Raw genomic sequence first — 57,671 nt, 5'->3', positions numbered from 1 at the left:
TGCCCGCGGTTTGGCTAAAGGAACCATCATTCCGGCCAACGACATCATTGTTTCTAATCCCACGCAACATAAATTGGATGTTCTGAAGGCAGAGTTTCCCGCTTTACAGACTACCCGCGATAATCAAGAAGCCGTTACGGGTGCTGAACTCATTATACTTGCCGTCAAGCCATGGCTGATAAAACCTGTCGTAAGCGAACTTAAACTGAAAAGTAAACAGATACTTATTTCCGTAGCAGCCGGCATACCTTTTGAGGAGTTGGCACACTATGTGGCAGACAAGGAGATGACAATGTTCCGTCTTATCCCCAATACCGCAATCAGCGAAATGGAGAGTATGACACTCATTGCAAGCCGCAATGCCAGCAAGGAACAAGAACAACTGTTGCTCGACATTTTCAATCAAATGGGGCTTGCCATGCTGATTCCCGAAGATAAAATCGCAGCGGCCACCGCCATGACTTCCTGCGGCATAGCCTATGTGCTGAAATATATCCAAGCAGCTATGCAAGCCGGAATAGAGATGGGTATTTATCCCAAAGACGGGATGCGCATGGTGGCCCAGTCTGTGAAAGGAGCCGCCGAACTGATACTGAACAATGATACACATCCCAGCATAGAGATTGATAAAGTGTGTACCCCTGGCGGAATTACAATTAAAGGCATTAATGAACTGGAACGGCAAGGATTCCCCTCAGCCATTATCAATGCCATAAAAGCAAGTAAATAATAAAAATAATCACTTAATACTAACCACATGGACGAACAAATTAAACAAATAGCCGAACGTCTGCAAGGATTGCGTGAGGTATTGGAATTGACAGCCAAAGACATCGCCCGCGATTGCGATATTTCGGAAGAAGAATATCGGCTTGCAGAAACGGGAGAATTTGACATCTCCGTAAGTATGCTGCAGAAAATAGCCCGTCGTTACGGCGTTGCCCTGGATGCACTGATGTTTGGCGAAGAGCCGAAAATGAGCAGTTACTTCCTTACTCGTGCCGGGAAGGGAACCAGCATTGAGCGTACCAAGGCCTACAAGTACCAATCGTTGGCCGCCGGTTTCATGAACCGCAACGCCGACCCGTTCATCGTCACCGTCGAACCCAAACCGAACGACGAACCGATACACTACAACAGTCACTCCGGACAAGAGTTCAACCTGGTTCTGGAAGGACGCATGATGCTGAGTATCGACGGCAAAGATTTAATCCTGAACGAGGGAGACAGCTTGTATTTCAACTCCAAACTGCCACATGGCATGAAAGCGTTGGATGGAAAGAAAGTACGCTTCCTTGCTGTAATCATGTAACAACATAAATGAAGAATGGAGAACGAAGAATGAAGAATAAGCTGTACGCTTATGCCGTACATCAGGTTCTTAATTCTCAATTCCCAATTCTTAATTCCTAAAGTTATGATAGAAAGATTTTTATCACAAACGTCCTTTACATCTCAAGAGGACTTTATCAAGAATTTAAAGATTAACGTACCGGAGAATTTCAACTTTGGCTATGACGTAGTAGATGCCTGGGCTGCAGAACAGCCTGACAAACCTGCGTTGCTCTGGACCAATGACAAAGGAGAACATATCCAGTTCTCATTTGCCGACATGAAACGTTATACAGATATGACAGCCTCCTATTTCCAAAGCCTCGGCATTGGACATGGTGATATGGTAATGCTGATTCTCAAACGCCGTTATGAATTCTGGTTCAGCATCATCGCACTGCACAAATTGGGCGCGGTCGTTATTCCCGCCACACACCTGCTTACTCAAAAGGATATTATATATCGTTGCAATGCCGCAGACATCAAAATGATTGTCTGTGCAGGTGAAAGTGTCATTACCGACCACATCACCGCTGCCATGCCAAGTTCTCCGAGTGTAAAGAAACTGGTCAGCGTAGGTCCGGAAATACCCGAAGGATTTGAGGACTTTCATAAAGGCATAGCCAATGCCGCTCCTTTCACAAAGCCGGAACACCCCAACAAGAACGACGACATCTCTTTGATGTATTTCACCAGCGGCACTACCGGCGAACCGAAAATGGTTGCCCACGACTTCACCTATCCACTGGGGCATATCGTAACAGGAAGTTTTTGGCATAATCTGCACGAAAACAGCCTGCACCTCACCATTGCCGATACAGGCTGGGGAAAAGCCGTATGGGGAAAACTATACGGACAATGGATAGCCGGAGCCAATATCTTTGTATATGACCATGAAAAGTTTACTCCCGCCGATATTCTGAAAAAGATACAGGACTATCACGTCACCTCACTTTGTGCACCACCCACTATCTTCCGGTTCTTAATTCACGAGGACCTGACGAAGTATAACCTTTCTTCTTTGCAATACTGTACCATTGCCGGCGAAGCATTGAATCCTGCCGTATTCGATACATTCAAGAAGTTGACGGGTATCAAACTAATGGAAGGCTTCGGACAGACTGAGACAACTCTTACCGTAGCCACCATGCCATGGATGAAACCCAAACCGGGCAGCATGGGATTGCCTAATCCCCAATACGATGTCGACCTGATAGATTATGACGGCCGTTCCGTAGAAGCCGGTGAGCAAGGACAGATTGTAATTCGTACCGACAAAGGCAAACCGCTTGGCCTGTTCAAAGAATATTATCGTGATGCCAACCGCACCCACGAGGCTTGGCACGATAACATCTACTATACCGGTGACGTCGCCTGGAAAGACGAGGACGGCTATCTCTGGTTTGTAGGACGTGCCGACGACGTTATCAAAAGCAGTGGTTACCGCATCGGCCCATTCGAAGTGGAAAGCGCCCTGATGACGCATCCGGCAGTCATAGAATGTGCCATTACCGGAGTTCCCGATGAAATTCGAGGTCAAGTTGTAAAAGCAACCATCGTATTATCCAAAGAGTACAAGAACCGCGCCGGTGAAGAGCTGGTTAAGGAGTTGCAGAACCATGTTAAAAAAGTAACCGCTCCTTACAAATACCCGCGCGTTATAGAATTTGTAGAGGAACTTCCTAAAACTATCAGCGGTAAAATCCGTCGTGTGGAAATCCGGAAGAATGACGAGAAATAATCGTTCCTGAACAAAACACAAAAGAACCGGAACAGGTAAAAGGGGCTATGCATTATAAATAGGCATAGCTCCTTTTGTCCTTGTAGATAAAGCATCCCTTTTTCTCACTGTACTTCATAAATAAAACAGATGATAAATTATAACTTTACCAATATTGGTTCTTATGTAAACAAAAAGATTATATTTGCATAAAAATCAGATTTTACAAAAAGTCAGATAACCAATGAAGAACAGCACAACATTATGAGTAGCAAAATACAGACAGGAAAAGATATACTTCTCTTGATAATTATACTATTCCTCTCTGACAATATACATGCACAAAATAATTATATCCACCGGCTCGGCATTGAAGGCCGGCCAGGATATATATTCCCTACCAGCTCTTTCTTGCGGGGAGAAAACAATATGCATAAAAGGCTGAGTTCTGCCTACTCGGCTCATTTGAAATATTCCTTCCAGCTACAGCCGGGCAGTACTGCAGACCGAATATACGGAAGTTCGTACCAAGGCATAGGATTAGGATATTTCGACTTCGGCAACGACAAAGAAATAGGGACTCCTATTGCCCTCTACGCATTTCAGGGAGCACGTATTGCCAAACTCACTCCCCGCCTATCGCTCAACTACGAATGGGGATTTGGAGCCTCCTTCGGCTGGAAACCTTATAATTATCTCAACAACCCCAACAATACCGTCATAGGGACTAAAATTAATGCATACCTTAGTGCCGGAATTCATTTTGATTGGATACTCTCTCCTCTATTCGACCTTAACATCGGGGCAACCGCAGTGCATTTTTCCAACGGCAATACCCGATATCCCAATACCGGCCTGAACACAGTAGATTTCAAAATCGGAATAATATATAATTTCAATCGGAATATAAACGATGTATTACAACCGTCACAACAAACTCCGAGCCCGGCCTTTCCCAAACATGTCAGCTACGACCTCACTGTGTTTGGTTCATGGCGAAGAAAAGCCGTCGATGTTCCAGGCGGGCAAGTTCCTGCACCGGGAAAATACGCCGTAGCAGGGTTTTGTCTTGCTCCCATGTATAATTTTGGATATAAATTCCGCGCAGGAGTATCATTAGACGGTGTATATGACGCCGGTGCCAATATTTATGCCAAAGATTACATTACTCCTCTTAATGGTGGAAATGAAGAGGAAGCTTTTGGCATCCCACCATTACGTAAGCAACTTTCTTTGGGTGTCTCAGCACGCGGAGAATGGGTAATGCCCTACTTCACCGTTGGCATAGGTTTCGGAGCCAACATCCTGCATGGAGGAGGAGACCTCCAATCTTTCTATCAGATATTAGCGCTCAAAATAGATATATCTCACGACACTTTCCTACATATTGGGTATAATCTTAAAGATTTCCACGAGCCCAACTATCTGATGTTAGGCGTAGGCTACCGGTTCAATAATAAACGTCCCCGACTGTATCATTAATGACTTTTACTAATTCTTACATCACAAAGACTCCTTATTACTCAAAATGAACAGCTTTAGCATGAACTCATCAATACAGTTCACGACTTATCTATTCACGACCAATAGACTGAATATTCTTTATTATTAGAAAAATCCTTAATTCAAGTAACTACAGACCATTTTTACTAAGTTTTGTTACTTAAATGATTTCTTTAGACATTCGTTTTTTCTATTCTGTGAAAGTCTGAACTATTTCTGCAACCATAACTATAATATATTTAAATCCTGCCTGATTCAAACCGGATAGGGCAAGGGATATTCTCTCTTTAAGGAATATCCCTATACAACCTAACCATTAGAAACCACCATTACGGTGTATCCGCTCTTATTGTACAGCAGGTGTAACTTCCAAATCTAACGATCTTAAGTCCATATCTCGCGAGGAATTACCATACAATATTTGATATTTACCAGGAAAAACTTTCAGACCATCTACATCCGCGTTATAATAAGCAAAAGATTCAGGTTCGAGTGTGATTCTCACTTTTTCACTTTTACCCGCTTTTATCTCTTGACGCACATAACCTTTGAGTGATTTGATAGGCGCATCAGGATTAGTCAGACTTTTTACATAGACCTGCACAACTTCAGCACCATCCATTTTGCCGACATTGGTTAATGGAATAGTGATTTCCACTTTCTCCCCAGCTTTGATTGAACTGGAAGAGAGTAATGCCTCGCCAAATTCAAAGTCTGTATAACTCAATCCATAACCAAAGGCATATTGGGGTTCACCCTTAAAATAGCGATAAGTGCGGTTTTCCATGCTGTAATCGGTAAATTCAGGTAACTGTTCTGTTGATTTGTAGAATGTCACAGGGAGCTTTCCGGAAGGGTTATAATCACCAAACAGCACATCAGCCACAGCCGTTCCTCCTTCTTGCCCCGGATACCAGGCTTGCAAAAGCGCATCGTATGCATAATCAATGTCAGCCAATGCTATGGCACTACCGGAACAGTTTACATAGATTACTGGTTTACCGGTCTCGTGCATCGCTTTCAAGAAACGCTTTTGTACATCAGGCAATTCAATTTTCGCACGTTCATGTCCTTCACCTTCTTGTGTGGGGGTGATACCACCTACATATATAATGGCCTCAACATCTTTAATTTTCTCTTTCAGCTCCTCAAATACCGCCAGTTTTCGTTCATACATATCAACAGAAAGGTGTGAGACACTCCCTTCTTTACCAGATTTATAATCAAGAGCAATCTGATAAGTTTCGCCTTCTTTTACTTGAAGCGTATAAATGGAACCACGTCTGCCCTTCATCGACTCTGTGAACTCTCGGCGTTGCGCTTCTGTAAGATTCATCCCAGGAGTATATTTAAACGACAATTCCTTGGGAACATATTCACCTATCTTTTTATTATTCACCTTTAACACATAATTATCTCCCCGAACAGAGAAACAAAGTGTACCGGTGAAATCAGGAACATATGTTCCTGAATATTTGGCGCTGAAATCCGAAGCGGGCACATCTTTCCCAAATCCATATCCTCCTTCTGTACGGAAATTTATCACTTCTGCATGGCTTGTGTTGATGATTTCTCCTGAAAAGTCGGGTTTGGCATAATATTGGGCCAAAAAGCCTTTTTGACCATCATGATTTACCAGATGCATTTGAGGTATTTGCAAATAATCTGAATCAATCTCACTCCCGCGTTCAGAGATGATACGAGTATTGGGCAACTTATTTTTGAGACCTTGCAGAATGGTGATACAATGGGTCGGCGAACCGCTGTAATTGCCACGCATCATAATGGAATCATTGATATTGGGACCAACTATGGCAATGGATTTGATGTTTTTATCCAATGGCAGTATGTTACCTTCATTTTTCAATAGAACCTGTGATTCGTGAGCCATTTTCAAAGCATGATCCCGATGCTCTTGACAGTCAATCACACTGCCCGGTATCGTAGAGTAAGGCACATACTTGGCCGGATCCAGCAATCCTAGACGAAAGCGTTCAGTCAAGATACGACGCAAAGATACGTCTAAATCTTGTTCCTTGATAATACCTTTCTCTACGGCTTCTATCAATGCATTGTAGCTTCGCCCACATTCCAAGTCTGTACCAGTCAATACGGCATCCGCACTGGCTGCTGCTGCATCCGGATGTGTTTCATGACGGCCTTTCACATAAAAGTCATTGATGGCGTCGCAGTCACTTACTACCATTCCATCAAACCCCCAGCGATTACGTAGGATGTCTACCAACAAACGATTGCTGGCGCAACATGGTTCACCTTCATAAGCGCTGTATGCACACATCACTTCACGTACATTGCCTTTGACTACCAATGTTTCGAAAGCGGGAAGATAAGTTTCCCACAAGTCGCGCATCGAAACCACAGCATTGAACTCGTGACGTAATGGCTCTGGCCCACTATGCACACCGTAATGTTTGGCGCAAGCATGTGTCTTATAATAATGTTCATCATCGCCTTGCATTCCCAGCACGACGTTTAAGCCCATTCTTGACATCAGAAAAGGGTCCTCTCCATAAGTTTCTTGCCCGCGTCCCCAACGAGGATCTCGAAATATATTGATATTGGGAGCCCAAAAAGTAAGATTAGGAATCGCTGAAACGTATGGCCCTATATCTCCATCAAGTGGTAAGGTGTTATAACGTGCACGTGCTTCGTCAGACACCATTGTATAGGTAGTCAGTTGTGAAGAATCGTCAAAAGTTGCGGCTAATGCAATGGATTGAGGAAATACTGTAACCCCACCCGCTATCAGACCATGGCAAGCTTCTCCCCACCAGTTATAAGCAGGGATGCCTAACCGCTCGATAGCCAATGAACGATTAATCATCATGCTGACTTTCTCTTGAAGAGTAAGCAATGACATCAAATTGTCAACTCGTTCTTCTACTTTTAGTTTAGGGTTTTGAAACGGATACTGATACTTCTCTGCTTCTGAGCATGCTGTCCATAAAAAGAGTGCCATCACACTGCACAGCAAGATGTTTTTCTTTGTCATGTTACTTTTGTGTTTTTAAATTAAGTGAAAACAAATAGGTTATTGTAAGCAAATGAAAATAAAAAGTATGACATTACAAAGCAATAGGCGAAAAAGTTAGGGTAATATTATATTGATTAAACATTTTTCGCATCATGCTACATATAAGAGGCTCATTAGTAGATGAGAAATCAAATCATTTCTTACTGATTCCCAAAGAATAGTATAGTAAAAGCTTCTTACTCTGTTTTTTATTAATGCAAAAAACAGGAGAGAAACTACTTCAATTTTTATTTCTCTCCTGCTAAATTTTAGTAATGGCCAAAGTAAGTAAATATTTATCTTTAGTTCATTAATCTTGGTGTGTTTGTCCGCTACATTTTATCAATACGCCACCACCTGCAGGTAACCAATAGGCACGTTCTTTAGCCATGTCGAGTTGTTCTTTTGAACCTCCTAACATAGAAGTAGACTTTAGTTTGATATTATTGATTTCTTCGAAATATGGTTTCTGTTCACCAGTATTCACAACAAACAGCCGCTCATCATTAATAGCGGTGTTCACAATGAAGCGTGCGGAACGTTCCAAACTCAGGTTTACTATCATAATATAGCGGTTTCCCTTTTTACTGAGGAACTCACCTACCATTAAAGGTTCATCACATTTTATGCTTTTTACATGCTCACCGGGAAGCTGTGGAACATTTTTACCCGCAAAATCATTGGTAAAATAGACACCTGTTGATTTTAAAGTTTTCATGATAGGGCCTAGAATGGAAAGTTGACGGTTAACTTCACGTAAATAATGCCAGGTTTGGGTTTTGCGGCCTTCACCATCGATAGGAGTATAGCCATAACCACCTTTCCAATAAGTAAACCAGCGAACGCCACCTGCACCGGCAGCTAGTGAAGTATAAGCTTGCAGTAACAAATTAGCCATAGTAGGAATCACAGTATAATGGCGTATTTGGTTACCCGACACTACATTCCACCATGGAATTCCATATCTCAAGGAAACTTCACGTACATCCAGAATATTTGAGTAATATTGAGCTGTGCGTTTAGGGTCGGTTTGATCCATGGAGAATTGAACCATATAGTTGTCATATGATATCATGTCTGGTTTGATTACTGTAGCTGCCTGTTCTAGATATTCTTTGTAAGTGCGAGTACCAAGCTGCGATTTTACTTGATCAAGTGTCCACAAAGTAGCATAGTTGGGATAAAGATTGATAGTAGCCATTTTTCCGGGAGCATATTTGCGCACAGCTTCTACGGCTTTTGCTAACTTAGGAAATGCCAAAGATGAAGGTTCGTCACAGATGTGATAGCCAACAATTGCATCACTTTTGCCACCATCTTCAATCATTTTCTTTACATAAGCATCAATATCTTCATCACTCATTGCCATCCAGTCTTTACCTGTCAAGTGGCGACCTTCAGCTGATACTACAGTATTCAATCCTAATTTCTTGCAAAGTTTAAAGTTTTGTTTGGTCCCATCTGAAGCGTCCGACATATTAAAATAACAGTCTGCCATACCTTGCAAACCCTTATTCTGATCGGAAAACTTGTTTTCATGGAAATCGCGGCCAATCACGAATCGATTTACATCAAAAGGTTTATCTACAATGTTCAAAATACCATCTTCATCTACAATAGGGGAATTAGTCGTTTGGGCTTGAGAGATAGATAAAGAGGATGCTATAAGTAACGTACTAAAAAAAATAGAGGTCTTCATAATAATTAATTTAGTTTTCTGTTAATAATTTTATTAGACTGTTATTTCACAGTAATGATTTCAGTCAGACGAATATCATCGGATGCCGCACCTACTTGTAATTCAAAGTCTCCGGGCTCTACCACTTCTTTCATATCAGTGTTCCACAAGGCCAGTTCTTTTATAGGTAGATTGAATTTAACAGTTCGAGTTTCACCTGCAGGAATAAACACTTTTTCAAAGCGCCGTAATTCCTTTACAGGAGTTACTACAGAACTAACTATATCATTCACATAAAGTTGAACCACTTCTTTTCCGTCACGTTTTCCTGTATTGGCTACTTCCACAGTGATTTCACAAGTATCATCATCAGTGAATTCTTTATTGGATATTTGCATTGACTTATATTTAAAAGTTGTGTAACTTAGGCCATGCCCAAATGCCCATACTGGATCGGGACTGGAGAATACGTAGTCGCGTCCTGGCTTTTCAAGAGTACCATGATCGTGATAGAATCCCTTATCAGAAGGATAATAATTATAGAATACAGGCAGATGCCCAGTACTTTGTGGAAATGATACATTCAGACGGCCACTAGGATTAACCTCTCCAAACAGTATTTCAGCAATAGCTCTACCTTCTTGTTCGCCTCCATACCACTGTACTATTACAGCTTCACAGTTATCTTTTACCCAAGGTATGGCAAAAGGCTTACCTGCTACAAGTACCACTATGGTGGGCTTACCAGTAGCTTTCACTGCTCGGATGAGGGCTTCTTGACAGCCAGGAAGGCTGATATCAGAAAGATCAAAACTCTCACCACTTACAGAATTGGGCCAGGGGCGTCCGGGAGAACCGCTCATTGCGCCAACAAAGAGCAGAGCCACATCGCTATTGCGGGCTGCAGTTACAGCCTGACTAAATCCACTACGGTCTTGCGTGTGGATTTCACAGCCTTTAGCATAATTAATCTTTACCTTGCCTTGGGTGACGGCTTCGATGCCTTGCAGAGGAGTGATGCCATATTCATTACTATTGGTCCACATATAGTCACCAAACTGTACTTGGGCGGCATTGGGACCGATTACAGCGACCGAACGAAGTTTATTTGCATCGAGTGGAAGTAAACTATTCTCGTTCTTTACTAAGATAGCTGATTCGCGAGCAGCTACCAAAGCCAGTTCGACAGCCTCAGGAGTATGTACCGTTTGGGAAAGATTGGCACGTTTTGTATAATCCTTATCGAAAAGCCCCATAGCAAATTTTGCAGTTAGTACGCGCGATACACATTTGTCAATTTCTTTTTCGGGTAGTACTCCACTACGTACTAGGCTGTCCAACGTTTCATAGCAATCACCATCCACTTCTACATCCACACCAGCAATCACTGCTTGACAAGCAGCATCGGCTTTATCTTTTGCTGTATGGTGAAGACTACGAAGCATTTCTACAGAACCCCAATCGGAAGAAATATATCCCTTAAAGCCCATTTCACCACGAAGAATATCGTCAAGAATCCAATGAGAAGCTGCAACAGGAACTGATTCGTATGAATTATAAGAGTTCATCACGCTATAGGGCATGGCCTCACGCATAACATCTTGGAAAGGCTTGAGATACAGTGAGCGGAGATCACGTTCACAACCAGTTACAGAAGCCAAGTTTAAACCACCGGTGGGGGAACCATGAGCTAAAAAATGTTTTAGGGTAGTCATTACACCCTCTTTATTGAAAGCTGATACATAGGCGACTCCCATACGTCCGACTAAATAGGGATCTTCCCCATAAGTTTCTTCTACCCGCCCCCAACGCAGCTCACGAGCAAGGTCGAGTACTGGTGAGAGAACTTGGTCTACCCCTGTGGCTTTCGCTTCTTGCGCAATGACAGTTGCTACACGATGAGTAATGTCGGGATTAAATGTACTGGAAAGTGCAATGGATTGTGGAAAAATAGTGGCGCCGTCATGGATTAGTCCATGCAATGATTCGGCTTCACCTAATACGGGGATGCCCAGACGATTGTGTTCAGCCATATATTTATTAATCGCAAACATACTCTCCTGCATCTGTTCCACGCTTAGTCTTGAACCGAATACAGAGGCATAACTCATACCTTTGAGTACAGAGTCCATTTTTACTGTATCTACTTTTCCGTCTACGGAGAAGTCTTTGAACTTTAGATCTTGCATTTGAGCTATTTTCTCTTCCAGTGTCATACGTTTCAACAAATCTGCGACACGTACTTCTACAGGATTGTCAGGGTTCTTATATGCGGGTATGCCGTCACCACAAGACTGTATTGAAACTGCCAAGCATATAAGGGCGGTAACGCCTAATGTTTTTGTTTTCATTATAGATTAATTGTTAATTGGTTTTTGCCCGTTTTCAGAGCCACGGACTTATCTCTTAGCTGTAATTCAGCTTCGGTATTAGCTGGTATAATGATGTTAAGTTCAATCTGATTGCCTTCTCGTTTCCATTCGCTACGAATAAGTCCACGAACGGAACGGTATTCTCCTTTGGCCCATGATATGCCATTTATAAATTGCGGACGGATGATGATACCTGCAAACCCAGGTTTCTTAGGATTAGGGTTGATGCCTGCCAAACTATTCATCATCCAGGCAGATATATCACCTAAGAACGCGTGATTGAGCGATGCGTCTTTAAAGTCTTTATCTAAAACCCAGGTTTCGGGTAGTGTGGTAAGGCCACGATGTATCCAATTGGCCCAAGAAGGAGCTTCAGGGCGAATTATCATTTTATAAGCATCATCAGCATAGCCATATTTAACTAACATGGCAGGTACAAACTTACTCCCCAGCATTCCGAAGTCTAATTGATGACCATTATCGCGGATCATACGTACCAAATTATCAGCTACGGCTTGCGCATGCTCTTCGGGGACTAATCCTAGCGCCAGCCCCACCGATTGAGCTGCTTGTGTACCATTAGCGTACATTTTTTTTTCAGCATCGAACCATTCGTTGTTAATGAGCTCTTTCAGATTATCAGCTTTGGCACGATACTTAGTACCATCATGCCCTGTAAGATCAGCAAATTTAGCCATTAATACGTTATCCAGCCAATAGAAAGCAGTGGAAGTGAAGTGTGTATCGGTTTTTGCCTTGTAGAATACCCAGTCTCCAATGCCATAAGTCAGCTTACCATCTTTTTCACGAGCTTCAAGGTACTGTAAGTAGCGTACACAAGTGTCCCACATTTTTTCTATGGCACGAGTGTCACCGTAATATTTATACAGATTGTTTGGGATGATAAAAAGAGCGGCATCCCATACTGGCCCTATCCAATCGGCATACCCCCAACCTGAACTTGGTATAATGCCAGAAAGATCACCACGCTCACGTTGATTGTCAATGAAATCGTTCATCCATTTTTCATATACAGTAATGCCGTCATAAAAAAGTAAGCCATAGTCCATACCGACGTAACCATCGGCCGTCCATCCATTCTTTTCACGTTGTGGACAATCCGTAGGAATACTGAACAGATTTCCTAAATATGAATTACAACTGGCTTCCACCAGTTTATTTAATATTTCATTAGAACAAGCAAAATTTCCCACAGGCTCTACATCGGTATGCATACATAGCCCGGTAAGACTCTCTTGAGTTAATGTCAACGGACGGGTACTGGCAACCTCTACATAGCGGAAACCATGATAGGTAAATCTAGGTTCATAGGTTTCCATACCATTACCACTCAAAAAATAAGTGTCGGTTTGTATACGTTCAAAAGGATCGACATGTTGAGGCAAACCATTTTTTTCACGTTTAAAGTAGATTTCAATATTACCTTGATTTAAAGTGCCATCATCATGTATCAGTTCACCATGTGCTAATGTGACACACGTACCGGTTGGGCCTTGCACTTGGAGACGGCATACCCCAGTCATGTTCTCACCCATATCATATATATAGGTATAGTCATCAATCTTTCTCATACTGACAGGCTTTACTTCGCGTACTACACGAATAGGAGGCATTTGCTGGGAAGTAAGTATCTTAGCAGGGGCTTCCACCTCTATAGCAGGCATCCACTTCTTGTCGTCAAAACCGGGTATCGTCCATCCCTTATGTACCAAACGGGCATCGTATACCTCGCCACTATACAGATTATTAAAAGAACAGGCACCACTGTTTGTTTTCCATGTACGGTCAGTAGGAATGGTTTGTACAGTACCATCATTGTAAGTAATGCGTAGTTCTGCTATCATACGAGGACGCATGCGCCATCGAGCTTTTTCAAATTCCCATACAGATAGAGATTGTATATTGAGCCAACCATTGCCCAATTCGGCTGCCAATACGTTTTCGCCATGCTGCAGCATAGAGGTCACGTCATAAGTGGAATAAAGCACACGTTTATCGAAGTGCGTATACCCCGGTTCCAGTTTGCGGTCACTCACATGAGCACCATTAATAAAGAATTCATAGTAACCTACACCTGACACATAGAGACGAGCATTTTTTATATTCTTTTCTTCTAGGCTGATACTCTTACGAAGTAAAGGAGCCTTACGGAATTCTTTATCGAATGTATCACTAATCCATTTGGCATCGTGCCAATCGGTTATGGAAAGTTTAGCCGTTTCAAAACTAGCAATTTCAGACGTTAGTTTACGGCTGTTACTCCACACTTCCACCTGCCAATAATAGCGGGTGTGTGCTTGCAAAGCCGGACCTTGATAAACCATGCGAGGGATATCAGTATTAACTCGCCTAGATTTCCATACATCAGCTTTACCGCGCTTTAACAGTTGGGGACTGGTGGCCACTTTTAGTCGGCAAGCAGTTTGTTTACCATTATGGCCAGCTGAGATTTCCCAAGTGAAACGAGGAGTTGCCACATCAATTCCAAGCGGATTCTTCAGATATTCACATCGTATACGGTCTATATTAGTAGCGGTAGCCATACCTGTTAAAGGTATGACTGCTACTAATAAAAAAAGTAATGCTGATTTACACAGTATTTTCATATTCTCTGTAATTTATATTTTACTCTGTTACAGGAAATTTCTGCATTAACACTTCAAGTACGCCGTCGAATGCAGGTTTACGATCGCGATTATGGTCGTATAAATTACATTCATCCCATTGACGGTACGAGTTATAACCATCCCCAAGTCCCCAAAAGAGCATTCCATCGGCACCGGCATCAATGGCAGTCTGCATAAATTTCACATAAGCTCGTTTCTGGCAATCCAATTCAGCGGCAGTAAAAGCGGGATCTGTTTGCTTTTTAGCTTTAGAGATGGAAACTTCATTAATAATAATTTTAAAACCGTTATCTTTAAACCATTTTATATGATTTGTCAGTTGTGCCCAACCTGCCATCGTTTCAGGATTATTAAATCCGGCTGCTGCTTGAATCTGGTGAAGCTGTACTCCAACAGTCGTACACAATCCTTTTTCTTTCAAATGTAGGGCCAGTTTTCGGAATTCAACAGCATTTTTGTCTGTTTGCATGGACATCAAAAAGTTACGTTCACTTAATATAAGCTCTGCATTAGGAGCATATTTTTTAGCGTATTCAAAAGCTTTTGTAATATAAATAGGGACAGCTTTACCTCCAGATAATGAGTTTTCTGTACCTAAAGCGCTCCATTTACAAGTCTCGTAGACTCCTTTGTTCAAAGATTCATTCACCACTGTCCACATATCTACCTTGTCACCACCCATTTTTTCAATTACGGTCTTTATTCTGTTCTCTAGAGCAGTTTCTAATTCTTCAGTAGACCAAGTTTTATTAAGAAACCAGTCAGGATAGTAAGTTTGAGGGCCTGCTAGTAAAAAATGTCCAATTGTCTTGATGCCACGCTTTTGACACCAATCTACATATTGGCGTTGTGCATCTAAGTTCATATCTTCTAGGGCACTCCAGCTATTCCAGGCTATTGGGTAGCAAGGTATTTGTACAACATTATATTCTCTTTCTATAATTTTCTCAGCTTTATCGTTTAAATTACCGGGAGTTCCTATAGGAACTTCAACAGTGCCACCAATTAACAGATTACCACAATTTCCCTTCAAGGACATGTCGGCCTCTTGTGTTGTGAATGAAAGTTCTTCACTACTATATACAATTCCCTTTACATTTTCGCCAAAGGTGCGTACATAATACGTAGTACCAGAGAGAAGTGAAGAAATGGTTAGTTCAAAGTTTCCTATTTTGGCAGGAGATAATTCATACATCTTATCTTCAACAGTGGGTTGAGTATGTTCTGAGATTACAAATCCGGCACGTTTGAGCGTCCCTCCACCATTACTAATAATAGTGGACGCTAGATTTGCATTCACTTTACCAGGTTCACCTATTAACTCTGGATTACCTACTTCTACATAATCCATCATATCAGGCGATTCAGGTTTTGTTTCAAATTCAAGTTGCTCACTGTAAACTAAACCGCGTGCATTACGTGCGAAACTACGAACGTAATATTTAGTTTCAGGAAGCAAACCTTTAATATTGTATTCATAGTCTCCTGGTTCGGACATATCAATTTTCACTTTAGTTTGTTGCTCCACTGAAGGATTAGGGGTAGTGGCCCAACAAATTCCCGAAGAATTGGGTTCTGCTCCCCCCCAATCAATTAATTCAGCTGTTACAGTAGCTGCTTTGTGTGTAATAGAAGTCTCTGTCACTACAACAGCACCTAATTTAGGGGTTGTTTTGCCACCACTCACTATTTCTTTATCATCATCACTGCATGATAGAATGGAAATACTGCCTAATAATAAAGCAGACAAGCCTAACAAAAAGGTCTTAGTTTTCATAATATAATAATTTATTGGTTATTACTTTTGATAAGTTATTTTAATTAGTTGTGTTTTTCCAAATGGTACATTCACATCTATATCAATGCCATTAGACTTGCATATATAATCTATAGGACAACTAGTTTCTACATCAATAACCTTAGCAACTTTACCAGGTAACTGGCGCAGAAATATTTGGCTATTATCAGTTCGCGTTTCGTGATTAATGACGAACAGGTAGGCTGTTTCACTTGACGAACGCAATCCCGCTTCTATTTCTGGATTGGAGGAATATATATGAGATATAATTCCATTTTCAGCAAAGGCGTTATGCACTTGAGTATAAAGAGCATTGAGTGTAGTCTCATCATCCGTTTTGCAAGCTTGGAAATAAGTATCCTGCATACAGAATCCAAAGAGTATGACATTACCTTTTCCGACTTTGTTGGTCAGTATCATGGGGATACCATTTTTTGAATATCCATTTATGGTCGCTTCGGTTGCCTTGCAAGTACGAGGTGATACTATTTGCATCGCATTCCAAGTATCAAACAGATAGTTTGTATCGGTCACACCATTTACGGGTGGGAATGAGTATTTGGCAGGCAGGTTCACAAAAGGTACCCACTGACCTTCACGTTTTACCCGTTGAATAGAGACATTATCAACGCCGAACAAACGATTCATAATAGAAGAAGTTTTTTGGTTTTCGTTCAGCTGAGGTACACAGTCAGCTATCACAGTACCGCCATTTTTTACAAAACGGACAATATGTTCAGCCACCTTTTCCGGTAGTAATGTTACATCGCACAATACCAAAGCTTGATAACCGTTTAAGGTATCATCAGTAATTTGGTTTTCATGTAAAATATCAAGTTCACCAAAAGAACGCAGGAACAGTTCATAAGACAGGCCTACATTATAGTATTCCTCCTGAGTAAGCAGATATTGAGTACGGGGAAAAAGGAAGCAGGCATTGGCTTTCACTTTAGGAGCATCGGTAATGGCTGCACCTTCTTTTTGAATGATACGCATTCCTCTGCCATATTCATCCCAATGGTTTTGGTCTACAGGTAAGTTATGTCCCATGTAGTCAGAGGGAGAAATAATATAATCTGCTCCTCCTGCAATGGCCGTATAGAGTACTTCACGTTCTGACCAAAATTGTTCAGCGCGTTCTTTTCCACGAAAACGTACAAACCAAGCTTTATTATAAGTACCTACCCAAAATCCCATTTTTTTACCATAAGTGGTAGTCATGTTTCGAAGTTGTGCCATAGTATAATGCAACTGACTCATACGAGGTTTACGATATACACCGGTTTCCCCATAACGGTAATCAAAAGTCAGATAAGGATAGATATCGTAAACAAAAAGATCAGCATAGTCACCGCCCCAGTAGAATACGTCATCCATAGCCATTTGGCTATTTGAGTTTACTCCGCCTCCATATACGTTATGACTATCATGAGTGATGGCAATCTTTACACGGGGATCAAACTCATGTACGATTTTGGCAGTTTTCATCCAGCCGTCCCGAAAAATAAGTGATTGAAAATTCAAGAAGTCCAGTTGTATACGAGGATTTTTACAGGCTTCTTCAAAACTTTTTGGCATAGCATAACCATATTGACGCTTGAACTCGGCACGAGTCGCTGCCGAATAATCTAAAAAGGGCTTGCGATGAAATGGTTCGTCTATATAGGGAAATACATAGTCAGGATGTGCTATTTGGGACAATTGTGCCAAACCATTCTTTACATTTCCGCGTACCACTTCTTCGTACTTCGGATCGTATACGCTTACTTTTGGCACTTCATCACGGATAAAGTTCTCATGCCCATGTGTCATAAAGTCTATTTTGAAACCTTCCATTTGGAAACGCTTCACTATATCATTGCTCTTTGGACTTTTACAGTCACGTATCCATAGATTACTTACGCCATGTGCACGCAAATCATCGAGTGTAGAGGGAATAAATTCCTTATCTTCGGCAATTTCGAAATATTGCAGACTGAAAGGGAAAGGACGATACGCCTTACATTTCTGCTGAGCTTGTATAGAAAGCGATAACAGTAGAAACAGACAAAGTATGGTATAAATCGAATATTTCTTCATATGAATTTAGTTTTAGTAATTACCCTCATTACGATGGTCGTTATGGGGGCGTACAGTTCGTTTCAGAGGAATGAACATTCCATTGGTCGTTTCTAACCAGTCATAAAGATCAGCATCGAGTTGTTTAATTATATCCTGATATTCGGGATCTGCTATTCGGTTCTGTAACTCACTAGGATCTTCGTTTAAATCATAAAATTCATTGGTGTCCCATATGCCATGATAACGGATATATTTATAATTATCGGTACGTACGCCATGCATGGTAGGAGTTTGCGGATATTCATGCTCCCAGTAATATTCATAGAATATACGATTACGCCAAGGTATCTCCTTACCTTGTAGCAAAGGGATATATGATTCACCTACCATTTGTGCGGGTTTATCTAATCCTGCGCACGATAATATGGTGGGGGCGATATCTACATTTTGCACCATGGATTTTAAAACCTGTCCTGCAGGGAATAATCCTGGAGCACGTATCAACATCGGTACACGTACCGATGCTTCATAAAATTGGCGTTTATCTATCAAACCATGTTCCCCCCAACAGAAGCCATTGTCGCCCATATAGATAACAACAGTATTTTCATCTAGTCCCATTTCCTGCAGGCTGTCTATTACACGACCGATACTTTCGTCTACAGCACGTAAAGTTTCACAATACTTACGTACTTCCTCTTCCCAATTGCGACGGCCATTGTAGCAAAAATCTACACCATGCCAGCTTTCGCGCTGCATTTTGACCCAATCAGGCTTCATCTGTTCGCCATAATAGTCGACACCCGAAAGTGGTTTACCGGTCTGAACAGACTTGTTAGGAGTAGGTGTAATGCCATAGTGAGGATTTTCAAACGAAGTAGGCAAAGGAACTTTTTTATTGGCATAGCAACCTTCATAACGTTTAGGTGCTTGGAAAGGGTCGTGAACTCCTTTATGCGACAAGTACACAAAGAAAGGCTTATCAGCTTTCTTTTGTTCACGAATGAAATCTATGGCGTGATCAGTAAGCAAATCTCCCAAATAAGTACTGTCTTTAAACTCTTTCCATTTGCCATTGATATTGATTTCGGGATTCCAATATACACCTTGTCCGCGTATACCTTCCCAATGGGTGAACCCTGGTTGTGGTTCACCTGTATCATTGCCCATGTGCCACTTACCAAAGAAAGCAGTTTCATACCCAGCAGCTTGTAAATATTCGGGAAAGAAAGTCAGCCCATCGGGTAAAGGAGCATTATTATCCACTACTTTATGTGTATGTGAATAAAGGCCGGTAAGGATAGAAGCGCGGCTGGGTGAAGAGAGAGAAGTAGTAACAAACGCATTTTGGATGTACGCTCCCTCACGTGCCATTCTGTCCATACAGGGAGTTTCAAGCCAAGGTATCGTTCCTAAAAAACCCATATAATCATAACGATGATCATCGGATAGTATGAATACCACATTACGCGGTTTCACTCCATCCAAATGATTTAGCTTCAACTCTTTGTTAGTAGAGGTTGTACAACTTCCTAATAAAGTACTACCTGCTGCAACAAGCGATATTCTATATATTACATTATTTGTAAGCATCTCTAAGTGTTTTTATACATAGTTGTTTTTCGAACTCCTGAGGAGACAGACTGGTTTCAACCTCAAGTGTCACAGGATGACCGGGAAATAGATCAAAGAAATTTTTATTAAAGAAATAATCTTGACCTTTGAGCTCCATAAATACCCCACGTGCAAAAGTATTAGTACGCAGCGTTACGCGGAAACCATACTCTTTGGGCTCTATAACCGGATCTATGACGGCTTCTTGATAGTTCATTTCTTTTTGTTTTACCAAGAAACAATTGTTGGTATAATGTTTCTTTTCATTTTGTACCACAAAATCAGCATATACCACTACATCACCAGGAGCATAATTACCAATTAGTTCCTTTACCGCTTGATCGGTCACCTTCAAACTTTCATCTGCTTTGAGTCGGACATTACGAGTAACGTTATTTACACGCTTGCCTTTCATATCGTAGATAATTATTTCAAGTTTGCCTTTTACCGGTTGTTGACGATCACTTATAACCCATACTTCCAAACGACCATTGCGTTCTACAGGCGATACTAAGATGTCATCAAAAGCATTTTTTACAAAGTAATGCAGTGCTTTCCAACGACCATAGTAGTCACGACTGCTCCACGAGGCTACCGGCCAACAATCATTAATTTGCCAGTATAAAGTACCCATACAATAGGGCTTGTCACGACGATGAGCTTCCATGGCTATTTTTACAGCATCAGCCTGAAGTATTTGAGTCATATAGAGCAGGTTTTCAAAACCTTTTGGTTCTTGATATTCATTAAGCAGATGTTTATATATTCGTTCGTTGGCATTCTTCCCACCACGCTGATGCCACATCATGGCATCGGACAAAAGATCTTGGTCTTCCTGTTCGGGAGCATAACGTTTTACAGTCTGTATTTCAGGGAATGACTGGAAGCCATATTCACTGAAGAATCTCGAATGTTCATCCCGATAGGCACTGATGGGAAAAGCGCCGGTCCACACCCCCCAAAAGTGGCGGTCTCCAATGTTCTTTTCCTGTGCTACCTCTTTGCTTGCGAAAGGAGACGAAGGAGTATAAGGTACATTTAGCGCATATTCATCTACCACTTTGTCGAGTACATCAAAATATTGGTCGCAATATTGCTTCCAGATTTTTTCAGCATAAGCTTTATTTTGACGTTCATAATTCTCTTTCCAGCCCCAACTGAACCATGCCGTTTGATTCTCATTATTACCGCACCATACGGCCAATGAAGGATGATTGCGCATACGTTTTACGTTATCAATTGCTTCAAGGCGAATATTCTCGAGCATTTCACCTTCAGCGGGATAGAGGCTACAAGCAAACATGAAATCTTGCCAAATAAGTAGTCCGTTACGGTCACAAAGGTCGTAGAACTCATCGTTTTCGTAGATTCCACCACCCCACACGCGTAGCATATTCATATGTACAGCTACTGCGTCGTCAATGGTCTTTTTATAATCAGCTATTGTAACCCGAGGTAGAAAATTATCAGAAGGGATGTAGTTGGCTCCCTTGGCAAATACCCGTACACCATTGAGACGGAAATAAAAACTTTGTCCCTCTTTGTCATTTTCACGAACTAATTCAATAGTACGAATACCAGTAGTTTGTTTACGACTATCTACTAACTTATTGTTAATAGACAATTCTACACGAAAATCGTAGAGTTCGGGCTCACCTAAACCGTTACACCACCATAGGCGTGGATTGTTAAGCTTAAAATTTACTTTGATATGATTTATCCCTTGCTTTAAGTCACAAATAGTACTGCCTACAAACATTTTGGTATTTTCATCAAATATTGAGACATTTGCTTCATCCGCAGATTTTTCACTATTTATTTCTACCTCACAAACAACTTGGGCTGTACGTTTACCGAGTTGCTGGGTTTGAAAAGCTAAATCTTCGATGCACGCATCATTCCAACTTTCCAATACTACGGAACGCCATATTCCTGATGTTACCAGACGAGGTCCCCAGTCCCAACCATAATGATAGCCTGCCTTGCGGGCAAAGATGCTAACCTGTTTGCCAAACAGACCGCCATTTTGTGATTGATCATTACCGGCCTCATAATGGTAGGGTAACGCTTCCCATTTAGGTATATCTATTTTTATGGGTGAATGGAAATAAATTTGAAGCACATTGCCCCTCTCTTTGAGTTTCTGGGATACATCTACCGGCCAACGACGGAACATATTATCTGCCGAAAGTATTTTCTCTCCATTCAGCTCAACATCAGCATAGGTATCAAGTCCGTTAAATACAAGACGATAGTTCTTATATCCCAACATTTTAGCGGGAATATCAAAAGTAGTTTCGTATACCCAATCTTCTTTGTCTACCCATTGGACAGAACGTTCATTCAGACGAAAAAAAGGATCTTCTATCAAACCATGATCCAATAGGTCAGTGTGGACTACACCTGGTACAGTAGCTGTACGCCATTGCTGTAAACGAGCTTGACGAAAGCGCCAACCTTTGTTTAATTCACTTTGTACCATTCCGGTAGGTGTGGCTGTAACCACACCTACTAAAACGGTCGTGATAAATATGACTACTGCTATACGTAATTTATTAAACATAATTCATTATTTTTTAGGGGTGATTCTAAGCAGGCGGGTAACACCCGTAGGAGTACCTTCCACAGCCATAATCGTAAAGCGTATCCCACCATCAGGGGTACGGACGAAGTCGACTGTACGCCCCCACTCCACATCCATGATCTGACCTACTTCGAAGCCTAAATCGCGTAAAGTAACATCTGTTATCGCATTTTCGGCTTCATGGTTGATTACAAAGCAATAAGCTTCATTACCGTGTAGACGAACACCTGCCTCCATATCAGGATTGGATGAATAAACACGCGAAACTATGCCGGTTGAAGCAAATACATCGTGCATAAGCTGTTGTAGTTCTGTACGCGAAGTTATATCATTATCCATCCAAGTCTGAAAATAGGTATCCTGCAGGCAGAAACCAAAGAGGTAACAACTTCCTTTACCTACTTTGCGAGAAAGTAATAAGGGAAAACCTGATTTCAGGGAAGTTATTATTTGAGCATCAGTAGCTACACAGTTACGAGGGGTTATCACACGAAAACTTAAGTTCTGATTATAAGCCTTACCTTGAGCCTGGTCGTATGTTTTTACGGGTACGGCAGGTGCTTCTTTTACGAAAGCCCATTTAGCGGGGAGCATAGAAAATGGATTCCAAGTCCCTTTTTGTTCTACGCGGTTGGTAGCGGCGGCTTTCACTCCAAAGAGCTCTTTCATACTTTCAAGAGGAGCAAAATAAGAATCACTCTGAGGAACACAGTCGGAAATAACTACACCGCCTCGTTTTACAAATGCAGCTATATGTTTGGCAACTTCTCTAGGTAGCATTTTCACATCAGCCATAACCAAAATATCGTAACCATTCATTTTGTCATCGGTAATTTGCTCTTCATGTATCACATCAAGCTCACCAAAAGCACGTAAACAAAGTTCATAAGTTTGTCCAACGTTAAAGCATTCTTCCTGCATTTGTACATATTGTGTGCGAGGGAAGAGGAAACAAGCACGGGCTTTGGGCTTTTGTGACTCGGATATAGCACCACCTACTTTTTGTACGGTGCGCATGGCCTGACCAAAATCATCCCAGTGACGAGCATCGGAGGGGATGTTGATGCCGGTAATAATGAAATCACTACCACCAGTAATGGCGGTATAAGCCAATTCACGTTCCATCCAATATTGGCTAAGCATCTCTTTATTCAAATAGCGACGAAACCACCCGTTGTTGTATGTACCTAACCAAAATCCTAGTTTTTTCCCATAAGTAGTAGTGAGGTTACGCATTTGAGCCATAGTATAGTGCATCTGGCTTATACGCGGTTTACGTATTTGCGAAGGCTCTCCGTAACGGTAATCGAACATTGTGTAAGGATATATATCATATAAGAACATATCTACAAAATCACCTCCCCAGTGGAATACATCGTCTACCGCATATTTAGAGTCGGAATTTACACCACCACCCATAGTATTGTGGCTGTCATGAGTCATTACTACCAAAGGACGATTATCGTATTGTTTCACTTCTTTATAAATTTTACGCCAAGCTTCAACAAAAGTTGATGATTGAAAATTGATGAAATCCAAGTGTTTGCGAGGCTCACGTTTAGCAACAGAATACGATGTAGGCATGGCATAGCCGTATTGTTTCTTGAAAGCCCTCTTTACCGGTTCACGAAAATCGAATGAAGTGGTATCAGCATGGAAAGGTTCATCCATAAAGGGAAATATAGTAAAAGGATTAGACACTTTTTTAACACTGCCCAATACAGGTTCAATACGAGTACGCACAGAGTCAAGATATTCTGGTGAATAAACACAATACTTTGGAGGATCATTGCGTTTGAAAAGTTGTACGCCATTGGAAGTGAAATCAATCTTCATGCCCAAACTTTGTGCATAGTCAAAAACTTTTAAATTGGCACCACCATTGGAAAATTCACCAGCAGCAATGTGTGTACATCCATGCAAAATAATATTATGAATGGTCTCACGCATTGTTTCGTCAGTCAAGGGAGGACGCTCATCACGCCACCCTTTACCCGAAGGAACGGGAGTGAATTGCACCGATACAGGAAAATAGTTTTTTGATACCCGAGGCACAGTGGGATCTTGCGCAAAAATATCACCAACCATCATAGCCGCACAGAGTAATAGAGATATTGAGGTTTTATTCATCTGCTTCATTTTTATTCAAAAGAGGTAATAATAACTTTATAATAAAAAAGAAAAAGAGTGCGGTAAAAATTATTTCCGCCACACTCCCTTCTCTTAATTTATTCCAATCCTTCAGGGAGAGTGAAATCTATTGTAGTAAGTGTAATAAAACCGTCAGGTTTCACATTGAAACGCACTACTCCCTCTGCATCTGAAGTAACAGGCTCTAGTTCGGTAAGACCACCCATTAAATCATCATTCCATGCTAATACACGGAACTTTTTGTTTGCAGGAATACCTGATATTACAAACGGAGTTTGTACAGTGGCGGTAGTTTGAGCATAAATCGTATAGTTAGAAACACCATCGCTCATTGCAGCACAAAGTTTATGTGCAGAAGACACAACAGAAGTTGCACTTAATACTTTCCAACCAGGCTGGCATGAATGAGTAAAAGCCCAAGTCATCCAATAAGAAGGGTAGAGAGGATAGCCATCGGTACCGGATCCTATTACAGGAAAGTACTGATTTCCATTATCATATTTAGCTTTATAGCAATCCCATTTTACCAAACCGGCAAAGCCATAATTTAGTGCATTGATATGGAATGTGACATGGCGTAAAGCACATTCATTGGTTCTACCAATAGGAGTATCTGTTCCGCGTAAATAACCAGGATTATTGAAAGCGCCACCAGACTTTTCACCTCTCACGCCATATTCTGTAATATAACAGGGTTTAATTCCCTGCCCTTGCATATTGGATAAAAGATCAGCCACACCACTTAAACGATCAACAGGTTTGACTTTGTCCCAATAATCCCAATATATATGTGAAGAATAACCGTCAAGTAATGTAGCCATACTAGTAGACATATATTCAAACCAAGTTTTTTGATTATCCTGAACCAGATCACCACCGACTAGCTGAATTTTATCTCTTATACCCAGTTCTTTTAGACGATCAATAAAAACAGAATAGAGAACTCGATATTCATCAGGTGTAATTTTTGTAGAGTTAACTTCATTCTGAATGGTAACTTGTTTTACGCAAGTAAGACCCTTATTAACAATCAAGTCATATATTTCATCAGCAAATCTGCCCATATCTTCCGGTATAGAAGAATGCCAATATGTTATATTTACCAATGCACCTGTTTTTTGAGCTAATTCCACAGTACGAATAAAAGAAGCCTTATATTCAGGATTATATCCAGATACACTCTCCCAATTTTTTTTATCAAAGAATATACGGACATATTGTGACCCTAAAGCTAAAACTTTTTTCTCTAAATCAGGAAGATTCTCTTCAGAGACTCCATCATTTTCAAATGTACGTGTGGTGTAAAGATTATTATTATATTGTGTACCGAATCCTAAAAAATTATCAGTAATCACTTTATTATTGTCTATGACAAAATCTACACCAGCATGTCCTCCTTCAACCATAGGCGGCTGGTGATCGTCTTTGTAGCAAGAAGCAAACACAGATGCTGCTAACAGGGCAGCACAAGACAAAAATATATTTCGTTTCATAATTGTTTTATGTATTAAATTCATCCTGTCCGCATATTTACTTACAAGTAAATAGCGGGACAGGATTGTATTAAAGAAAGTTATTTCACCCAACGACCATATAAAGTTACATCTAAATAAATGGGTGTAGTTTTCAAATCATAAGCTTTGAATTTGATCTCCGCATCTTTTTTAGTGTTATTTGCCGAAGCTTGGTCAGTGTACCAACCCGCGAATTCAAAACCCTCACGAACCATTTCTGGCTCTTTGAGAAATTCACCCGCCTGAACGGTCAACTGAAGAATATCCTCTTCGCTACCAGGATTTTGATTGGTAACTAATGTTACCTGACAAGTTGTATCTATCTCGTCATCATCGCAACTTATAGGAAAGAGAGTAATAAGTACTATCATTCCTATATACAATCCTATTTTATATAAACTTTTCATCTCTTTTATTGTGTTAGATTTAAACTAATATTTATTCTGCATCAGCACCTCCTTGAGGCCAACCGGGGTTTTGTTCAAGATGGCTTCCGTTACGTTCGTAATAGTCGATCTCATATAAAGGAATACAATCCCAATAATTACGGTCAAGTACATAGCCGTTGTCGGCATTACGAGGAGTCATAGATACTTTGATATAACCTTCCCCTTTCGCATTACCAGCATTGGAAATAACTATACCATTTTCATCACATAAAATAAGATTCTTGTATTGATCGTTTTTTTCTAACCAACAGCCGATCGTTTTTTTAGGATAGAGATCGGAATTCAAATAGTGAATCTTACGCCATCGCTTCAAATCGTTCAAACGAAATCCCTGATATACAAGTTCGACACGACGTTCACGACGAATCTCCCATAAGAAAGAGGGGACATCGGGATCTCGGTCAGCATCATCGAATACGACACCGTTTACTGCAGGTTGGCCACCAATGATCTGCAGTTTAGCCAATTTCCCACCAAAGCTGGCACGAGTACGCAATTTATTGATTGTAGCATCAACATCTTCTTGTGTCACTGTGTATTTACCTAAAGTTTCCAACTCAGCTGCTGCTTCAATATAGTTAAGCATCACTTCTCCCAAACGGATAATAGGTGCATCAGTAATATTGAAACTTTGGGTAGACTCTAAGTCATCTTCATGTTGTTTGTTTAAAAATAGCCAACGTTTATAACCACTTTGTGCATAGCCCGGATATTCACTATACTGTACATAAAAGTCATCCTTAAAAGTCTGATTGAGTCGAGGGTCACGATTGGACATTTCATTATCAGCATTCTTATCACCTTTAAATTGAGGATTCGCGCCCGCTGTTGTATTAATAGGCATACCATTAAGACAGAGATAAGAATTAATTAGGTCCTTAGTTCCTGATTGGCCTTGAACTGTAAGGTCGCGATCGTAAGTCATAATAGCATGAGTCACTTGTCCGGTTGCATACTGACGCCAAAGAATCATTTCCTGTTTCACCTCTGCTGTCTGGCTGATATCAATTGTTGAGAAAAGATCATGAAAACTAGGACACAAGCTATAACGATTTGATGAAATAACTCTCCAAGCTGCATCCTTAGCTGCTTGCAAATATTTCGCAACATGTTCCATCTGTTCTGCAGTTGTGGCAGGATCGTATTTCAATTTAGTCCCCATCAATAGCATGTCACGACTCATAAAAGCATCAACGACTCCTTGAGTGATAACCTGACCATCGGGCCCTGTCTTTGTATCACTTACTAACACGTTTTTTGAAGCAAATTCATAATCTTCAAGTACTTTGTCCATCACATAAAATACATCATCCTGTTTGCGGAAAAGATCATCTGAAACTATGGTTAACTCGTGATCATAATAAGGTACATTCTTATAGATTGAGGCAAAAGTAGCGTAATCGTATCCACGAAAAAATCGGGCAATACCACGCCAATGATTTGCTGTTTCTTCATCCCATTCTGTAACACGTTCTACACGATCAATAAAAATATTGTCACGACGAATATTACTTAAATGACTCCCCCAACTGCCTCCTTTTACAATAGGAGCTGCGGCAAATCCAGAGAGAGAAGTATTAGTGAAATCATCGTTCAGAGCTTGACGTTGTGACATAACACCACCGTTGTCACCACTACCATATCCAGGGAAACGTGAGGCATAATAGCCCATTGCGAAGCCACGTACATTATTTTCATTGCACCAAAAATCATCGTCTTGAAAAGATGTTAGAGGATCTTTAGTGAGGAAATCATCACAACTCGCCAAGCCCAATAGCATAAGTGAAGCTAATAATATTTTTTTCATAATCAGAGTTTTTAAAGTTTAACTTGAACACCTACAGAGAACGTGCGGAAGTAGGGATAAGTACGTCCAAAACTTCTCGCATCAGTTGTTGCACTACTGTTTTGTTGAATTTCAGGATCGATCGTTACATCGAGATTGTCGAGAGTAAAAAGATTCTCACCACTCACAAATATACGTGCTGATGTGAGAGAGACCTTTTGAATCCATTGCTTAGGTAGAGTATAACCTATTGTCAAATTCTTAAAGCGCATATAAGCCATATTTAATAGATAACGTGTTTGAGGTTGCCAATTACCATTGTGATTATTAGCACCAGCATCACGAGGAGTAGGATAGAATGCATCAGGATTATCAGGAGTCCAATAGTTTGTTACCTGATTTTGATACACAGCCTCATTTTTGGTGAAACAAGGAATCACCAATGGACCGGTACCCCAATAGTCACGTTTACCTACACCTTGGAAGAAAGCACTAAAATCAATATCTTTCCAAGTAAAACCAGCACGCAAACCAAAGATATAGCGAGGAGTTGTATTACCAATCACTTTCATATCACCATGATCAAGATTAGTTCCCTGTCCGTAATCCACTTTGCCATCACCATTTAGATCTTTGTATTTGACATCACCCGGGCCATAATGGAATGAATTTGCAGTATTCAAGGCATCTTGATTAGGAGTGTTGGAACCATAGTACCAAATAGGGTTTCCCTCGCCATTATTGCCATCAAAGTCGCTTTCTTGAAATAGACGATCGGTTTCATAGCCCCAAATCTCACCCATTATTTTACCTTCGTAATTTACACCGATATTACCGCCTTCTTTAATACTAACCTCCTTGTTGGCATGTTTGGTAATCTTGGTGGTTTGGTCGGATAAGCTTCCTTGAAAATTGATGGACCAGTCTTTATTCAGTCTTTTGTTATAACCTATAGATAATTCCCATCCTAAGGTAGACATCTCACCAAAGTTACGGGCAGGTGCACTTGCTCCCAGTGACAGTGGAACCTCTTCCCCAGCAGCTGCCATATCGCGTGTAGTACGTTTGAACCAATCGAATTCGATATCAAGAGAATTATCAAAAAATTTAGCATTAATACCTAAGTCAACAGTTTCTACAGGTTCCCAGGTCAACGTAGTAGCTGCTACAGTGGGAGTTCCAAAAGAAAGTGGATTAGTACTGCCGATCCACCAATCGGAACGTCCGTTCCCTATATTACTCAGATAACTGTGACTGCCCACATTATTATTACCAATTCGCCCCCAAGAGAGACGGAGCTTAGTAAATGACATTTTGGTTATTTCCTTAAAGCGTTCCATCCATTTTTCTTCGGAAAGCAACCAGCCGATAGAGAATGAAGGGAAGGTATCCCAGCGGCAATTCTTACTGAACTTAGAAGCGCCATCACGTCGTATATTGAATTCAAAGAGATAACGGTCCATTAAGTTATAGTTTACGCGTCCAAAGAATCCTAGTGTGCTCCAATGCGAAGCACTACCGTTCGTATCCATGTTAGCTGGATCTGTCAAAGGGAATTCAGGTTTGGTAGGATCATATAGACCATAACGGCGTGAATATTGACTTTCGGATTTGGCATATTCTGCATCCATACCAACCATTAATTTAATGGCGTGTTTACCAAGCTTGACGTCATAAGTAGAATAAGCTTTAGCAACCTGACGTTTACTCCAAGATGAATCTAATCGTAACCAATTTTCAGCAGGAAAGAAGCTTGACTCCCATTTTGTCAAAGTAGGGTCACTCCAAAGATTAATACCAGAAATGGGAGTTGCAGCACGTTTATTGTGACCATTTGTTGACACGTAAGTATAATCAAAGTCTGCAGTCCAACCTTTTAGAAATGTTAATGTAGTACCTACTTGGAAGCGGCTCATATCACTTATTTTGTGATTCATGTGGGCTTGTTCCAATTCTGTACGAATGTTTTTTAAGGGCTGACCATCAATATAACCGTAGGGATAGGTTTCAGGATAGCGATAAAAGTTGTACCAATATTCATTTGCCTGCTTTTCAGCAGTAGCTAAACGAAACTGAGGCGAACGTTTATCGGAATGAGTGTACATTAATCCACCACGAATTTTTAACCATTTAATCGGAGTCACTTCAATACGCATATTGCCATTAAAACGGGTGTAATTATCCGATTCTGGAGTGATTTTTACTAAACCATCTTGGCTAAGATAGCCGAAGCTTCCAAAAAAAGAATATTTATCCCCTCCTCCAGAAATGGATACATTATGTTTTTGCTGGAAAGACGCCCTGTTTAAAAAATCATTTACATCCCAAGGGCGATAGAAGTAAGGATGACCATTGCGGATTTCATAGTCACGTCCATATACCATTTCATCACCAAGATCCTTATCACCATAGAGATTTTTCCACTGCCGAATACGTTCTACACTAGTGTCATCAAAATAAGCCCCTAATATATTGAATTGCGTAGTGTTAGGCGCGGTTTTTCTTAAAGCTGCCAGCATGTATTCCACTCCCAAATCACCATCGGCGATTTCGGGACAGTTTACTGGAGAGGACCACGCGAAACTGTTATCATAAGAAAGGCGCGGTTTACCTTTCTCACCTTTTTTAGTAGTAATCAGAATCACGCCCCAAGTACCGCGTGCACCATAAATAGAAGCTGAAGCGGCATCTTTCAACACTGAAATAGATTCCACATCATTGGGGTTGACCATCATCATATCTGAGATTTCTACGTTGTCAAGCAGTATTAAAGGACGAGACTGCGCATTCAAAGAGCCATCGACTCCACGAATATGAATATCTGCTGCCTGACCTATATCACCACTTGAAGAGGTTACTAACAAGCCAGGAGCTGCTCCTTGCAATCCACGAGTTAAGTCAGTAACAGGACGAGATCCAATAGCCTGGCCCATGTCTACAGTAGAAACGGCACCAGTCAGATTAGCTTTCTTTTGTGTACCATAACCTACTACAACTACTTCATTTAATAATTGGGTATCCTCCTTTAATGTGACTTTGAATTGGGTTTTAGTACCGATTGCAATTTTTTGAGTGGTGTAACCAATAAAACTCACTTCAAGAGATTGTCCTTTGATAGGAGCAGGCACTTTAATAGAAAACTCACCATTCACATCAGTAATCGTACCAATGTCAGGGTGTTCTTTTACAATCACAGAAGCGCCAATTACAGGCATCCCATCTGCATCAATTACTGTTCCACCAACAGTAACTCTACTGTCTTGCGCATACATCGGTACCCATACCAAAAGCGCAAGTAAAGCAAGTAAGAACTTTTTCATAATACATATATTTATTTGGTTAATGTAGGCTTTCTAATATTAAGTATCTTGCTTATAAAGTAGTACTTGATATGTGTGCAAAATTATGCATATATTTATACCTGGATGTATAGAAAATGACATAACTACTATTCAAAATGATTTTAGCGATTTTATATAACAAAAAAGTAGTTTTCTAATATTTTAGCACACGATCCTTTGTGTTTTATTTTGATGCCTTGATTATATTATACATAAAAATGATGCATATCGAAAATCTTCAATTCAATCTCTAACTCTGCGCCAATATCCTTTAAATGCCTATTCACATTGGCTAACACATCATATATCTATTTCATACCAGCCTTGGTATTCTCTCATGATTATCCAATATTAGGAAATATGCATCTACATTGCTCAAAACAATAACGGTTCATTATCTCTATCACTCGCAGCCCACAATACAACATTATTAATTCCTTAATATTCTACGAACATGCCCCTAATAGTCTTATCTTTCAACTTATCATATCTGCAAAATTAGTATCACCCATTAAATCAGAAGAAAGCAAACATTCCAACTACTAATCTCTTATAAAAACCTTTCTCCTCCTATTATATTCTATGTCCTGCTTCACTTGTTCTTTAGTAATACACGTTTAGTCATTTTTTTTTACAAAATTTAGACACCTTATATTTTCTAAACGTATTATTAGCCAACTGATGACTTCTCAACCGCATTTCATAAGCCCTTAACCAATTTACATCTATCTCAGAAAAAAGTACATCCAAATGACCTTTGAACTTTAATAGCTAATTTCGTACTTACTGTACAGATAAAGATATCCTAATCGACCTTCACTTTTAAATTGAATTATATACTTATCAAATAATTCATCTACCGTTTCAACTTTTTGTTCGGGAGTCACTGTTTTAACCAAAGTTGTAAGCGAATTATCTCTTTGCTTTGTGGCAAATTGTAATATCTGCTCTGAATACTTTTGCTCTTGCTCATTAATTACCTTCAATATTTGCTCCCGATTGGAAGAATTATGCTTATGCCTATTCTTCTCAAAGTACCAAAACTTAGGATTTATGGCAATCCCAAGGCTAATATACTTCCATTTACCACCTTTACAGACACAAATCATTAGCGGCCACTCGCCTTTTTAACATTTTTTAACCCACCACGCATTAACTGTAGCATTCATACATTTTTTCGGTTTACATGGACCAATGAATAAACCTGAGGGTTAAATTTATAAATAGTTATCTTTGTCTCCAAATTAATTGCTTATAGAGTTAAATGGCTATCACCTTCTTCTTCCTGAAGGAACTTTGGATTACTTTGATCTTGTTGATGCAAAGGAAAGCGTGAATAAAGTTGTCATTTACCTTGAGGAGAAGAATCAGATCCCCGAGAAGTATGCTGGTCAAGAAACAGAAAGTAAAGGGTTTTATGAGCCTGTTGTTGTTCAAGACTTTCCTCTTCGTGGCAAGAAAGTCTTTTTGAACCTCCGTCGTCATTGGATTTTGAAGAGCAGCAATGAGTATATTTCCCGCAACTGTCGTATGGTGGCTGAGGATACTCGTTTGACGCAAGACTTTGCGTCTTTTTTAAAAGAACTATATTGATAATTATCCAATCAGTTGCAAATTATTGGATACTTTTATATGGCGTTGACGGAAATTTATTGGAACGTCAATACCGCAACCATTTAAGTGATTACCTACACTGGGATCAGCTTGCTCACGCAGAGAACTGGCTCCTGTTTGGAAAGGACATTGGTGCCTACGTCTGCATTGAGGAAGTTTAACATTCACTTTCTTTTCCCTTTTAATTTACTAATAATGAACTTTGTAATAGAAATACAATATGAATGCACAGTATTTAAACTTAGATACCATCAAAGAGAACCGCAACTTCAAAGGAATATCCCAAGAGGATGCAAAAGAATTAATTGATCCACTATATGCTTTTTCAGTTTTGAGCTATGAGGCATATAACAAAAAAGATGCACAATATGGAAAATTTTGAATTAAAAGGTTTGCTAAAGGCAAAAAACAACAAAAAGAACAAGTAGGCGGCAATGCCATCATCTATACTCGTGTTAGTTCCAGTGAACAAGTAGACGATCAAAGTCCAGAGGCTCAAATAGATAAATGCAGAGAATATGCAAACACACGCTCATACAATATTGTAGGTGAGTTTGGAGGAACCTACGAATCAGCTAAAAGCGATAAAGAACGCAAGGAGTTTAGCCGTATGTTAACCTTCATCAAACAGAGCAATAAGAAAGGCAGCAATCAGATAGTAAAAACCGTAATAGTGTTCAGTACCTCCCGTTTCAGTAGAACGGGAAGCACAACCATTATTGAAGAAGTAGAAGCTAGAGGAGCATACGTAGTATCTGCAACATCAAATTATGACCCACGTACACCAGTCGGAAAGTATATGCAACTCATGGAACTCGCAAATGCAAGGTTTCAAAATGACGAAAAGAGAGCAACAACTGTTGAAAACAGCGTAAAAGCATTACTAAAAGGTAAATGGATTGGTAAAGTTCCAAGAGGATATGAGCAAAAAACAACAAAGAAAGAGCAGATTATAACCATCAATGAAGAAGGAAAACTAATAAGAAAAGCATTCCTTTGGAAAGCCAATAACAAACTATCTAACGAAGAAATCAGGCATAGACTGGCAGCAGAAGGTTTCCATATCTGTAAACAGAAGCTATCAGAACTGTTCAAGAACACTTTTTATTGTGGCTATATGGCACATAAATTCTTGCAAGGGGATAATTGTACAAGGAAATCATCCTCCATTGATACCAAAAGAAATTTTCTTGAAAGTAAATGGAGAGTTATTCAAAAACCATAGTGGATATGAACAAAAGATAGATAAAGAGTATGCACCATTACTAGGCAGCATCAAATGTCCCTGTTGTGGCAATAATCTATCCGCAAGTATATCAACTAAGATGCGAAAGAAATTCGGGCGTACTGATATTGGTTATTATGTTTGTAGCCGCAAAGGATGCAAGTATAACAGTTCAACCAAAAATGTACATGAAGCCTTTGAAGAGGAAGTAAACAAGTACTCTCTATCTGATAAGGTATCAGAACTCCTAAAACACAACTAACCATTACCTTTGATAACATGAATAAAGAAAGAGCTCAGTCTATAAAATCCAATATCAAAGCAAAGGAAAAAGAACTGGAGCAAGTCGAAACCAATTATGCACTTTGTTCCGACACAAAGAAACAAGAAATTTGCGTAAAGGTAATGACGAGATTAGAAGCAGAAATCAGAAGTTTGCAGGTAGAATATTCAAAGGTGAACACAGAAATATTGAACCTTGATAAATTCATTGATTATGCGTTCTCAATGCGCTCTAACTTATTCAATTTATGGGAATTACAAGGATTAGAAGGAAGAAGGAGGTTACAAAAATTGGTATTTCCCGACGGGTTTATCTACGACAAAAATAACGAGCATATTGAACCTAAAACCGTCAATCAATTCTTTCTGCTAAACTACTCATTTCCAACGAATAATGAAGATAAAAAAAGAGAGACGAACAGTGAAAATCACCGTTCGTCCCTTCAAGTACTCGAAGCGGGACTTGAACCCGCACAGCCGCAATGGCCAAAGGATTTTAAGTCCTTCGTGTCTACCATTCCACCATTCGAGCATCCTTAAAAAGGAGAGCGGAAAACGAGACTCGAACTCGCGACCCTAACCTTGGCAAGGTTATGCTCTACCAACTGAGCTATTTCCGCAGTTTTTTGGAGAACGGATGCAAAGATAAACAGTTTCCCCGTTACAGCCAAACTTTTCACCGGAAAAAGTTAACAAAATAGGAAGTACGAGGAGACGTAAAATAAACTGTGTCATGCGGCGTTTTCTTCCAAGCTCATCGGTCGGGGATCGGCCAGCGCCAAGGGGGTGCACCAGCACTCCCGACGAGCGTAAAGTTACAACAATTTAAATCTGTCTCCAAACTTTATCGCTAATTGTTGTGCGATGGCCGCCCAGTTGGCTATGGGCATGGTCCATTTCTTGCGTATGTTGCGGTAAGCGAGATAAACCAACTTTTCAAGGGCGGTGTCGTTAGGGAACACGCCCTTGTTTTTTGTCACTTTCCGCACTTGGCGGTGATAGCCCTCGACTGTATTCGTGGTATAAATCATACGTCGTATATCCGACGTAAACTGGAAGTATTCAGTAAGCCTTTCCCAGTTATCCTGCCAAGACTTGATAACGATAGGGTATTTCTCACCCCATTTTTCTTCCAGATTAAAAAGTCCTGTCTCAGCGGATTCCTTATTTACCGCACCATAGACATGTTTCAGATCCCTCATGAACTCTTTTTGGTGCTTGCTGCCGACATACTTGATGGAGTTACGTACCTGATGGACAATACAGAGCTGGACAATAGTATCAGGAAACACACTTTGGATAGCGTCTGGGAAGCCTTTCAATCCGTCAACACAAGCTATGAGTATGTCACAGACACCACGGGTCTGCAAGTCTGTCAATACATTCAGCCAGAAGTTCGCGCCCTCATTCTTAGAGATATACATCCCTAACAGATCCTTATGTCCCTCGCTGTCCAGAGCCAGTACATTGTAAATCGCACGGGTTACGGCACAGCCTCTCTCGTCCATTACCTTATAATGGATGGCATCCATCCAGACTATCGGATAAACGCTGTCCAGGCTACGGGAACGCCATGCCTTTATTTCCGGAAGTACACGATCGGTGATGGCGCTAATTGTCTCAGCAGACACACGATTACCCAAGTTCTCCTCCATCCAGTCACTTATCTCACGTGTGCTGTTTCCCAAAGCATAAAGTCCGATGATACGGTCTGCAACACCTTCTGCAAGAATGGTTTCACGCTTTTTTATGAACTGGGGTTCAAAGGTGGAGTTACGGTCACGAGGGGTAGATACGGTGACTTCTCCCATCGAAGTCTGTACTTGTTTTTGCATCTTGCCATTACGACGGTTGCCACTCATGCGTTCATCCTCAGAAAGATGAGCGTCCATCTCACCTTCAAGGGCAGCATTTAATATACTCTCCAACAACGGAGCAAAAGCACCGTCCTTACCTAACAAGGGTTTACCAGACTTCAACTGTTCAAGAGCCTTGTTCTTGATACTTTCAAAATCAAATTCTTCACTCATAAAATAAACTGTGTTAGCAAAGTTAATATTTTATTCTTTTCCTTAGCTGACACAGTTCAAATTACGGACTCGAAGTACGATGTTAACTGAGCTATCATTAATAAGTTAACATACTTAATATAAGAAGTTAACATCGTACACTACAACAAGTTAACTAATAGCGCTACCTACTAAGCAGTGCCTTTTCAGCCTGTTCCATTGTTCCAAAATTAAAACCATCTACAACTTTCTGCATTAAAACAGAAATCTCATCATTGCACAGATTGCCAATACTGCCTTCGTGCGTATGATGCACTTCTTTGTCATGAGAAAACTTACCGGCTTCAATGTCCAAACCAACTTTCTTATAAGCATCGCGAAACGGCATACCTTCCCGGACCAGACTGTTCACCTCTTCCACACTGAAAATAAACAAATATTTATCATCATCAAGAATATGTTCATTCACCTTGATTTCATTCATAATATAAGTTGCCATCTGCAGGCAGTCTTTCAATTCCTGAAAAGCAGGCAGGAACACCTCCTTAATAATCTGCAAGTCCCGGAAATAACCGGAAGGCAAATTATTGGCTATCATCATTATCTGTTGAGGTAATGATTGTAATTTATTACATTTGGCACGTGTCAGTTCAAATACATCCGGATTTTTCTTATGTGGCATGATACTCGAACCGGTAGTACAGTCATCGGGCAACTTTACAAACCCAAAGTTCTGACTATTGAACAGACAAGCATCAAATGCAAGTTTGGAAAGGGTACCCGCAATAGTTGCCAAAGCGAAAGCAACATTACGCTCCATTTTACCGCGCCCCATTTGAGCATATACCACATTATAATTCAATGAATCGAAGCCTAATAACCGAGTAGTCATCGTACGGTTCAGAGGAAAGGAAGAACCGTATCCTGCAGCAGAGCCTAAAGGATTACGATTACACATCTTGAAGGCAGCCTGCAAAAATAGCATATCATCTACCAAACTCTCCGCATAAGCGCCAAACCACAGTCCGAAAGATGATGGCATTGCTATCTGTAAATGAGTGTATCCCGGCATCAACACGTCCTTATAACGCTCACTCTGCATGATAAGCACATGGAAAAGCTGCTCCACAGCCTCAGCTATTTCCTTTATCTGCGTACGGGTAAAAAGTTTCAGATCCAACAATACCTGGTCATTGCGTGACCGTCCACTGTGAATTTTCTTTCCTATATCACCCAGCTTACGAGTCAGCATCAGCTCCACCTGAGAATGGACATCTTCCACTCCCTCTTCTATCACAAACTCCCCTTTTTCAGCTGTAACATAAATATTCTTCAATTCTGCAAGCAACAAAGACAACTCATCCTTTGCCAACAAGCCGATACTTTCCAGCATCGTGATATGCGCCATGGATCCCAGCACATCATGTTTTGCCAGATAAAGGTCCATTTCCCGATCGCGTCCCACCGTAAAACGCTCTATATCCTTATTCACCTGAACGGATTTTTCCCAAAGTTTCTGAACCATGAATTTCTAGTGATTAATGAATTAATATTTGATTAGCGACAGAGTTTCTGCCATTTTCTCCAATCCTTCCTGCAAAGGTTTCTGCACCATAGTTTTCATAAACGGATTTAACTCCATTCCAATAGTAAGTTTCATTTTACATTCCGTTTCTGTAACAGGCACAATCTGTATCCACAAATTAAACGGCAAAGGAGAGCTCGTTGTTGCAAACTTGATACACTTACAAGGTTCTTTCTCTACGATCTGTAATACGATTTTCCCAACCGGTGGCACCTCTATCGATAGATTTTCCTTATCAAAGCTCAAATTCTTCACCTTGTCCTGCGGCAGACGATCCTTTACCTTATCTAAATTATTAAGGTCTGAAAGTTTCTCGTAAACAGCATTTTGCGAGGCAGGTATCACCTTCACCGCACTTTCAAATTTAGTCATAATCCTAATGGTCTTTAAAAGACAAAAAGAACTATCCGGACAGTATTTATCCGAATGGTTCTTTCGTCATAATCTTATCATTATATAAAATAAATCTTATTTTCCAGCGTCCCAATGTGCAGGATCTTTACGCCACTCATTCAACGTAGCCACATCTTCTTCTTCGATATAACCTGTACGAAGCGCAACTTCCATTACGGCTTCGTAGTTGGTCAATGTCACCAAAGGAACCTTTGCTTCTTTGAATGCCTTCTCTGCAACAGGAAACCCATAAGTGTAAGCAGCAACCATACCGATCACTTCACATCCATCACGACGAATAGCCTCAACAGCCTTCAAACTGCTTCCACCGGTAGAAATCAAATCTTCCACCACAACAACTTTCATGCCCGGACGAAGTTCACCTTCAATCAGGTTCTCCAATCCATGATCTTTCGGAGTAGAGCGCACATATACAAATGGCAGATTCAATGCATCAGCCACCAATGCCCCCTGAGGAATAGCTCCTGTAGCGACACCAGCTATTGCATCAACCTGGCCGAAACGTTCCAGAATCAGACGCGTAATTTCCAATTTCACGAAATTACGGAGAGAAGGATATGAAAGAGTTTTACGGTTATCACAGTAAAACGGAGATTTCCATCCTGATGCCCAAGTAAATGGATTAGCGGGTTGTAGTTTAATCGCTTTAATCTTCAGCAACTTCTCTGCAAACAATCTTTCTAAAGTTTTCATAGCTAAACTAACTATTATGATAAATATGCTGCAAAAATACAGAAAGCTAACGAGAATAGAAAAAAGAAAACGGATAATTTTTACTCCAGATTGTCATTTTCATCAGAAAGTGTAATACAATGGCGAATATCTTTCATTTCGAATCCTCTGCTCAGAGCAAAACGTACCAACTTGTTAGTCAATTCGAATTCATTCTCGGCATGAACGCTTTTACGTTTTGTCATCAGCAGATTATTCAAAATAGCAAGATATTCATCCTCATCAATTTCATTCAGGTACGGAAAAAAAACTCTTTGGGGAATTTTCTTTAATTGGAGTGCCTGACCTATTTTTATTTTCCCCCATTTGGCAAAGCGGTATTTATCATGAATAAAAGCGCGGCAAAAGCGCTCCTCGTCAATGTATTTTTCTTGTTCCAAACGGTTTATGATACGGTCTATGGCATCATAGGAGATCCCCCATCGCTGCAACTTCTCCGTAACTTCCGCCCGACAATGTTCCGCTGTGGAACAATAAGCAGCCAGCCGGCTTAAAGCATCTGTTTCAGTAATTTCTATCATCGTTCTGCAATTACAAATCTATCATTTCCGGAAATATCTTTTAGTATCCGTATACCGGTATATCCTTGTCCACAAAGCATCATCGCCGTAGCCTCCCCATAAGCCCGATTTATTTCAAAATAAAGCCGGCCACCGTCTACCAGCATCATCCTGCCTAATTCTCCAATTCTCCGATAAAAGAGCAATGGATCATTATTCGGAACAAATAATGCCGAAAAAGGTTCCCAGTCCAAAACATTACGCTCCATCTCTTGCTTTTCCGACTCTGTGATGTACGGTGGATTACTGACAATCACATCATAGCACTGTCCGCCATCCCCTCCCCATGCCAATACGTCCTGCTTCACAAAACAAACCGACGCCTGCAAATCATCATTATTGCGGCGAGCGATACAAAGGGCATCCTCCGAAACATCCCAGGCCGTTACTTTCGCATTCGGGAACGCTTTGGAAAGAGAGATAGCAATACAGCCACTTCCTGTTCCAATGTCAAGGATACGGGCATCAGACGAGATTTCCCTTAGCATTACCTCCACCAATTCTTCCGTTTCCGGGCGGGGAATCAACACTCCCGGAGCGACATGGTAGGAGCGTTCCAAAAAACGGGCAGTTCCCTGTATATACTGTATCGGTTCAAAATTAAGCAAACGGGCAAGAATGCCATTTAATTTCTGCATCTCTTTTGAAGATAAAATTATATCTTTGCCCAAATAATAATCAATCGTGGTCTGTCCCAGCATTTCACAACAGACAATGCGGGATAAGTTGGCAGCTTCTTGCACAGAGTAACTCTCCTGCAAAGCACGACGAATATAAGAGACGGAAACATTCATAACATTCGGCATTCAAGCTGCAAAAATAGTAGAACTTTAAGAGTAATACAAAGTATGGAAGAAGAAAAATATATGCGCCGTTGTATTCAGTTAGCCCAAAACGGTTTATGCAACACTGCTCCCAATCCAATGGTAGGCGCAGTAATTGTGTGCGACGGGAAAATTATAGGCGAAGGCTATCATATACGTTGTGGTGAAGCGCATGCCGAAGTTAACGCGATTCGCTCTGTAAAAGAGCCCTCTTTACTGAAACGCTCCACCATTTATGTCAGTCTGGAGCCTTGCGCCCACTATGGTAAGACACCGCCTTGCGCCGATCTGATTATCGAGAAACAAATCCCCCGTATTGTAATCGGCTGCCAAGATCCCTTTGCAAAAGTAGCAGGACGAGGTATTCAAAAATTGAAAGATGCAGGACGTGAAGTCATCGTCGGAGTACTGGAAGAAGATTGCAAAAACTTAATCCGGCGTTTTGTCACATTCCACTCTTTGCACCGGCCCTACATCACGTTGAAATGGGCTGAGTCTGCCGATAAGCACATTGACAAATGCCGAAAGGACGGAAAACCGGTTATTCTATCCACTCCTCTGACCTCCATGCTTGTACACAAAAGACGGGCAGAACATAGCACGATCATGGTGGGCACACACACAGCAGAGTTGGACAATCCCAGTCTGACAGTACGCAACTGGCAAGGTCAATCTCCCGTACGGATTGTTATAGACAGGCAGCAACGCCTCTCACCTTCCTTACATCTGTTCGATGACAGTATCCGCACACTTGTTTTTACGGGACAGCCGCATGCAGCATTCCCTAACACTGAATACATCGTTATTGACTTTCAACAAAATATATTGCCCCAAATCATGCAACATCTGTATGCGCAAGGACTGCAATCATTACTCGTAGAAGGAGGAAGCTACTTATTACAATCTTTCATTAATGCAGAGCTATGGGACGAGATTTTTGTGGAAGAAAGCCCTCTAAAATTATTCTCCGGTGTTAAAGCACCTGAAATAGGCAATAAAATACCTTATGTCAATGAACAATATTTCGGAAGAAATTTTCGGCATTACATCGCCACAAGATTAGGCTAACAGCCTTATTCGAGGGCTTTTTAATCGAGAAAAACAGCCATATTATCTATAATTTTATATAAAACTTGCCGATAAAGCTGTTTATAGAAAAAAATGTTCCTATTTTTGCAACTTGTAAATAAACACTATCTTTTAAAATGAGAATAAAGTTTTTAGCAATAATTGCAAGTTTCATTTTTGTATCAATCGCAATAAGTTCGTGCCTTGACTCTGATGATAATACAATCGAATTAAGTTCTGACGCGACGGTACATGCATTTGCCCTTGACACGATATATGGCAAGCATTATAAATTCACAATAGACCAACTGCACAGAGAGATTTACAACCAAGACTCATTGCCTGTTGGAGCAGATACTATTATTGATCGCATATTAATTGACACTTTCCTCGTAAGCGGTTGGATAACTGCCGGACTTAATGACACTATATTTGTTCAAACCGACTCGGTAGACTTGACTGGAGCAGTCAACAACAACGATGGCATGAAATTTAAGGTGCATGCGCCGGACCTCAGCACAGTTCGAGAGTATACCCTCAAAATCAGGAAACATAAACAGGATCCAGACTCTTTAGTTTGGGATCGTATGGCATCTGCCCTCCCTGGAATACCTTCTGTAAAAGGACAAAAAGCAATATTGTTCAATAACGACTTATGGGTATTTACACAAAATGCTGCTTATAAGACTTCTACAAAGCCAAGTGAATACGGATGGGAAACAGCTGATGCCTATATAGATTTTCCGACTGATGCCAAGCTGGCAACACTTGTCAACGTGAAATATGAAGAAGGAGCTACAAGCACCACATCCCGAGAGCAACTCTACATTGTTACAGAAAACAAGCAAGTCTTTACCTCACAAGACGGCATTCAATGGGAGATCGTACCTAAATTAGGAAGTGATGTTCAGGCATTAGTGGCAGGTTTTCCGAATACGCTTACCGTTATTACCGATAACGGAGTTTACTCTACCAGCGACAATGGAGAAAGCCAAAACAGCGGTCAATTTGACGATACAAATTATCATCCGACAGCCAATATCTACTCCGCCAACTTTGAAACAAACTATCAGCTGCAGACTATAATGGTAGGTACTACCTCAAACAGCGACCTATCACAAACGGTTCCCTGGGTCTCTAACGATGGCAGGAATTGGTTCCCACTTGATAATACGGCATATGATGCATTCTGCCCGGCATTGAAAAATCCGGTTGTGATGAATTACGGAAATATATTCTATATATTCGGAAGTGAAGACGTCAACAGACTAAATGTTATCTACTCCTCAGTAGACGGCATATCTTGGCGTAAAACAGAAAAGAAGTTCTTATTGGACAAAGATATGGCAGGCATAACCGCCCCTTACTCCATTGTTGTTGACAGTCCTTATATATGGGTAATATTTGGTGGCGACGGAAAGACAAATGCTGTTTGGCGCGGACATCTTAATAAGCTGATGCCGGCTATACCATAAACCTATTATGTTATTGTTGTCTTTATTATATAAGGTATAAGACGAATAATAGTAACCAAGACAAGAGATGTAAGTATAGAAAGATGCTGAATACAGAAGAACTTGATTTAAGCCGAATTCCACAGCACGTGGCAATCATCATGGACGGCAACGGGCGTTGGGCAAAACTGCGTGGACAAGAACGCAGTTACGGACACCAAGCCGGTGCTGAGACTGTGCATATCATTGCAGAAGAAGCGTCAAAATTAGGCATCAAATATCTGACTTTATATACGTTCTCCACCGAAAATTGGAATCGTCCTTCTAACGAAGTCGCCGCACTGATGGCACTTCTTTTCGACTCTATCGAGGAAGAAACATTCATGAAGAATAATATCAGTTTCCGAATTATAGGAGACTTAACCAAGCTACCCGACAATGTACGGGAACGTTTGGAAACCTGTGTGGCACATACCGCAAATAATACGGGAATGTCCTTAGTGCTGGCAATCAGCTACTCATCTCATTGGGAGATAACAGAAGCGGCCCGCCAGATTGCAATCTTAGTGCAAAAAGGCGAATTAGCTCCCGACCGGATTGATAGCCACCTGTTCTCCCAGCACCTTACCACCAACTTTATGCCCGATCCGGATCTATTGATACGTACGGGTGGAGAAGTTCGCCTAAGTAACTACCTGCTTTGGCAATGTGCTTACTCGGAACTTTATTTCTGCGACACCTATTGGCCGGACTTTCGTGAAGAGGCACTTCACAAAGCCATTTACGACTATCAGAAGCGTGAGCGCAGGTTCGGAAAAACCAGTGAACAAATCAGTTGACCGAACAAACACAAATAGTAAATAGTAAATTGTAAAATAGTAAATAAAAAGATGTACTATCGTATTTTCTCCATACTCGTAACAATTATCTGCCTCTTTAGCTGTGTACTGACCAGCGCGGCACAGAACACAAGCAATACTGATGGGGCCGAAAAGCCGGTTATCCTTTATTCGGGGACACCCAAAAAGTATGAAATAGCAGATATAAAGGTAGTAGGAGCCAAGAATTATGAAGATTATGTAATCATTGGTTTATCCGGATTATCCAAAGGCCAAACGATTACCGTACCCGGTGATGAAATAACGCAAGCATGTAAACGCTATTGGCGACATGGCCTTTTTTCGGATGTACAAATTACGGCAGACAAGATTGAAGGCGATCAGATTTGGCTCACAATCCACTTGACCATGCGTCCCCGCGTGTCCGACATCCGCTATCATGGCGTGAAGAAATCAGAGCGTGAAGACTTAGAGGCCAGAGTAGGACTGATAAAAGGAAACCAAGTAACTCCTAACTTAATAGATCGTGCCAAAACACTGATCAAACGTTATTTTGATGATAAGGGGTTCAAAAATGCCGATGTGATCATTACCCAAAAAGATGATCCCAATAATGCCAATCAAGTCTTGGTCGATATTAACATCGACAAGAAAGAGAAAGTAAAAGTACATAAAATCACGATTACCGGTAACCAAGCCATCACCACCAAGAAACTGAAACGTGTGATGAAGAAAACCAACGAGAAGGGCAAACTTCTCAACCTCTTCCGTACAAAGAAATTCGTGGAGGAGAACTATGAAGCCGATAAACAGCTCATTATAGACAAATATAACGAACTAGGTTATCGTGATGCCATGATTGTGACAGACAGCATCAAGCCCTATGATGAACGTACGGTAGATATTTCAATGGAAATTGAAGAAGGCCAGAAATACTATTTGCGTAATGTAACGTGGGTTGGTAACACCCTTTATCCTTCCGAACAGTTAAACTTCTTGTTGCGCATGAAGAAAGGAGATGTCTACAACCAGAAACTGCTGGAAGAGCGCACCAGTACGGACGAAGATGCAATCGGCAACCTTTATTACAATAATGGTTATCTGTTCTATTCGCTCGACCCGGTGGAAGTAAACATCGTAGGTGACTCCATTGATTTGGAAATGCGTATTTTTGAAGGTCGGCAGGCTACTATCAACAAAATCAGCATCAATGGTAACGACCGTTTATATGAAAATGTAGTCCGTCGTGAGTTACGCACCCGCCCGGGTCAATTATTCAGTCGTGAGGACTTGATGCGTTCCATGCGTGAAATCCAGCAAATGGGACACTTCGACCCCGAACAAATCCAACCGGACATTCAACCCAAACCGGAGGACGGCACAGTAGACATCGGCTATGACCTCATTTCCAAAGCAAACGACCAAGTAGAATTCTCTGCCGGTTGGGGGCAAACAGGTATTATCGGTAAACTGAGCCTGAAGTTCACAAACTTCTCTGTTGCCAACCTCTTGCATCCGGGAGAAAATTATCGTGGTATCCTGCCACAAGGCGACGGACAGACATTGACAATCAGCGGACAGACCAATGCCAAATATTACCAATCATACAGCGTATCATTCTATGATCCCTGGTTTGGTGGCAAACGTCCGAATGCTTTCTCCGTATCTGCATTCTACTCCCGTCAGACAGACATTAGTAGCCGCTACTACAATGACGCATACATGAATAGCTATTACAACAGCTATTATAGCGGCATGTACGGTTATGGCATGTATAACTATGGTAACTACAACAATTACGAGAACTATTACGATCCTGACAAATCCATTCAGATGTGGGGATTGGCAGTAATGTTCGGTAAACGTCTGAAATGGCCGGATGACTACTTCCAATTTACAGCAGAATTGTCTTATCAGCGTTATATCCTGAGCGACTGGCAGTATTTCCCTGTCACCAACGGTAAATGTAATAACTTGAGTATAAACCTCACGTTATCACGTAGTTCTATCGACAATCCTATTTATCCGCGTCAAGGTTCGGAGTTCTCGCTATCGGCACAACTGACGCCGCCCTACTCTTTGTTTGACGGTACGGATTACAGCAAGTACAGTACCAGCAATCAGGACGACATGAACAAGATGCATAAGTGGATAGAATACCACAAGTGGAAATTCAAATCCAAAATATACATCCCGTTAATGGACCCGATAGCAGTAAAACGCACTCCGGTATTGATGGGACGTGTAGAGTTCGGTTTGTTAGGGCACTACAACAAATATAAGAAATCTCCGTTTGAAACCTTTGACGTGGGTGGAGACGGTATGACAGGATATTCCAGCTACGCAACCGAAAGTGTTGCCTTGCGTGGATATGAAAACAGCTCTCTTACTCCTTATGGATACGAAGGCTATGCATACACCCGTCTCGGCCTGGAATTAAGATATCCGCTGATGCTGGAAACAAGTACCAGTATCTATGCGTTGACTTTTGTTGAAGCCGGTAATGCTTGGCAAGACGTAAACAAGTTCAACCCGTTTGATTTGAAACGTTCTGCCGGTGTCGGTGTCCGCATCTTCCTTCCTATGATTGGTATGATGGGTATTGACTGGGCTTACGGTTTCGACAAAGTATTCGGAAGAAGTGATTACGGCGGCAGCCAGTTCCACTTCATCTTAGGACAAGAGTTCTAATTTTGTTTAACTAAAACCAGAACGTTATGAGAAAGAGTTTATTAAGCATGTTTCTGCTGTTTGCCATAGGCATGACAGCCAATGCACAGAAGTTTGCCCTGATTGACATGGAGTACATCCTGAAGAATATCCCTGCCTACCAAAGTGCAACTGAAGAATTGGATCAAGCTAGCAGGCAATGGCAAAGTGAGGTTGAAAAGCTGGGCAAAGAAGCCAAAGGTTTGTATGATAGCTATCAGGCATCTATTAAGACCCTTTCCGACGCACAGAAGTCAAAGAAAGAAGAAGAGATTGTTGCCAAAGAAAAATCAGCAGCGGAATTACGCCGTAAATACTTCGGTCCCGAAGGCGAACTCATCAAAAAGCGCGAAGCCTTAATGCAGCCCATTCAAGATGAAATCTACGAAGCGGTAAAGGCTATCTCCACACAAAAAGGCTACGCCGTAGTGGTGGACCGCGCATCCGCATCAAGCATAATTTTCGCTTCTCCAAGTATCGATATAAGCAATGAAGTGCTTGCAAAATTAGGATATTCAAATTAATTTCATACATTTGCATCCCATATAACGAATAATAATCAAAATAAATATAAATATTATGCTTAAAAAAATCGCACTGCTCGTAGTTATGTTTGCCCTCCCTCTGGGAGCCATGGCGCAAACTAAATTCGCTCACATGAACTCCCAAGAAGTTATCATCACCATGCCGGAATACACAAAAGCTCAAGCCGACCTGGATGCTATGTCTAAAGAGTACCAAACAGAAATGCAACGCACTCAGGAAGAGTTCAATAAAAAGTATCAAGAATTCTTAGCACAAGCTGACTCACTGCCCAAAAACATCGCAGAAAGACGTCAGAAAGAATTGCAGGACATGGCACAACGCCAGGAACAGTTCCAGCAAGAAGCCTATCAGTCCATGCAAAAAGCACAGCAAGATGCTATGACACCTATCTATAAGAAACTGGACGAAGCTATCCAAGCGGTAGGTAAAGCTGAAGGTGTTGTATATATATTCGACTTGGCCCGTACTCCGATACCCTATGTAGGAACGCAGAGCATAGATGTTACCGCCAAAGTAAAAACGCAACTCGGCATCAAATAACAAACATCGGTAAACCGTATACCTCTAAATGAGGCAATCACAGAAAAAAGCCAGACTGTTGGACAGTCTGGCTTTTTTACATTCCGGCATCTTTTACAAAATTATGCACAATCCACACTCTATCCCCGTAAATTACATTATCTTTGCTGCACACTACACTTAGCGCCAGAAAGATTGTATGAAACAGAAACTCCCCTCCAGCCCCGGCCCCATCGGCGTATTCGATTCCGGATACGGCGGTCTCACGATCTTGAGCAAGATACGGGAAATACTACCAGAATACGATTATATCTATTTGGGAGACAATGCCCGCGCTCCTTACGGCACACGCTCGTTTGAAGTTGTTTACGCTTTCACATTGCAAGCTGTTACCCGACTGTTCGAAATGGGATGCCACCTTGTAATCCTTGCTTGCAATACTGCATCCGCCAAGGCTCTGCGCAGCATACAGATAAACGACCTGCCGCACCTCGACTCCGCACGCCGCGTGTTGGGCGTTATCCGCCCCACTGTGGAATGTATCGGCAATATCACTCGCAGCCGCCACGTCGGAGTGCTCGCCACAAGCGGCACTATCAAATCCGAATCCTATCCGCTTGAGATCCGCAAACTTTTCCCCGATATCAAAGTCAGCGGAGAAGCCTGTCCATTATGGGTATCACTCGTAGAAAACAACGAAGCGCTGGGTGACGGAACGGATTATTTCATCCGCAAATACATAAATGAACTTCTTGCCAAAGACCGGGAAATAGACACCGCAATTCTAGGCTGCACCCACTACCCGATACTCCTGCCTAAGATACAACAGTATATGCCGGCCGGCATCACCATCGTATCACAAGGACAATTAGTAGCGGACAGCTTGAAGGACTATCTCCACCGCCACCCCGAAATAGATATCAAATGTACGCGAGGCGGCAAATGCACCTATTACACCACAGAGGCGGAAGAAAAATTCATCGAGTCGGCATCTATCTTCCTGAACGAAGCAATAACGGTACGCCGCATCGAGTTATAGCTACAAATTACAGGATATTAAACATTAAGTCAAAAAAACTTGTTATATTTGTGAAACAAGAACTCTAAATTCATACCATTATGAAAGAAGAAGATAAAAGCAAGCTCATCGAAGTGTTCAAAGGATCACTTTGGGAAGCCCAACTTGTAAAAAGCCTGTTAGGGAACAATGACATTGAGTCAACCTTGAAAGACGGAATGGTAGTAAACGTTGTCCTACCCGATACAGCAATAGATGTAGCTGTACTCGTAAATGAAGCAAACTACGAAACAGCCATGGAGGTTGTTCGTGCATACGAAAAAAAGGAAGAGGGAGATTAAACTCCCTACATAGGGAAAGAACACAAATATGGAGCAACAACTAACGAGAATTGCTGTCAAGATAGGCAGCAATGTATTGACACGTCGTGACGGCACATTGGACGTAACGCGTATGTCCGCCCTTGTAGACCAAATAGCCGGGCTGCACAAAGCAGGTGTGGAAATCATCCTTGTTTCTTCCGGTGCCGTAGCATCCGGCCGGAGCGAGATACACCCTACGAAAAAGCTGGACAGCGTAGACCAACGCCAGCTGTTTTCAGCCGTAGGGCAGGCTAAACTTATCAACCGCTACTACGAATTATTCCGCGAGCATGGCATCCCCGTAGGGCAAGTACTCACCATGAAAGAGAATTTCGGTACCCGCCGCCACTACCTCAACCAAAAGAACTGCATGACCGTCATGTTGGAAAACGGAGTAATTCCCATTGTCAACGAGAACGACACAATCTCCGTCAGCGAACTGATGTTCACCGATAACGACGAACTCTCCGGACTGATAGCCTCCATGATGGATGTCCAAGCCCTGATTATCCTAAGCAACATAGACGGCATCTATAACGGATCGCCTGCCGACCCTGCATCGGAAGTCATCCGCGAGATAGAACATGGAAAAGACCTCTCCTCTTACATACAGACCTCTAAATCCAGTTTCGGACGTGGCGGCATGCTCACCAAGACCAACATCGCCCGTAAAGTGGCCGATGAGGGCATCACCGTCATCATTGCCAACGGCAAGCGAGACAATATACTTACAGACATCCTGAGAAATGAGGAATTAAGAATGAAGAACGAGGAATTGAAATACACCCGTTTCATCCCCTCTCCCGAACCCGTATCCAGCGTCAAGAAATGGATAGCCCACAGCGAAGGTTTCGCCAAAGGCGAACTGCACATCAACGAATGCGCCACCAAGATATTGGCTTCCGACAAGGCAGTCAGCATCCTCCCCATAGGCATCACCGATGTACGGGGCGGATTTGAAAAAGACGACATTGTGCGCATCATTGACCATACAGGAAATGCAGTGGGTGTGGGCAAAGCCAATTGCAACTCCGAACAAGCGCGTGAAGCCATGGGGAAACATGGCAAGAAACCCGTAGTGCACTACGACTATCTCTATATAGAATAAGCCGAAAGAAAGCGACACGCTTTGGCACCTGCATCCTTCCGGGAGGCATTTCATATACCAACCTGTGATATTCCGCGTACCAACCGTTGGTACAACATATACCAACCATTGGTACCAGATGTACCAACCTTTGGTATTTCATGTACCAGCCTTTGGTACAGGATGTACCAAAGTGCGGTAGTAAATTGGTACACTTATGCCTGTCTTTTAATGCACTACTTATTAATATTATCACTACATTTGCGAAAGAAACAATTATAAACTTCAAAGAAAAATGAATTTAAGCAAAACTTTTGCCGCCGTACAGTATGCCAGTCGCAAACTATTGGCGCTGAACGACGAAAAGATCAACCAGATACTGCTGGCAGTTGCAGATGCAGCCGAGGAGAGAACCGATTTTATCCTTGCCGAAAACCGGAAAGACTTGAACCGCATGGATACTTCCAATCCGAAGTACGACCGCCTGATGCTCACACCCGAGCGTCTGAAAGGAATCGCAACCGATATCCGTAAAGTAGCCAAGTTACCCTCACCGGTAGGACGCGTACAAAAACAGGGAGTAATGCCCAACGGATTGAAAATAAAGCGGGTGAGCGTCCCCTTCGGAGTAATCGGCATCATCTACGAAGCACGTCCCAACGTTAGTTTCGACGTGTTCTCGCTCTGCCTGAAAAGCGGCAACGCCTGCATATTGAAAGGCGGAAGCGATGCCGACTGTTCCAACCGCGCCATTATCAGTGTGATACATGATGTGCTGAAACAGTTTGAAACAGACCTGCACATCGTGGAACTGCTCCCTTCCGACCGCGAAGCCACCACCGAATTGCTCCATGCCAACGGTTATGTAGATCTAATCATTCCGCGCGGCAGCAGCAACCTCATCAACTTTGTCCGCCAGAATGCCACCATTCCGGTGATAGAAACCGGCGCCGGCATCTGCCATACATTCTTTGACCGTTACGGAGATGTAGAGATGGGGGCTGCCATTATCAACAACGCCAAGACCCGTCGCGTCAGTGTATGCAATGCATTGGACTGCCTACTCGTAGACGCCGACCGCATGAAAGACCTGCCCGCCCTCTGTGCACCGTTGCAGGAAAACAACGTAATTATCTATGCAGATACGTTTGCATACGCCTCTCTACAAGGACACTATCCGGCCCAATTGCTGAAAGAAGCTACGGAAGAAGACTTCGGTACGGAATTCTTAGACTATAAAATGGCAGTGAAAGTCGTTGAAGGTATAGATAGCGCCATAGCGCACATACAGCAATATGGCTCCAAGCACAGTGAATGTATCGTGACCGAAGACAAAGGCCATGCCGACTGGTTCTGCCGCGAAGTGGATGCGGCCTGCGTCTACGTCAATGCCCCGACTTCCTTTACAGACGGCGCACAGTTCGGATTGGGTGCGGAGATTGGCATCAGCACACAAAAGCTACATGCACGCGGACCAATGGCTTTAGAAGAAATTACCACATATAAATGGATAATTGAAGGAGAAGGACAGATAAGAAATTAGTGATTAATGGTTAACTAATCACTAACCACTAACCGCTAATCGCTAATCATTAACCACTAATCATTAGAAAAGTATGAAGAAGTTTACTTGCGTGCAGGACATCGGTAACCTGAGAACTGCACTTGACGAAGCATTCGAAATCAAAAAAGACCGTTTCAAATATGTAGAGCTGGGACGTAACAAGACATTGATGATGATATTCTTCAACTCAAGTCTGCGCACCCGTCTCAGCACTCAAAAAGCCGCCCTCAATTTGGGCATGAATGTCATTGTATTGGACATCAATCAAGGAGCCTGGAAACTGGAAACAGAGCGCGGCGTCATCATGGACGGTGACAAACCGGAACATCTGCTGGAGGCCATTCCCGTAATGGGTTGTTACTGCGATATTATCGGAGTGCGTTCCTTTGCCCGTTTTGAAAACCGCGAATACGATTACAACGAAGTGATACTGAATCAGTTCATAAAGCACTCCGGCCGTCCGGTATTCTCTATGGAAGCTGCCACACGCCATCCGCTGCAAAGCTTTGCAGACCTCATCACAATTGAGGAATACAAGAAAACGGCGCGTCCCAAAGTCGTAATGACATGGGCTCCGCACCCGCGCCCGTTGCCGCAGGCTGTTCCCAACTCTTTTGCCGAGTGGATGAATGCGACGGACTACGAATTCGTCATTACCCACCCCGAAGGTTATGAGCTCGATCCTAAGTTTGTGGGTAATGCCCGCGTGGAATACGACCAGATGAAGGCTTTTGAAGGTGCAGACTTTGTATATGCCAAGAACTGGGCTGCCTACACCGGTGACAACTACGGACAAATCCTGAGCAAAGACCGCGACTGGACCGTAAGCGACCGCCAAATGGCAGTAACCAACAATGCCTATTTCATGCACTGCCTGCCGGTACGCCGCAATATGATTGTAACGGATGATGTGATTGAAAGTCCGCAATCTATCGTAATACCGGAAGCTGCCAACCGGGAGATTTCTGCAACAGTGGTACTGAAACGTCTGATAGAAAGCTTATAAAGACGCACTCATATATGGTATAAAACCTTATTATGCCTTATATTTCATGGGGTTGTATCAAAATGAGATTCAACTGAATTTCATTTTGATACAACCCCATGAAGTAACAAGCCACAAGAGATTTACCACTTTCCCATCGTTTGCACTCTTTGGTCGCCCATTTCCTGAACCGTCCATTCCCCGTTGACACAGTCGAACAAAACAGAAGCATCTTTCTCTTTACATGAATAGAGTTCTCCGTTTATTTCCGGTTTCTTATCCCCATAGCTGAACACAGCATTGTTCCGGCTGTTACGGATATACAATCTGCCCGGACGTTTAGCATTCAATTCGGCTTCAATAACCCATTCGCCGCATCGGAAAGTATTGCCCTCTCTCATTATCTGCACAGCCTGCCTGCCATCGGCTTCAACCTGAATAATGGTAAGTATACGATTATTCCTGCTCGGCCCGAAACTTGCAGTAAGTGACCAGGGATCGGTAAAGTCCTCACCACGCTGGGCATCAGCATGATTCGGAGGAGCAGCATATTTATCAGTTTGGGTGATAGCAGCTTCCTGTTCACAAAACAATTGGACAACGGAACTAAACCCCTTCTCTTTGTTCACTGTCGTGAGTATGGATGCGGCAGGATTTATATCAAATTTCACAGGACTATGCAGCAACCAGTCCCAACGCACTTTCTCATTTGCCTCCAGTTCGTCATAAATAACGACTTTATTGGGGTGCAACAGGAAAATGTGTCTACGGTACTTCTTCAAAGGAGTCTCACCGAAACCGTTTTCGGGCGTTTGTGTCAGATGATACTTCTCAAAACTTCTTTTCCACAAACGGATATTACTGATGCCACAATATGCTGTTGAAGCGTCCCCCAAAGCATAAGAGATGTTATCCCCATTGAACATACGCACAATGTATCCATAGGCATCGGGTGTAAAAGGCTGACCGATACCGTTTATAAGCATGGTGTTATGGGCACGTGTATTGCGATAGGACAGCAGATTATGCGGATCACAGAAGTTCATATAATGCCCCACTGCATGGAAAACCGCTTCCCCACCATAATGCAGATTGAAAGCATTCTGATTGGAATGGGTATGATTGCCCGAACCGAAAGGACTGGAACGAAAACTCAGGCTGATATTCTTTTTCAAATCCCCCAAATTACTGTTGGCTATCATTTCGCCACAGTCCCTAAACCATACAGCTTTCGGTGCATCCGCCGGAAGTTCACAATTGGCCGGGCGCTGCTTGGCGGATGCGAGACGGTAGAGACGGGTTTCAAACTCGGTATCATAGCGGTTGTTGACAGCAGAATACCAGGCTGCATACGGGTCACCGGTAGTACGGGCCAGGAAATCGGCAAAAGCGCTCCGGATGCGTAAAGGTTTACCATTTCTTTTTTCATGTCCGTCGCCAAAACCTGCACTCAAAGAGCCGGGCAGCCAAGTATATGCCACCCCTATTCCCCCATTCTTATACCAAGGATGCTGCAGAAAGTCAGTCCCTGTGAGATAACCGAACAAAGTGGGAAGATAGCACAAGCTGACTGCATTTGCGCTGAAATAGTTGGCTCCATTGTGCCATGCGCCGTCACGATTAAAACCTGTGCCCGGTCCTCGCGTATTCCAAAGTTCATAGTAATACTCCAAATATTCTTTTGCAGCAGGATATTTGTCATACAGCACCAATGAAACTTGCAGGAAACGGCGTATTTCAAACTGCCAGATATGTTCATCGAAAAACATATTCTCCTCACGCCCTAAGAGCCGGCCGTTATAATAAAAGCCAAGAACCCCCATTATAATCTTTTCTATCTGCTTATGCTCTTGCTCCGTAAAGCGCTCATAAAAATTCTCATAAGTAGCTGCCAGCAGATAGACCAGCTCTCCTGCCTTGAAATCATTGTCGATAAAGTCCTTAGCCGGTTCTTGCTTAAGAAGGCAACGTACATTCGCCATCATCTTATCTGCATAAACGTCATACTGCAACATTTGATAGGCAGTATTCAGCTTATCAAAATTCTCAGACATGGCAAAGACATGTTTATAAGGCTGCGTATCGGTACTGAAATCCATAGCAAGCGCAGTACGTGCATCATCAACCATCACTTCAAACTCCGGATGAGTACGCACCTTCTTCCGGGCATCCGCCAAGTGCCCGTTCAAAAAGCAATAAATACGCGGATAGTCCTTAGGAAGGTTCTTCAAAAGTACCTCAAACGGAGGTGTTGCAAACTGCGGAGTAGTCTCTTCTACTGTAAAACTATACGTCTCACTCCAAGGCATTTCTTCACCGGCCTTGCTGACCGAACGGAAACGCCAGTACCACACACCTGTATTCAGTACCTTATGGGCATTGAACATGCACCAGGGTACAGGTTTGGAGAGAATATCGTTGCTTCCTTTGAAGTTCTTATCTTGCGAGAGGTTAAACTGCAAATAATCCGACTGCTTCATGCTCAACGGCACCAATAAAGGAGCCGGGTTCAAATATATGATATTATCCTTTTGCGGATAAGGCGATTGTCTCAACGGGTTATTGGCATGCACAGACATCAGTCCCATGCATAATATCCCAATTACAGCAAATATAATCTTCATTTTATCAGGGCATTTAATTAATATACAATTAATACTTATTTTCATGGTACACAATTTAATGTAATTCTTTGTTTTCATTTAGAATTATTTGGGTGAACAAATGTAGTCAGTTATAAAACAAAGAGCCATTAATATCGTCCATCAATATTGGTAATAAGTATTTTTTGATATTGTTTTTGTCCTGCCGGATTATAATATTGTCCAAAGAAAAAACAACGCTTCAATCGATACCCATAACGGCTAAGCATCCGGTATCGAGAGTATCAAAACAAGGAACAGCCTATTTCTCTGTTTCCTTCCCTGCTTGTTTCCAGCCGGTGAACCCCTTATCGAGTTCATAAACCGTATATCCCTTTTTGCTCAGGATAGCCGCAGCCTTCTTGCTGCGTTTTCCGCTACGGCAATAAAGAGCTACCGGTGCGTCTTTCCGGAGTGTGGAATCCGCCACAACAGCAAACTGCTCATCCAGCACATTGATATTGATACTGCCGGGGATGTGCTCTTCCGAATACTCGGCAACCGTACGCACATCCAATCGCTGAATTTCGGGATCAGCAATCAATGTCGCAAACTCATCTGCCGAAACAGATGTAAAACCTTCTCCCTTCTGCTGGCAAGAAACGAGGGTGGCAAAAAACAGACAAATGCCTGCAAGAAATGCTTTCATAAGTTTACTCTTTTTAATCAGAATTGAAAATGCAATCAAAGTTATGACTTTTTCGTTTTTAGTACCAAATATCTCGGGAAATATCTGTGCTGCCTCCACTATACAACAAAAAGAGGATACCACTGTGGCAGTATCCCCTTTTCTTTTGTTACCTCTGCTGCAGAGGCTCACTAACCATTATTATAAACAAATGCACACAATTAGAATTGGAACATCAGACGTGCCTGAAGCACATGGAAGTTCTTATCGTACTGGAACTTATCGCGATCAAGACGATTGTAAGTATAGCTCAACATTACTTGGGCGAACTTGTTGAAAGAGTAGTTTACGCCTAAAGTTGCCGAGTGCATATTACCGCCGCCAATGCTCAATGAAGTGGCGGGATAGTCTGCCAATACACCGTTAGGATAATATTGATCGCGGCCGGGAACATATTTCTCACCCTCAACGAGATCGTTCAAGCCTGTATAACTATAACGAGCCACCACCTCAAGCGCTCTACCGTTCAACCCCTTCAACAAAGCATCGGAATTGCTGTATTGATACGGATCGCCGAAGATCTTATAACCGGCTTCAATATAAGCCCCATGGAAAGAATTGTCACCAAGCGGATTACCTTTCTGCCATGACTCAAGCGAGCCCCAAGAGTCAATAGACCCCAGATTAGCTTCGAACAAAGCCTGGTCATCACGTTTTTTCGTCACATGTTTGTACATGTATTCGCCGCGGGCAAAAAAGTCATCTGTCTTATACAAGAACTCAGCACCCACATCATACACATTTTTTGCCCATGGCAACTTGGCCGATAAGAAATCCTGAGTAGCGTCTACGTAAGTTTCCAATGAAGATCCCATATCCAGTTCGGTTTTCAGGACATTGTTCTCTACTGTGCCGGTAGCAATATTAGCATAACGGAAAGCAGCTCCTAAGTGGAATGTCCTGTCATCATTATTGATAGGACGCCATACCCAACGGCCACCCAATGACATGCCCTGATAGCCTGACGGCTGATCGTTGTATTTGTTTTCGGCAAATACACCCTGATTTGCAAAGAAATGGTCATTATAGAAAATATAGCTCAGACCCAACTCACGAGAAGGCGAAAAAGCATTGGCTGCGGCCGAACGGGAGATAAAGTGCAGGCTTCCGCGGCTGGTATTATTTGCCATTGAAACCGGATTGTTGTAATAACCGGCTTTAAAGCGGTGAGTACCTTTTGCACCTTCCAGCGAGTATTGCAGGAAAATATTCTTCTGTGAGAATTTACCTTTGGAGAAGTCAAAATCTGCATAGAAGTACCAGTCTTCATAACTCATTGAAGTACGGATACGCGCATCAGTAATGGCTGCTCCCGATTTTACCGGAGTGAAGTCCGAATGATAGTATGCACCGTCCATCA

General features: G+C 41.8%; 41 protein-coding genes, 2 tRNA genes and 1 pseudogene (2 of these 44 only partly in view). 18 read left to right on the top strand and 26 right to left on the bottom strand.

What is annotated here, in order from left to right; genetic code table 11:
• From proC to NQ546_RS04435, 4 genes are all read left to right on the top strand, one after another.
• Positions 1-730: the 3' portion of a pyrroline-5-carboxylate reductase gene (proC, locus tag NQ546_RS04450; RefSeq protein ID WP_004292257.1), read on the top strand. Its footprint begins 44 nt before the window's first position; only the last 730 of its 774 coding nucleotides appear in the window; the start codon falls outside the window, past its left edge; it ends in the stop codon at positions 728-730.
• A gap of 27 nt (positions 731-757) precedes the next feature.
• Positions 758-1,312, top strand: coding sequence for a helix-turn-helix domain-containing protein (locus NQ546_RS04445; protein WP_004292256.1), 555 nt, complete (start codon positions 758-760; stop codon positions 1,310-1,312).
• Positions 1,313-1,417: 105 nt separating this feature from the next.
• Entirely contained in the window at positions 1,418-3,073 is a 1,656-nt protein-coding gene (locus NQ546_RS04440; protein WP_004295167.1) for an AMP-binding protein, read from the top strand.
• 243 nt (positions 3,074-3,316) lie between these two features.
• Entirely contained in the window at positions 3,317-4,534 is a 1,218-nt protein-coding gene (locus NQ546_RS04435; protein WP_004292254.1) for an acyloxyacyl hydrolase, read from the top strand.
• Positions 4,535-4,901: 367 nt separating this feature from the next.
• Here the strand turns inward: NQ546_RS04435 and NQ546_RS04430 are convergent, their stop codons facing one another.
• From NQ546_RS04430 to NQ546_RS17380, 15 genes and pseudogenes are all read right to left on the bottom strand, one after another.
• Positions 4,902-7,568, bottom strand: coding sequence for a glycoside hydrolase family 3 C-terminal domain-containing protein (locus NQ546_RS04430; RefSeq protein ID WP_004292253.1), 2,667 nt, complete (start codon positions 7,566-7,568; stop codon positions 4,902-4,904).
• A 331-nt stretch (positions 7,569-7,899) separates the two neighbouring features.
• Entirely contained in the window at positions 7,900-9,288 is a 1,389-nt protein-coding gene (locus NQ546_RS04425; RefSeq protein ID WP_004292252.1) for a hypothetical protein, read from the bottom strand.
• 41 nt (positions 9,289-9,329) lie between these two features.
• Positions 9,330-11,618 carry a glycoside hydrolase family 3 N-terminal domain-containing protein gene (locus tag NQ546_RS04420; RefSeq protein ID WP_004292251.1) on the bottom strand — a complete coding sequence of 763 codons (2,289 nt, stop codon included), beginning with the start codon at positions 11,616-11,618 and terminating at the stop codon, positions 9,330-9,332.
• The gene (locus tag NQ546_RS04415; protein ID WP_004292250.1) at positions 11,618-14,266 is read right to left on the bottom strand and encodes a family 78 glycoside hydrolase catalytic domain; all 2,649 of its coding nucleotides are present in this window, start codon (positions 14,264-14,266) and stop codon (positions 11,618-11,620) included. Before NQ546_RS04415 ends, NQ546_RS04420 begins: the two co-directional genes overlap by 1 nt.
• Before the next feature lie 19 nt (positions 14,267-14,285).
• Positions 14,286-16,064, bottom strand: coding sequence for an endo-1,4-beta-xylanase (locus tag NQ546_RS04410; RefSeq protein WP_004292249.1), 1,779 nt, complete (start codon positions 16,062-16,064; stop codon positions 14,286-14,288).
• A 21-nt stretch (positions 16,065-16,085) separates the two neighbouring features.
• Positions 16,086-18,164, bottom strand: coding sequence for a beta-galactosidase trimerization domain-containing protein (locus NQ546_RS04405; RefSeq protein ID WP_004292248.1), 2,079 nt, complete (start codon positions 18,162-18,164; stop codon positions 16,086-16,088).
• Positions 18,165-18,176: 12 nt separating this feature from the next.
• Complete coding sequence (locus NQ546_RS04400) at positions 18,177-19,739, bottom strand: sulfatase family protein (RefSeq protein ID WP_115615961.1); 1,563 nt, start codon at positions 19,737-19,739, stop codon at positions 18,177-18,179.
• Positions 19,726-22,323, bottom strand: a complete 2,598-nt coding sequence (locus NQ546_RS04395) for a beta-mannosidase (RefSeq protein ID WP_004292246.1) — start codon at positions 22,321-22,323, stop codon at positions 19,726-19,728. The genes NQ546_RS04400 and NQ546_RS04395 overlap by 14 nt, the downstream gene beginning before the upstream one ends.
• 6 nt (positions 22,324-22,329) lie before the next feature.
• The gene (locus tag NQ546_RS04390; protein ID WP_167319263.1) at positions 22,330-24,474 is read right to left on the bottom strand and encodes a type 1 glutamine amidotransferase family protein; all 2,145 of its coding nucleotides are present in this window, start codon (positions 24,472-24,474) and stop codon (positions 22,330-22,332) included.
• 98 nt (positions 24,475-24,572) lie between these two features.
• On the bottom strand, positions 24,573-25,988 hold the full coding sequence (locus NQ546_RS04385) for a hypothetical protein (protein ID WP_115615960.1): 1,416 nt from the start codon (positions 25,986-25,988) through the stop codon (positions 24,573-24,575).
• Positions 25,989-26,068: 80 nt separating this feature from the next.
• Complete coding sequence (locus tag NQ546_RS04380; protein WP_004292243.1) at positions 26,069-26,416, bottom strand: InlB B-repeat-containing protein; 348 nt, start codon at positions 26,414-26,416, stop codon at positions 26,069-26,071.
• Between the two features lie 31 nt (positions 26,417-26,447).
• The gene (locus tag NQ546_RS04375) at positions 26,448-28,265 is read right to left on the bottom strand and encodes a RagB/SusD family nutrient uptake outer membrane protein (protein WP_004292242.1); all 1,818 of its coding nucleotides are present in this window, start codon (positions 28,263-28,265) and stop codon (positions 26,448-26,450) included.
• A gap of 11 nt (positions 28,266-28,276) precedes the next feature.
• The gene (locus tag NQ546_RS04370) at positions 28,277-31,564 is read right to left on the bottom strand and encodes a SusC/RagA family TonB-linked outer membrane protein (protein ID WP_004292241.1); all 3,288 of its coding nucleotides are present in this window, start codon (positions 31,562-31,564) and stop codon (positions 28,277-28,279) included.
• A gap of 642 nt (positions 31,565-32,206) precedes the next feature.
• Entirely contained in the window at positions 32,207-32,335 is a 129-nt protein-coding gene (locus NQ546_RS17385; protein ID WP_167319262.1) for a hypothetical protein, read from the bottom strand.
• A 14-nt stretch (positions 32,336-32,349) separates the two neighbouring features.
• Positions 32,350-32,700 (bottom strand): annotated as a pseudogene (locus NQ546_RS17380) (Arm DNA-binding domain-containing protein); the annotation flags it as partial.
• Positions 32,701-32,839: 139 nt separating this feature from the next.
• Between NQ546_RS17380 and NQ546_RS04365 the strand changes: the two are divergent.
• The 3 genes from NQ546_RS04365 to NQ546_RS04350 all read left to right on the top strand — a co-directional run bounded on the left by NQ546_RS04365 (position 32,840) and on the right by NQ546_RS04350 (position 34,424).
• Positions 32,840-33,178, top strand: a complete 339-nt coding sequence (locus NQ546_RS04365) for an ISAon1 family transposase N-terminal region protein (RefSeq protein ID WP_039953562.1) — start codon at positions 32,840-32,842, stop codon at positions 33,176-33,178.
• A gap of 241 nt (positions 33,179-33,419) precedes the next feature.
• Complete coding sequence (locus NQ546_RS04355; RefSeq protein WP_004292236.1) at positions 33,420-33,581, top strand: hypothetical protein; 162 nt, start codon at positions 33,420-33,422, stop codon at positions 33,579-33,581.
• Complete coding sequence (locus NQ546_RS04350; RefSeq protein WP_081446777.1) at positions 33,582-34,424, top strand: recombinase family protein; 843 nt, start codon at positions 33,582-33,584, stop codon at positions 34,422-34,424.
• Between the two features lie 730 nt (positions 34,425-35,154).
• On the opposite strand, the gene NQ546_RS04345 is transcribed toward NQ546_RS04350, so the two are convergent.
• From NQ546_RS04345 to prmC, 8 genes are all read right to left on the bottom strand, one after another.
• A tRNA-Leu gene (locus NQ546_RS04345) sits at positions 35,155-35,238 on the bottom strand.
• Positions 35,239-35,253: 15 nt separating this feature from the next.
• A tRNA-Gly gene (locus NQ546_RS04340) sits at positions 35,254-35,326 on the bottom strand.
• Positions 35,327-35,521: 195 nt separating this feature from the next.
• Positions 35,522-36,736: an IS256 family transposase gene (locus NQ546_RS04335; RefSeq protein WP_115615956.1), complete on the bottom strand. Its 1,215-nt coding sequence runs from the start codon at positions 36,734-36,736 to the stop codon at positions 35,522-35,524.
• Between the two features lie 163 nt (positions 36,737-36,899).
• Positions 36,900-38,240: an argininosuccinate lyase gene (gene argH, locus NQ546_RS04330; RefSeq protein WP_004292232.1), complete on the bottom strand. Its 1,341-nt coding sequence runs from the start codon at positions 38,238-38,240 to the stop codon at positions 36,900-36,902.
• A gap of 21 nt (positions 38,241-38,261) precedes the next feature.
• The gene (locus tag NQ546_RS04325; protein WP_004292231.1) at positions 38,262-38,672 is read right to left on the bottom strand and encodes an SRPBCC family protein; all 411 of its coding nucleotides are present in this window, start codon (positions 38,670-38,672) and stop codon (positions 38,262-38,264) included.
• A 96-nt stretch (positions 38,673-38,768) separates the two neighbouring features.
• A complete protein-coding gene (gene pyrE, locus NQ546_RS04320; protein ID WP_004292230.1) occupies positions 38,769-39,407 on the bottom strand; it encodes an orotate phosphoribosyltransferase in 639 nt (212 codons plus the stop codon).
• 80 nt (positions 39,408-39,487) lie between these two features.
• Positions 39,488-39,967, bottom strand: a complete 480-nt coding sequence (locus tag NQ546_RS04315) for a regulatory protein RecX (RefSeq protein ID WP_004292229.1) — start codon at positions 39,965-39,967, stop codon at positions 39,488-39,490.
• Entirely contained in the window at positions 39,964-40,800 is an 837-nt protein-coding gene (gene prmC, locus NQ546_RS04310) for a peptide chain release factor N(5)-glutamine methyltransferase (protein WP_039953561.1), read from the bottom strand. The genes NQ546_RS04315 and prmC overlap by 4 nt, the downstream gene beginning before the upstream one ends.
• Positions 40,801-40,854: 54 nt before the next feature.
• On the opposite strand from prmC, the gene ribD reads away from it, so the two are divergent.
• The 11 genes from ribD (at position 40,855) to NQ546_RS04255 (ending at position 53,002) form a co-directional block, all read left to right on the top strand.
• On the top strand, positions 40,855-41,898 hold the full coding sequence (gene ribD, locus NQ546_RS04305) for a bifunctional diaminohydroxyphosphoribosylaminopyrimidine deaminase/5-amino-6-(5-phosphoribosylamino)uracil reductase RibD (RefSeq protein WP_004292227.1): 1,044 nt from the start codon (positions 40,855-40,857) through the stop codon (positions 41,896-41,898).
• 137 nt (positions 41,899-42,035) lie between these two features.
• Positions 42,036-43,373: a DUF6242 domain-containing protein gene (locus tag NQ546_RS04300; RefSeq protein ID WP_004292225.1), complete on the top strand. Its 1,338-nt coding sequence runs from the start codon at positions 42,036-42,038 to the stop codon at positions 43,371-43,373.
• An 83-nt stretch (positions 43,374-43,456) separates the two neighbouring features.
• Positions 43,457-44,191 carry an isoprenyl transferase gene (locus tag NQ546_RS04295; protein ID WP_004292224.1) on the top strand — a complete coding sequence of 245 codons (735 nt, stop codon included), beginning with the start codon at positions 43,457-43,459 and terminating at the stop codon, positions 44,189-44,191.
• A gap of 51 nt (positions 44,192-44,242) precedes the next feature.
• Positions 44,243-46,882, top strand: coding sequence for an outer membrane protein assembly factor BamA (bamA, locus tag NQ546_RS04290; protein ID WP_004292223.1), 2,640 nt, complete (start codon positions 44,243-44,245; stop codon positions 46,880-46,882).
• Positions 46,883-46,908: 26 nt separating this feature from the next.
• On the top strand, positions 46,909-47,424 hold the full coding sequence (locus NQ546_RS04285; RefSeq protein ID WP_004293123.1) for an OmpH/Skp family outer membrane protein: 516 nt from the start codon (positions 46,909-46,911) through the stop codon (positions 47,422-47,424).
• Between the two features lie 55 nt (positions 47,425-47,479).
• Positions 47,480-47,986 (top strand): OmpH/Skp family outer membrane protein, encoded by a 507-nt coding sequence (locus NQ546_RS04280; protein WP_004292221.1) that lies wholly within the window; start codon positions 47,480-47,482, stop codon positions 47,984-47,986.
• Between the two features lie 178 nt (positions 47,987-48,164).
• Positions 48,165-49,004: a glutamate racemase gene (gene murI / locus NQ546_RS04275; protein ID WP_004292220.1), complete on the top strand. Its 840-nt coding sequence runs from the start codon at positions 48,165-48,167 to the stop codon at positions 49,002-49,004.
• An 80-nt stretch (positions 49,005-49,084) separates the two neighbouring features.
• Entirely contained in the window at positions 49,085-49,324 is a 240-nt protein-coding gene (locus NQ546_RS04270) for a DUF2007-related protein (protein ID WP_004292219.1), read from the top strand.
• Between the two features lie 28 nt (positions 49,325-49,352).
• The gene (gene proB, locus NQ546_RS04265; RefSeq protein WP_004292218.1) at positions 49,353-50,453 is read left to right on the top strand and encodes a glutamate 5-kinase; all 1,101 of its coding nucleotides are present in this window, start codon (positions 49,353-49,355) and stop codon (positions 50,451-50,453) included.
• Positions 50,454-50,727: 274 nt separating this feature from the next.
• Positions 50,728-51,975, top strand: coding sequence for a glutamate-5-semialdehyde dehydrogenase (locus NQ546_RS04260; RefSeq protein WP_004292217.1), 1,248 nt, complete (start codon positions 50,728-50,730; stop codon positions 51,973-51,975).
• A gap of 73 nt (positions 51,976-52,048) precedes the next feature.
• On the top strand, positions 52,049-53,002 hold the full coding sequence (locus NQ546_RS04255; protein ID WP_004292216.1) for a Rossmann-fold NAD(P)-binding domain-containing protein: 954 nt from the start codon (positions 52,049-52,051) through the stop codon (positions 53,000-53,002).
• A 122-nt stretch (positions 53,003-53,124) separates the two neighbouring features.
• Here NQ546_RS04255 and NQ546_RS04250 read toward each other — a convergent pair whose 3' ends face one another.
• The 3 genes from NQ546_RS04250 to NQ546_RS04240 form a co-directional block, all read right to left on the bottom strand.
• Positions 53,125-55,605: a DUF4962 domain-containing protein gene (locus NQ546_RS04250; protein ID WP_039953560.1), complete on the bottom strand. Its 2,481-nt coding sequence runs from the start codon at positions 55,603-55,605 to the stop codon at positions 53,125-53,127.
• A gap of 280 nt (positions 55,606-55,885) precedes the next feature.
• A complete protein-coding gene (locus NQ546_RS04245; RefSeq protein ID WP_029429346.1) occupies positions 55,886-56,272 on the bottom strand; it encodes a rhodanese-like domain-containing protein in 387 nt (128 codons plus the stop codon).
• 200 nt (positions 56,273-56,472) lie between these two features.
• Positions 56,473-57,671, bottom strand: partial view of a porin gene (locus NQ546_RS04240; protein ID WP_004292212.1) — the 3' portion only. Its footprint extends 145 nt past the window's final position; only the last 1,199 of its 1,344 coding nucleotides appear in the window; the start codon falls outside the window, past its right edge; it ends in the stop codon at positions 56,473-56,475.

It is taken from the genome of Bacteroides eggerthii (genome assembly GCF_025146565.1).
GTDB classification, from domain to species: Bacteria; Bacteroidota; Bacteroidia; order Bacteroidales; family Bacteroidaceae; genus Bacteroides; species Bacteroides eggerthii.
This window is presented reverse-complemented; position numbering and strand designations above follow the sequence as displayed.

What these genes read in the sequence shown, in the direction of transcription:
- NQ546_RS04300 (WP_004292225.1), top strand. Translation starts at nt 42,036, where the DNA reads ATGAGAATAAAGTTTTTAGCAATAATTGCAAGTTTCATTTTTGTATCA.
- NQ546_RS04375 (WP_004292242.1), bottom strand. Translation starts at nt 28,265, where the DNA reads ATGAAAAAAATATTATTAGCTTCACTTATGCTATTGGGCTTGGCGAGT.
- NQ546_RS04315 (WP_004292229.1), bottom strand. Translation starts at nt 39,967, where the DNA reads ATGATAGAAATTACTGAAACAGATGCTTTAAGCCGGCTGGCTGCTTAT.
- bamA (WP_004292223.1), top strand. Translation starts at nt 44,243, where the DNA reads ATGTACTATCGTATTTTCTCCATACTCGTAACAATTATCTGCCTCTTT.
- pyrE (WP_004292230.1), bottom strand. Translation starts at nt 39,407, where the DNA reads ATGAAAACTTTAGAAAGATTGTTTGCAGAGAAGTTGCTGAAGATTAAA.
- NQ546_RS04410 (WP_004292249.1), bottom strand. Translation starts at nt 16,064, where the DNA reads ATGAAAACTAAGACCTTTTTGTTAGGCTTGTCTGCTTTATTATTAGGC.
- NQ546_RS04285 (WP_004293123.1), top strand. Translation starts at nt 46,909, where the DNA reads ATGAGAAAGAGTTTATTAAGCATGTTTCTGCTGTTTGCCATAGGCATG.
- NQ546_RS04380 (WP_004292243.1), bottom strand. Translation starts at nt 26,416, where the DNA reads ATGAAAAGTTTATATAAAATAGGATTGTATATAGGAATGATAGTACTT.
- NQ546_RS04405 (WP_004292248.1), bottom strand. Translation starts at nt 18,164, where the DNA reads ATGAAGAAATATTCGATTTATACCATACTTTGTCTGTTTCTACTGTTA.
- prmC (WP_039953561.1), bottom strand. Translation starts at nt 40,800, where the DNA reads ATGAATGTTTCCGTCTCTTATATTCGTCGTGCTTTGCAGGAGAGTTAC.
- NQ546_RS04415 (WP_004292250.1), bottom strand. Translation starts at nt 14,266, where the DNA reads ATGAAAATACTGTGTAAATCAGCATTACTTTTTTTATTAGTAGCAGTC.
- NQ546_RS04420 (WP_004292251.1), bottom strand. Translation starts at nt 11,618, where the DNA reads ATGAAAACAAAAACATTAGGCGTTACCGCCCTTATATGCTTGGCAGTT.
- NQ546_RS04250 (WP_039953560.1), bottom strand. Translation starts at nt 55,605, where the DNA reads ATGAAGATTATATTTGCTGTAATTGGGATATTATGCATGGGACTGATG.
- NQ546_RS04425 (WP_004292252.1), bottom strand. Translation starts at nt 9,288, where the DNA reads ATGAAGACCTCTATTTTTTTTAGTACGTTACTTATAGCATCCTCTTTA.
- murI (WP_004292220.1), top strand. Translation starts at nt 48,165, where the DNA reads ATGAAACAGAAACTCCCCTCCAGCCCCGGCCCCATCGGCGTATTCGAT.
- NQ546_RS04435 (WP_004292254.1), top strand. Translation starts at nt 3,317, where the DNA reads ATGAGTAGCAAAATACAGACAGGAAAAGATATACTTCTCTTGATAATT.
- NQ546_RS04440 (WP_004295167.1), top strand. Translation starts at nt 1,418, where the DNA reads ATGATAGAAAGATTTTTATCACAAACGTCCTTTACATCTCAAGAGGAC.
- NQ546_RS04430 (WP_004292253.1), bottom strand. Translation starts at nt 7,568, where the DNA reads ATGACAAAGAAAAACATCTTGCTGTGCAGTGTGATGGCACTCTTTTTA.
- ribD (WP_004292227.1), top strand. Translation starts at nt 40,855, where the DNA reads ATGGAAGAAGAAAAATATATGCGCCGTTGTATTCAGTTAGCCCAAAAC.
- NQ546_RS04445 (WP_004292256.1), top strand. Translation starts at nt 758, where the DNA reads ATGGACGAACAAATTAAACAAATAGCCGAACGTCTGCAAGGATTGCGT.
- argH (WP_004292232.1), bottom strand. Translation starts at nt 38,240, where the DNA reads ATGGTTCAGAAACTTTGGGAAAAATCCGTTCAGGTGAATAAGGATATA.
- NQ546_RS04400 (WP_115615961.1), bottom strand. Translation starts at nt 19,739, where the DNA reads ATGCTTACAAATAATGTAATATATAGAATATCGCTTGTTGCAGCAGGT.
- NQ546_RS04280 (WP_004292221.1), top strand. Translation starts at nt 47,480, where the DNA reads ATGCTTAAAAAAATCGCACTGCTCGTAGTTATGTTTGCCCTCCCTCTG.
- NQ546_RS04355 (WP_004292236.1), top strand. Translation starts at nt 33,420, where the DNA reads ATGAATGCACAGTATTTAAACTTAGATACCATCAAAGAGAACCGCAAC.
- NQ546_RS04260 (WP_004292217.1), top strand. Translation starts at nt 50,728, where the DNA reads ATGAATTTAAGCAAAACTTTTGCCGCCGTACAGTATGCCAGTCGCAAA.
- proB (WP_004292218.1), top strand. Translation starts at nt 49,353, where the DNA reads ATGGAGCAACAACTAACGAGAATTGCTGTCAAGATAGGCAGCAATGTA.
- NQ546_RS04325 (WP_004292231.1), bottom strand. Translation starts at nt 38,672, where the DNA reads ATGACTAAATTTGAAAGTGCGGTGAAGGTGATACCTGCCTCGCAAAAT.
- NQ546_RS04335 (WP_115615956.1), bottom strand. Translation starts at nt 36,736, where the DNA reads ATGAGTGAAGAATTTGATTTTGAAAGTATCAAGAACAAGGCTCTTGAA.
- NQ546_RS04395 (WP_004292246.1), bottom strand. Translation starts at nt 22,323, where the DNA reads ATGTTTAATAAATTACGTATAGCAGTAGTCATATTTATCACGACCGTT.
- NQ546_RS04390 (WP_167319263.1), bottom strand. Translation starts at nt 24,474, where the DNA reads ATGAATAAAACCTCAATATCTCTATTACTCTGTGCGGCTATGATGGTT.
- NQ546_RS04370 (WP_004292241.1), bottom strand. Translation starts at nt 31,564, where the DNA reads ATGAAAAAGTTCTTACTTGCTTTACTTGCGCTTTTGGTATGGGTACCG.
- NQ546_RS04295 (WP_004292224.1), top strand. Translation starts at nt 43,457, where the DNA reads ATGCTGAATACAGAAGAACTTGATTTAAGCCGAATTCCACAGCACGTG.
- NQ546_RS04270 (WP_004292219.1), top strand. Translation starts at nt 49,085, where the DNA reads ATGAAAGAAGAAGATAAAAGCAAGCTCATCGAAGTGTTCAAAGGATCA.
- NQ546_RS04255 (WP_004292216.1), top strand. Translation starts at nt 52,049, where the DNA reads ATGAAGAAGTTTACTTGCGTGCAGGACATCGGTAACCTGAGAACTGCA.
- NQ546_RS04385 (WP_115615960.1), bottom strand. Translation starts at nt 25,988, where the DNA reads ATGAAACGAAATATATTTTTGTCTTGTGCTGCCCTGTTAGCAGCATCT.
- NQ546_RS04245 (WP_029429346.1), bottom strand. Translation starts at nt 56,272, where the DNA reads ATGAAAGCATTTCTTGCAGGCATTTGTCTGTTTTTTGCCACCCTCGTT.